Source organism: Streptomyces sp. M-16 (genome assembly GCF_052114405.1).
In the GTDB taxonomy this organism is placed as follows: Bacteria; Actinomycetota; Actinomycetes; order Streptomycetales; family Streptomycetaceae; genus Streptomyces.
The window spans coordinates 54,373-107,317 of sequence record NZ_JBFRER010000047.1 but is presented as its reverse complement, the minus strand read 5'-3'; the positions used below and the strand labels follow the sequence as shown (position 1 = coordinate 107,317).

Below are 52,945 nucleotides of genomic sequence, written 5' to 3'. Positions count from 1 at the left end.
CTGCGCGGCGCCGGCCTCCCGTTCCAGCGAGGCGGCGCGGGCGGCCGCGCGGGCGGCGCCGTCCACGGCGCCGGAGGCGTCCGTGATCCGCCCGAAGGCGATCATGAGCAGCATGAGGGCGATGATGGCCGGGGCGAGGATGACGGTCTCAACCGAGTAGCTGCCCCGGTCCTCGCGCCAGTTGATGCGCCGTGCCCGGTTCACTGTGCTGCCACCCAGCGCTCGACGGGAGCCTCGGCGCTCTGGACGACGTCCAGTTCGAGTCCGGGGACGAGGGTGGCGACGGTGCCGCGGACGGTGATGCGGATCTGCTCCGGACCGCTGCCGTCGGCGGAGACGCTCGCGCCGCGGACGGTGCCGTACTTGTCGAGGAGTTCCTGGGCCTGGGCAACGCCGTCGCCGGGGCCGGCGCCGAGCTGGCGTCCGGCCTCGACTCCCTGGGTGGCGGCGGAGCGGGCGACGGAGCGGGCGTGGAAATACATGCCGGTCTGGATCGCGGCGAAGACCAGGAACAGCACGACGACGGCGAGCACGGCCAGCTCCACGCTGCCCGAGCCTCGATCGTCGCCTTCGGCCCGCAGGCGGGCCCGTAGGCGCCGCCACCGGTTGCTGACCTGGTCTTTCACGCCGCTTCCTTTCCTCCTGGTGGTTGGTTCAGCTGCCGCTGATGAGCGGGATCTTGGCGTCGGTGAAGGTCTTGATCGCGGCGACGACCGCGATGGCGATGGCGATGACAACGCCGGCGATGACGGCGAGCTCGGCCGAAGTCTGCCCGGCGTCGCCCGCGTTCTTCAGGCGCTCCCAGCGGGCGGCGAGGACGGTGGTCAGGGCGCGGATGTGCATGGTGTTCTCCTCTGTGTTCTAGCCGTTGAACATGCTGACGACGGGCGGCAGCACGACGAAGACGAGCATGAGCAGCACGGCGAAGGTCACCGGCAGCACCATGGACGTCGAAGCCTCGTTGGCCTGGGCCTTGGCGTCGGAGAGGATCGCGACGCGCAGCTGGCGGGCTTGGGCCTGGAGGGTGGTGTAGACGGCGGCGCCGTCGCCCGCGAGGGCGAGGGTGTCGGCGGGCCGGGTCAGTTCGGGGATGTCGAGTTCTTCGCCGAGTTGCTTGAGGGCGTCCCAGACGGTGACGCCGGCGAGGTCTGCCTCGTAGAAGGCCTGTCGCATCCGCTCGAAGATCCATCCGTCGCCCACGTCGGCGGTGTCGGTCAGGGCCTGGGCGGCGCCGGAGTTGGCGATACGGGCCAAAGCGACGCGGTCGAGGTAGGAGGCGGCGGCGTGCCGTACGACGAGGCGGGCGGCCGCCGCCTCCTTCCTGACCTCTTGGCCGGGCCACAGCCAGAACAGAGCGCCGAGGCCGAGGCCGGCGGCGGCCGGCATCACGAACGGCAGGCTCACGCCCAGCATCGATAGGAGCGCGCTGGCCAGCTGCGGCAGTACCAGCCCGTACAACGCGAACAGGGCCCGCTTGCCGAGGTGCTCGGCGGGGCTGATCCGCAGGAGGTTGAGGTCACGGACGGGCAGGGTGATCCGCTCACCGAAGCCCGCCAGGAGGCGGGTGCCGACCTTCTCGGGCAGGGACCCGGTGCTGATGGCGGTGATCCTGGGCTGGCGGGCGATGTGGTCGGCGTCGAGCCGGTCCATGACGGAGACGACGTCGGGCCGGGCCGGCCACAGGGCGCGGATGGCGACCCCGGTGAGGGCGCCGGCGGCCGCCGCGGGCAGGACCGCTTCCATGGGGATCATCGGGCGGCTCCCATGGCGGCGGCCGGCTCAGCCGGGGTCAGCGGATTGAGGAGGCGGGGGTCCGGCTTCGTCACGGCGGCCCGGCGCAGCCAGGACAGCGTCCAGGCGAAGAGCCCGCCGAGGATCGCGAGGGCGAGCTGCCCGGCCGGGGACTGGTACCAGGCGGACCAGGCTTCGTTGAGCATGCAGCCAACGAAGACGATGCAGATGACGATCGAGACGATCCTGCTGGATTTGCGGATCTTGGCGCGGTCGGACTCGATGTCGCGGGCGTCGGCGGCCTGCTGGTGGATCGTCACCGCGAGCGCCTCCAGGGCGGTCGACAGGCCGGGGCCCATGTTCGCCGCGTGGGACTGGAAGAGCAGCGCAACGTGGTCCACGACGCCGTCGCTGAGTTCGTCGGCGAACAGGGCGAAGGCCTGCTTGGAGTCCATGCCGGAGCGCAGCCGCTCATCGAGCGCCCGCACGTTGGCGGCGATGGGTGCGGGGGCGTTGCGGGCGCTGGCGCGGATGGTCTGCACGAGGCTGATGCCCGCGGTGTGGATGCCCGCCAGGCCGTTGAGCCATTGCCCGATCGCTTCCAGGCGCTCGATGCGCTGCTCGGCGGCGGTTCCGGGGTTGAGGAGGAAGGGGAAGCCCAGGACCGCGGCACCGGCGAGAATGCCGTGGACGGGCCACCCGGTCCACGCCCACACCGCGAGGACGGTGATCCCGGCGGTGGTGACCACGGCGCGCCAGCGGCGCTGCCAGGCCTCGGGCAGGGTCGCCTTCGCCGCGCGGATCCGGCTGGCTCGGCGGGAGGCGGGCTTCGTCGGGTCCACCACGCGGCCGCGCCACTCGCGTACGGCGATCAGGCCCGCGAGGACCATGACGAGGGCGCACAGCGCGGCTACGAGAGCGAGCTGCGAGGAGTTCACCGCACCTCCCGGATCTCTGGTTCGGTCATCAGCTCAGCCAGCACACGAGCAGGCCTGTGAGGACCACGGCTGCTCCCGTGAGGGCGGCGATGTAGGCGATTTCGCGGGTCACAGGGCTTCCTGTTCTGCAGGTCGGTCATCGCTTCACCACCTTCATGGGCGGGCCCCAAGCGCCTTCGGGGTTCTGGGTCAGCCAGCGGCGGTCGAAGGTGCCGGTGCGCTCCAGGGCGTCTATGTACGACGGCATGTTGCGGTACACGGCGCGCGGTTCGTCGCCGTGGGGGGCGAAGAGTTCGCTGGTGGTGGGGCGTCCGCCCTCGCCGACGACGTCGTGGACCTCGTAGATGTGCGAGACGAAGCGGTGCTTGCGGCCGCCGATGGCGGTCTCGTCGAGGTAGGTGAGGTAGACGACCACGTCGATCGCGGAGGCGATCAGGTGGTTGGCGGCCTCCGTCTGCATGCCGGCCTCGGTGCACAGCTGTACGAGGCGGGAGATGATCGCGTGCGGGCGGCGGACGTGCAGGGTGCACATCGAGCCGGAGCCGCCCGCGGACATCGCCTGGAGCATGGGGAGGACCTCGGTGGAGCGGACCTCGCCGACGATCACCCGGTTGACGTTGTAGCGCAGAGCGGTGGGGAACATGTCGCCGATGGTGACCTCGCCTGACGCGTTGCCTCCGCGGACTTCGCCGTTGGACTGGCGGGCCTCGAAAGCGAACGTGAGGGGGCCCGGCTTGTCCGGCGGCCCGGGCTCGTCCAGGTAGAGCTCGCGGTCGGACTCCAGGGTCGCGATCCGCTCGCCGGGCGGGATCTCCCGGCCCAGGGCGCGCAGCAGCGAGGTCTTGCCGGCGCCCATGTCGCCGACGACCAGGATGTTGAGCTTCGCCTGGACGCAGGCCAGGAGGAAGGCCCGCAGCAGCGGGTTGATGGAGCCCCACTGGATGAGCTCGTCGATGCCGTGATTGCGGATGCGGTGCTTTCGGATGACCACCGACGGGCGGGTGGTGAGCAGGCTCGCGGTGACGCGGGACCCGTCGGGCATGCGGAAGCCGACGTTTGGGGTGGCCTGGGTCAGGGCGCGCTCTCCGTGGCCGGACAGGCCGGCCATGCGGTTGACCCAGGTGATCAGCTCGGCGTGTGAGTCGGCAACGCGGTCGATGCTGCGGCGGGGCCGGTCGTAGTACTCGATGTGCGCGCGGATCCCGTCGACCATGACGTCCTCGACGCCTTCCTCGTCGAGGAGGCCCTGGAGGCGGCCACCGCGGAACATCGCGTCGAACACCGCCGCTCCGATGGCGTGTTCCTCGGCCGTCGAGAGGGAGGAGTGGCCGTGGGAGTACTTCGTGGACCACTTGGCGACGGCCGTGGTCACCATGGACCGGGCCTGGGCCCTCCTGTCGTTCTCCTCCAGCAGGCGGCTGGGGTCGTGCGCGGACAACTCGGCGGACACCTCGGCCTGGAGGGCCTCGATCACCTCCCAGGCGACCGGCAGCTGGCCCGGCAGCCCGGCCAACTTCGGGACCGCGCCCGCACTGGCGGCCGCCGCCGGGCGGGCGGGAGCTGGCAGCGCGGGGGTCGGGACTGGTGCCGTCGTGGGCTGGGGAATGCGGGTCGTGCCGATACGGCCGGCGAGCAGGCCGGCGATGTCGGCGGGGCCGTGCGCGGTCGGGCCGTCAGGGCGCTGCTGGGTATCAGACACGGGGATCCACCCGTCCCTGACCCAGGCGCTGAAGAACCCCGGCAACCTGAGGAGTGGCCTGTGCCTGTGCCGGGAGGGCAGCCGGTGCCGGCTGGGCGGCCAGCGCTGGAGGGGTCGGCGCCGCAGGGGTCGGCGGGTACTGCTGGTGCAGGGCTCGCCGGGAGGCGGCCGCCTGGAGGTGGCCGAGGGCGGTGCGGGCGGCGCCCAGGAGCGCGGACTTGTTCAGCTTTCGCGGGGCGCTGCCGGTGCCGGCGAGGTAGGCGGCGGTGTCCGGCTCCCAGGGCAGCGCGGCCATCACCGGCAGACGCAGCGCCTCGGAGACCTCGTGGGCGCGGCGGGGTCCGTCCTCGATGAGGAGGACGCCCAGGGCGTCGGCGCCGGTGCCGCGGTCGGTGAGCTCGTTGCGCAGCGGTTCGGTCATGTGCCGGGCCAGAGCCAGGGACTGGTCGGTGGCGCGTACGACGAGCAGCACCAGGTCCGCACCGTGGAGGAGCGGTGCGGGGGTGAGGGTGGAGTGGAGACGGCCGGACTCCAGGGCCAGGCGGCCGGCGTCGATGACGACGTCGTAGCCGCCTTCGTCGGACAGCACCCGCATGACCTGGGCCAGGGCGGGCCAGCTCCGTTCGAGGGCGGGAGCCTGGGCGGGATCGGTCAGGCCAGGTAGGACCTGGCGGTTTCCGGAGGCGTCGAGGCGGACCAGGTGGTCGGCGAAGGCCCGAGCGAGGGCGTCCTCGCCAGCGCGCTCGGCGACGGCGAGGTGGTAGAGGCCGGTCCCGGCGGTGATCTGGGCCTGGAAGAACCCGGCGCGCAGGGTGCCGCCGGCCGGGTCGCACTCGGCCAGCAGCGAGGGGCGCGTGGAGGACAGGGTCATGGCGAGGGCGCTGGTGGTCACACCGGACGACTTCGCGCTCACCAGCGCGGTAACGGTCACGATCCGCTCCGCACGTCGCGGACCAACGCGATCCGGCCGGAGGATGCGCGGGTGGCCAGGAGGGGCCCGTCCGAGGACGCGACCGCGAGGTTGACGACGACGGCGCCGGACGCGTCGGGCCGACTGACCGAGACCACGACCGCCTTGACCGACGTGGGCGGGGCCTCGGCGCCGTCCTTACCTGTGGGCTGCTCGCCCTGACCCGGTACGGTGACCGCGAGGACCTTGTCGCCGGGCACAAGGGAACCGGCGGGGGCCTGGCCGCGCTTGACCTGCACGCCGACCTGCTGCTTGTCGTCACCGAGGCCGGTGCCGGGCTGGAGCTGGGCTGCGACGAGCAGGCTGCCCTTGCGCAGGTCGACGGCGGGGCGCTTGCCCACGACGCTCGCGCGGTCGGTGGCGGGCATCGGGGTCAGGGCCGCGTCCGCCGAGACCTCCGCCACGATGACATCCGCGTCCGTCAGCGGCTGCCCGGCCGGGACGTCATTCGCGATGGCCAGGACCTTCGTGCGGTCGCCCACGGCGGTCACGGCGGCGGCCGCGCCGAGGGCGGCCGCGACGGCCAGCACAGTGCTCAGGGCAGCCGCGGCGTACCGACGCTGTTTCTTCACAGGCGCCGCGGTGGTGATGGGGAGTTCAGTGCGGGGGCCGGCTGGACGCGGCACCGGCGGGGCGGCGGGGGATTCCATTCGGGTACTGCCTCTCGGGGAAGTGCAAGCAGTGCGTACTAGTTGAGGACCTGGACCTCGGCGACGTTGATGTCCACGGCGCTGGTGCGGATCTCGGTCAGCTGGCCGCCTTGGGCGCCGCCGGTGACCTGCCAGTCGATCGACCAGGTGGATGTCGCGGTGACGTGGTAGGTGCCGGAGCTGGTGGTGGAGGACGGCTTGTCGTAGCGGTGACCGCAGTCCGGGGACGGCTGCTTGCCGTACTCCGGCTTGTAGGGGGTGCCGGCACTCGTGCAGGTCACGGTGTGGCCGTCGCCCATGTTCCACACGATCTTCGACACCTTGGCGGTCGCCGTCACCGACACCGGACCGACCGACGCCGAAGCCACATTCGGGCCGTACGTCTCGGGGCCGGTCTCGGTCCACATGTAAACGGGCATGCCGACCACGCCCTTGCCGCCCGGCTTCGGCGTGATGCCGATCGCGGGCGCGCGCAGCCGCATCTTGGATACTGCCTGCCGCGCCACCACTGCGGGGTCGATCACCGGACCTCCGCCGCCGGGCGCCGCCGAGGTGAAAATATTCTTCACGTCATGCAGGCCTGTCTCGTTGTCGAGGCAGTCCTCGATATACATCGAAACACCAGGCTGATGACCGCCAGACCCCCACAGCGAGCTGTCGTCCGACGGCTGCGGGTCAGCCAGGGCGTAGGTACAGGTGTAGCGGCTGTTCCCTCCACCGATATCGCCGCCGGCTCCTCCTCCACCAGTTCCGCCGCCAGTGCCTGGGCGGGTGCCACCCGGGTCCTCAGGCAGCCCGACGCCGGTGCAGACGTACTCGTCCGGGCACGGCGGATCCCCCGGATTGGCCATGGCCATAGGGGTGGAGAGCAATGCAGACAGGGCGAGGACCGGGACCAAGCTTCTGCGCGCTAGCACGGCTGGTCCCCGTGAGGAGTGCTCTTGAGGACCTTCCAGCCGTCCTCCCAGCGCTCGACAAGAGCCACGACCACGTATTTGGTTGCCCTGGTTGAGGGCAGCGGTGCCGGCTTGCCGGTGTCCTTCTGGATGACCTTCCACGGCAAGACGTCGAGGCAGGCCGAGATGGTCACGTTGGGGGTCTTCTTGTCGAGCTCAGCGGCCGTGACCGTCGGATTCGTGAGCACAGGAGCTCCGGTCATGATCTGACCGAGCGTCTTGAGGTTGGCCACACCTGCTTGCGCCTTCGCCAGTGCCTCGGCCGCGGTGTACCGCTGCAGCTCGGTGCCCTCGATGGCGGGCACCGCGTAGGCCTTCGGAAGTTCTGTCCAGTACGACTGATACGTAGAAATCGCTTCGGCCTTCGCAGCCTCGGCAGGGTCCAGCGAAGCCGACTTACTTGCCGCAGCGGAGACCGAGGGGGCCGGGGACTGGCTCTTCTCATCACCGGTCCCCTTCGACGAGGTGCAGCCTGCGGTGAGGACCGCGCAGAGCGCTAGAAATGCAGGGATTGCCCGGCTGCTGTTCCGGCCAAGCTGATCGAGTCGTGCCATGGGTACCGCTGCCTCTCCGTAGAAAGCCATCGCGCCCGGTGCAGACCTTTGCGGACCTGTTTTCGCGCGGCTTGGACCACAACCGTCACAAGCGACCGGACTGTTCCCATACGTTACGCAGAGGCGGCCAACATCGAAAGCCGTTAGTGCAGTTCACGGCCACGCGGACGGTGCAAACCGGACGTTTCCACACTGTCGCGGGACCTTCTCGGAATTCAGTCCGACGGGCGAGACGTCAACAAGTGAAACCCTCAGACCTCACCCCTTGCCGGCAACTCAAAATGTCGACTCATCTGCACTTCAGATTTGGATAGCAGGATGGCTCAATATGTAATCGGAATGACTGGAAACAGCCGCAACCGTCTGGGTTGGAGCAGACCTACCACGACGACTCCGAGACATACGCCACCCGGACGCCGACCACCGCGACGCGCACGCGGGGCGGGCGTAGCACTCCGGCCGCCCCCGCTGCTCGCACTGTCGTTCTTCGTTCGGATTGACTCCTGCCGACCCAGGCCGACCACCTGACTCCATATACACCGATCAGCCCGGGTCCGACTGCTGCTTGAACGTTCACCTTGCCGACTACTTGAGCTCCCACCCGGTCCTCAGCCCATCACAGCAAGCAGTATGTCGCCGCACTCCTCGACGGCTGACCGTCACCAACTTCGCAACCCTGGACGACACCAGCCACTTCCCTCAGGGGCAACTGCCCAGTGGAGGGCCCCCTGGGGCCCGGAGCGGTGCGTGGGCGACCGTTAGGGAGCCCGCGCAGGGCAGGCGGCAGTGGCTGGTCCAGCGCAGCCGAAAGGCGCTGGCGGGGGGTCCGGGGGCGAGGAGCCCCCGGTGTGGGGTGCAGGGGCGTAGCCCTTGCCAGGGGGTCCGGGGGCTGGCCCCCGCGCTACGGCCGGTCCAGCGCGGCCTGGGCGCTGGCGGGGGGTCCGGGGGGCTGGTCCCCCGGTATCGGGCCGAAGGTCCGATACACCGGCGGGCTTAGGGGGACAGCTCCGCCTCGCTGTTGGTGCACGGCGGCCGTGACTGCGGGAAGGCTCCAGGAGGAGAGAGCGGGTCGACTCCGTAGTTGGCGTTCCTTCCCAATACGTATAGAGGGCGCAGCCCCCGCACCCCTCTGACCTGCGAAAACGCTCCTAGAAAGCGAACCCTGGGATGCCAATATCGGCATCCCAGGGTTCCATATCGGCATCTTAGGATGCCGATAGATGTCGCAGTGCATCATGTCGTAGCGCGACATCGAACGAACCCGAGGGTTCCTTCGGTTGTGTTAGGCGTCATGAGACTGCGCTTGATCCGACCTTCAGGGCGTCACGGGAACCATGAGGTTCTCTCCCTGACCCAGGACGACATGTCGCCAGTAGTCAGGGAACGAATCGCCGGGTTCGCTCAGTTACCGTTGCCGACATGTCGTCTGCCGTAAGATCGGCGCGTTCATACAGCACAGGTCAGGGGTCGGTAGTGCCAAGAGAAGTGCGCGGGGCCCGCGATGTGTTCAACCGGGCCACCGGGGAGGTGTATGAGTTGCTGGAGCCAGTGGACCCACCGCCGCCTCGTCGCATCTCGTACAACATGGGCGGCCGACATGGTCAGTTCTCCATCCCGCGGGTCATGGAGATGCTGAGCAAGGAGTCCGGCCTCACAGGCGATGCGATCAGGGTGTTTCTCTTCTGCGGTATCAAGGCCTTCGAGAAGGGTGGGGCCACGGCGAACGAAGCTGCGGATCACCTGGGTCTGACGCCCCAGGCCACTCGGCGGATCGCGAAGATGCTGGCAGAGCACAAGTGCCTGCTGGTGGCCGAGCGAGTCGGGCGGACCATCAAGTACCGCGCGAGCCCGCACATCATCTCCAGCCTTTCAGGGGAGGAACAGGCGCAGGAAGCTGCCGCCTACCACCTGCCGACCGTGCCGGGGCGACCCGCTACCAAGAAGGAGAAGACCAATGCCTCGCCATCTGTACCCGGAGCTCGAAGCGCTCGCGCAGCGCATAAGCGCACTGCCGCACCTGAAGCAGAACGTGCTGCTGAGGTACGCGATCCTGGGGGGCCTGGAGACTTCCGTCGAGAAGACTGCGGCTGAGCTGGCTGAGATGGCCGGCGTGCCCGCACCGCACTTCTCGAAGGCGCGCCGGGAGCTCGAAGCGGACGGTTGGCTGGAGTTCACCCACAAGGAGGGTCAGGTGAAGTTCTTCCGTCTCGGGGAGAGGGCAACCGGCCGAGAGGTCGTGGTTCCCCTCCATAGGATCACGGGTTAGGTCTGCAGGTCGTGCCGTTGAGGTACTCGGTACGGCGGTTCATCACACTGGGTCCGCAGGAAACGTTGAGCGGGGCGGGAGGCATAGGCCTCCCGCCCCGCTTGTGTGTTTCAAGCCGCTGCCGCGACCGGGCTGCGGATCCAGGCGTCCACCGGTTCGGCCGGGCCGAGGACCGGTGTGAAGACGGGCTCGAAGGGGCCGTGGGTGCGGAGCTGGTCGAGGGTGGTGACGCCGGCCCGCAGTGCGGTGGAGGCGAGCGCGGGGTCGCTGGCGGCGAGACTGCGCAGGTCGGCGATCCGTCGGGCGAGGCGGTCCTCGGAGGCTCCCGTCAGCACGAGCAGGAGCCGGGGGAAGACCGGGTACCGGTAACGCCAGGCCGGCATCGCGGCCTGGCGCCGGGGCCCGCGGGTTCCCTTGGCCGTCTGGGGCTGGGGCGCGTACTGGTGGTAGGCGGCGTACGCGTGCAGTTTCTGCGCGAGGCGGGCGATCGTCATCTGGGTGCGGTCGACCTCCACGAAGAACGTGAGCAGGGTGCGCTGCTTGCCCGCGCTGTGGACGTAGTTGAGGACGGCGTCCGGGACGAGGCACAGCTCCTCCCCGGGTCGGGCTTCGTCGCGGTAGTAGTGGGCGATCTCGGGCGACCAGTCCAGGGGACCGCACTCGTGGCCGAGGCGGCGCGCGTGCTCGACGAACGCCGCTCCGGTCTCGACGACCGCGAGGGTGTGCTCCTGGAGCGGGCCGAGCGCGGCCTCCTGGCTCATCCGGTACGCGCGCGGCTGGATCAGGCCCACGGCCTCGACGGACTGTGCCCCCTTCTCCGTCAGCCACCACAGCAGCTGGGTCTGGCCGGCGCTGCGCCGTCCTACGGCCTCGGCGAAGCCGGCCTGGCGCAGGGTATGAAGCTGGCGGCGCAGGAACTCGGAGCGGGTGTGGTGCGGGGTGACGAGCCGGTGAAGCTGCATCGTGGAGACGAGACGGTGCTGGTAGAGGACCTGGGCGGCCTGCTGGGCGACCTGGCCCAGCCCGGTGGGGGCGGAGTGCGGGTAGGGCATGGGGTGCTCGCCTTCTTCTAGTCGATGACGCTGGTGGGGTCGCCGGTGCTCGGGCCGCCGGGGCGCCGGCCGGTGTGGTGGGCGAGGACGACGGCGTCGAGCTCTTCCAGGTCGGCGAGGATGTCGCCGAGGGGGCGGCGGTTGAGGTTGCTGTCGATCGCCTGGTCGAGGGCGGGGACGCCGGACGGGTTGTCGTAGTGCGCGAAGATCTCGTCCACGGGCAGGCCGCGGACCCGGAAGGGCGTGGTCCGGGCGCCGTTGAGGTTCACGGACATCACGTAGTGGTACTTCGGGAGCTCGGTGATCGTCTCCGGACTGACGTGCCCGTTCCACCTCTTGGCGACGAAGGCGGCCTCGTCGTAGTCGGCGGCGCAGGTGCTGAGCCAGGACTGGTTTTGCAGGAGGGCCTGGCGGGTGATGGCGGAGAGCCGGAGCGCCATCTGGGTCATGCCGATGAAGCGGACCTCGTACTTGCGCAGCTGCTCGGCGATGGCGGCGAGGAACCCCTTGCTGGAGGAGTCGAGGGCGGTGAGCTCGTCACCCCATGCCCAGAACGTCTTCCGCTGCTCGCGCGGGGTGTCCTGCCGGGAGAGGCCGGCGCGGTGCAGGTCGTGAATGAGCAGGCAGCTGACCAGGGCGTCGCTCTCGCTGCCGGACGGGCAGACGAAGACGACCTTGCCGGTGTCCATGGCGTGCCGGACGTCGTACGCGGAGCGGGGGCTGCCGAAGAAGCCCTGGAGGCTCTGGCTGGTGTCGAGTCGGTCGATGGCGTAGGTGACGGTCGGCACCGCGTCCGGGCCCAGCTTGGGGAAGGTGGTCTCCCAGTACGCGCGGACGCGGTCCGGGAGTTTGCGCAGGAGCCCCTCGCGCCAGTCCTCGTCGGTGAGCCAGGTGCGCAGCTGGAAGAGGGTGCACTGCGCCTCGGGGTGCCCGGCCTGGACGGCCTGGAGGTTGAGCAGGGCCAAGGCCTGGGAGGCGCGGGCGAGGATGGTCCGGGCGCGGGGCGCGTTGTCGCCCCAGTCCTGCGCTGCGGCGATGCCTTCGGTGACGGAGCGGACGATGTCCTGGACGTCGGAGAGGGTGCGGCCCTCCATCGACAGGGGGTTCCAGGAGACGACGGGCTGGTCCGGACCGGCCTTGGCCAGGTTGATCTCCCAGAGCCGGTCGAGGATCTCCGGGTGCGCGAGGTAGGGCTTCGCGCGGGCCCAGCCCTCGCCGTGAGGGTCGAGGAACCAGCAGCCGTAGCCGGAGTGGGCCATCGCGATGCACTGCACGAGGGCTTCTTCGGTCTTGCCGTGGCCGGACTTGCCGAGCTGGAGGCCGAAGAGGAGGTCCTGCACCCGGGCGGCTGCGATCCGTTCGCGGCCGTCGGGGTAGACCACGGCGCCGAGCGGGATCAGGTCGTGCTGCCCGGTGTAGACGGGAAGGTCGGCTGGGGCGGGCGGGACCAGGCCGCCGGTGCGGACCACGCTGGAGGCTGTGCATTTCACCGTCGGTGGCTTGAGCCAGCCGGCCAGCTCGGGCACCGTCAGCCACTGCCGGCGATGGGGGGCGAACTCCCCGCTCGCGAACCGGCGCTCGAACTTGCCGATCGCCCATCGTCGGGGCCGGCGGGCCTTGAGGTAGTTCTCCCCCGAGGTCATCGACAGCGCGGCGATCAGCTGGTGCATCCGGGCCAGGGCCAGCTGCGGGTGGGCGGCCTCGGTACGTAGCAGGATCTGCACGGCGAACACCGCCCCGGCGGACGGTTCGAGCTTGCCGACGCCGTCGCGCAGGTCGGTCTGCCGCGGGATCCGCTCGGACCGGTTGGAAGCGCCGGCACCGCCGGACCAGGCGGAGGTCGCCGATCCCCAGAAGCCGCCTCCGCCGAGGCCGCCGGTGAGGCGCTCGCCGTACGCGGACGGGCCCCGGCGGGCGGCTCGGGCCATCAGGCGACGTCGGCGGCGGGCCAGGCGCTGTTCGGAGACGGGGACGAGGTCGAAGACCGCCTCGGCCTGCTCCCCGTCCTCGGTACGCACGGAGGCCATGGCCGCGGCCAGTTGCTGGAGCGGGTCGGGGCTCAGGCCGAGGGAGGCCAGGGCCTTGTAGTCGGGCAGGCCCAGGGTGAGTTCGGCGCGCTGCACGTACCGGCGCGCGCTCGCCGGCTCGGTGGTCACGTGCGCCGGCTTGGCGAGGGAGACGACGGCGGTCACGGCGTTCCTCCCCGGCCGTTGAAGCGGACGGGTCGGATGTCGGCCTGGCCGTGCTGGGTGCGGACCTCGACCTCGGCGAAGCCGGGCATGTTCAGGATCGCGGCCGCAGCGGCCGGGCCCTCGATGTAGCAGCGCATCTTTCCCTCCACGGCGGTGTACCGCAGGCGCACCGCCGATCCGCGGGCCGGGACACCGTCGGCGGCGTAGTGCACGCGCCCGAGCTGGCGGGCCCAGCGGCCGACTTCGCCCTCACCGGGGTCGAAGGTGCTGGTCGGGATCACCTCGACCTGGACCCGGTCGGCGAGCGCTTCCCGGACGAGCGCCGCGCGCCGGATCGTCCACCACACCCAGACCGCCGCCCCGAGAACGCCAGCGGCGACGAGGTAGGGCGCGGCCGCGCTCAGGACGGCCTGGAGCTGGGCGAGGAGCTCGTCAACCGGCAGGTCCGGGAGGCTCATGTCGGCCGGACCGAGGTCGGCCGGGACGGGGTGGAGTGGTGCACGGTGCCTCCAGGTCGGTGGGAAGAACTCCTTCACCTGGACCAAGTAAGAACTCGCGGCCGATCCAGACACCGCGCCTGAATGCTTTGCCATCCCTTGACGATTTAGGGGGCTGGCGGGTTCGGCCGGGACTGGCGAGTGCCCTTCACGGTGTCGGCGCCGTTGATCTCGTCATGAGGAAAGCGATCTACATGACTGCGGCCGCGCTGGTGCTGGTCGGGACGGCTCCGGCGTTCGCGAGCGGTGGGGCCGGCAAGGGCCCGGTGGGTGTCGGCGTGATCGGCGAAGGCCTGAAGGTGAAGGAAGTACGGGCCACCCTGGACGGCTGGTACCCGGGCGCCCGGGCCGAGACCTTCCTGCTTCGGGGCGGCAAGCGCATCCAGACCGTGGGGGCCTGGAAGGCCACCGAGTCGGTGGAGTACGGCGGGCACAAGTTCGAGGTCGTCGCCTGGAAGGTGAACACGTCCTACCGGCACGGAGACCGGATCTGTTCGCGGTTCGAGCACCGCAGCGAGCGGCCCTGCGTGACCATCCAGCGCTGACCCGCGCCGCCCGGTGCCCGCCCCGCGGATATCCGGGGCGGGCACCGCCGTTTCATCAGACGACGCGCACGACCAGCAGGATCGGGCCCAGGTGGGCCTGAGGGGCGACCTCCACCACGCGGCCCGGCTTGGGTGCGTGCACGACGTATCCGTAGCCGATCGCCATGGCGACGTGTTCGGGGCGGGAGGCGGAGCCGACGGCGAAGAGCAGGTCGCCCGGCTGGATGGCGCTGGCGGGGACCACGTGGCCGTCGTTGATCTGGGTGTAGGTGGTGCGGGTGATCTCCTTGCCGGCCACCCCGTACGCGCGCTGGGTCAGGGAGGAGCAGTCGCACCGCTCGGACGGGTTGGGGCCGTGGGCGTTGGTGCAGCTGCCGCCCCACTGGTACATGGTGCCGAGCTGGCCCAGCGCCCAGCGGATGGCGGTCTGCACCTGCGGCGGCGCGGTGGCCGGGATCTGGTAGCCCTCCGGCAGGGAGCCGGGCGGGATGTTCCCGAAGTCCACGTTGCCGCTGCCCTGGCCGGCGCACCGCCCCGGGCCGAAGCCGCCGCCGAGGCCGGGCTGTCCCGGCATCGGGCCGGCGGGAGCGGCGCCGAGGGTGGGGGCGATGGCCTGCTGGAGGGCGGTCGCGAGGGGCTCGTGCTTGGCGTACGCCTCGGGGAACCCGGACCGCTGGACCTTCTGCGCGGCCACGGTGACGGGCATCTGCTCCCAGTCCTTTATCTTCACCAACCCGTCGTAGAACTTGGTGGAGGAGTAGACGGGGTCCATGATCTCCTCGCGGGTGCCCCAGCCCTGGGAGGGCCGCTGCTGGAACAGGCCGAGCGAGTCGCGGTCGCCGTGGTAGAGGTTGATCAGGGTGGACTCCTGGAGAGCGGTGGCCAGGGCGACGACCTGGCCCCGGGCCGGCACCCGCTTCTGGATGCCGGTCGCGACGATCACCTTCGCGTTGGGGATCTGCTTCTTGGGCTCGTCGAGGCCGGGCACGTTCACGTCGCCGCTCCCGGCGAGCATCTCCTTGACCTTGCGGGCTATCTCGGCAGTGTCCGGGTCGAGGCCGGGCTGGCCGCCGGCCGGGCAGCTGGCTGCCGCCGCGGCGGCCTCGGCCTCGCTCTGGCCGAGGCCTGCCACGTGGGCTGCGACGGCGGCCAGCAAAACGAGCGCCAGGCCGAGCAGCCCGGCGACGCCGGCCAGCCACCCCTTGAACTTCTTCTTCATGAGCGGCGCTGCCGACGGCGGCGGATGTTCAACTCCCGCTCCTCGTTACGGGTAAGGGACGCGTCACTAGGCCGCCGCGGGGCCGCGGTCGGAACGCGGCGCGGGCCGGGCTGCCGTGGGGTGCCACGGTCCAGACGCTGCCGGAGCTGCTGCTGGCGCGGCGAGACCGCCGGCTGGGTCGGGACCTGGTGGCGGGGCTGGTGGCGCCTGGTGGCCTGCGTGGCCGGGGGGCTGGGCTGATTCGGCGTGGTGGTCGCCTGGCTGCCGCTGGTGCCGGCGCGCTGGTACATCGGACCGCCCGGCAGCTGGTTCGGAACGGTGACCGCCTGGCTGCTGCTGGTGGCGAGGTTGTGCGCCGGGCCGCCAGGGAGCTGGTTCGCCGGGGAGCCGGGCGGGTTGGGCGGCTGCGCGGGCGGGTTCTGCGGCGGGACGGGCGGTGTCTGCCCCGGGTTGCCAGGGTTGCCCGGCTGGGGCTGGGGCTGGGGCTGGGGCTGGCCTGCGGGCCGGGCCGGGCGGCGGCCGCCGTTGGCCCCGGACTGGATGCGGTTCATCAGGGCGACGGTGCTGACGCTGGAGCTCGTGGCGTAGCCGAGGGCGGCGATCGGATTGCCCGAGGCGAGGGAGACGCCGACCATCGCGGTGCGGACCGCGCCGCGGGTGACCTTGCGGGCGATCGACTGATTCTTCGCCACCGGGGTGGAGGACGGGGCCAGGGCGCTGCCGTTGGTCCCGCCGATCCGACCGGAGGACATCTTGTCGCGCCACTTGGCCGCAGCCTGCTTGGACTTGACCGTGAGCGCCTTGCGCTTCTTGATCGCGCCGATGCACACGATGTCCACGGCGAGGAAGCGCAGGGTGAGCTCATTGCCCCAGTCCTGCTGCACGGGGTCGAGGACCGCCTGGACGATCAGGATGAGGACGGCGAGACCGATGATGGATGCGAGGAGCTGCCCGAGGGAGTGCAGGACGGAGGCCGCCCAGTCCCACAGGTAGCCGCGGCCGGCGCCGGGCATCAGCCCGGCCACGAGAGCGGGTTCGGCCCGGATTGCGTCCCAGGCGATGCGGCACTGTGCGACAAGAAAGCTGCCCGCGAGACCGGCGATCAGGACGGTGACGATCAGCGCGGCGACGAGGAGAAAGATCGCGCCGCCGACCTTGTCCATCGAGGCCCGCTTCGCCGCCTGCACGTCGCCCTTGACGCAGTCCTTCTCGAACTGCTCCATCGGCGGGTTGCCGAAGTGGTCCAGGGCCCACTGCTTGGCCAGGGGCATGGTCCATTCGGTGATCTGCGCGCCGGTGGGGTCGATCCAGGCCCGGTAGCTGTTGAACTTCTTCAGACGCTCGTACTGCTGGTTCATGGCCCGCTCGTAGGCGAGCTGCGAGATCTTGGTGTCGCTGTACTTCTTCGCGCACTCGCCTTCGAAGACGCGGCCGTACTGGAGCAGCATGGCCGGCTTGACGATGAATGCGTCGGTCAGCGCGTTGGTCAGCGGGCGGGAGAGCGCCCGGCTGCTGGCCGAGTCCTCTTCGTCGGGGGCCTTCTCCTTTTGACCGGGGTTGGCGTCGAGGATGATGTCGGCGACTTCGAGGGCCAGGCCGCGGGCTGCGGCGATGGCGCCGTCCTGCTCGCCCAGCAGGACCTGCGGGGGCGAGGACAGCAGCGTGGCGGTGAGCCCGGCGATCAGGAGGGACAGGGCCGCGTCCCCCCACCCCTTGGCCCGGTCCCCGAAGAAGATGCGGACGACGGCGATCAGGGCGCACACCGACATGAACAGGGACGGCAGCCCCATCTGCAGGATGACCTGCGTGTGAAGCGAGTTGGCGACCGACAGCACCGGTGTCAGGAGCAGCTTGGCCAGGCCGAAGCCGAGGGCCCAGACCATGAGCCAGCAGCAGAACGCGATGACCCATTTGGTGATCATGAAGGGCAGCTCGGTGAGCAGGTTCTGGATCCCGAGGTCCCAGTCCATCAGCCCGCCGGTGTCGCTCTTGACGGTGTACGCCGAGATCGGCAGGTTCCGCTCGTCGGTGACGTTGAAGACGGCCAGGACGCCGCCCTCGTCCGGCAGCAACTTGCGCAGCCGCTCCTCCTCCGCCTTGAGGAAGGCTTCCTGCATGCCGTCGGTGAACCGCTTGTTGAGGTCGGCGAGGATCTTCTCGATCTCGGCGAGCTCCTCCGGGGTGGGCGTACGCGTACCGGCTGTGGGCGGTCCCAGCGGGTTCGTCGCCGGCGGGCTGGTGGGCGCCGGGGGTGCGGACGGGCTCGGCTCGGCGAGGGCTGGCAGCGAGGTGAGCATGGTGAAGGCGGTGGCGGCGAGCGCCGCCGCGAGCAGGGCGAGGCGCAGGCGGGCTGTTCCGAGCAGGCGCAGCCGCCCCCAGGGGGCGCGAAGGGTTCTCATGCTGCCGCCTGCTGGCTGGTCGGGGTGGTGTGGATGACGCGCTCGATCGCCCGGTCGCGGGGGATGAGGACGCGCATGAGGCCGATGCGGCTGGCCAGGTCGCGGTAGAGGCACTCGCCCGCGCGGGCCCGGCGCTGGTCCTCGGGCAGGCCGAGCGGGGAGAGGCCGCCGGTCACCAGGTCCAGGAGGTCGGTGTCGGTGGAGTCCACGCCGAGGAATTCGAGGCTGCGCGCGGCCAGGGGGCGGCTGGTCTGGCGGAAGACGAAGCGGTGCGGGATGAGGCCGCGGACGATCATTCCCTTCTCGCTGTCGGCAGGGCCGATGTCGTCGGCGTCGTGGCTGCCGACGTACGCGGCCGCGTTGCGCTTGCGGCCGTCGCGCAGCAGCTCCAGGAGCAGCTCCAGGCCCTCGTCGCTGGAGGTGAGCCACCAGCACTCGTCGAAGACGGTGACCGCGAACTCGTCCCGCGAGCGCATCGCGGTCTCGCGGGAGACGGCGGCGATCAGGTACATCAGCGCCCGGCCCAGGACCTTCTCGAACTCCAGGCGCTGGATCCGGTGCTCGGAGGCCAGCTCGGACTTCTTCGGCAGGGCGAGCGAGGACACCAGGAAGACGACGGAGTCCGCGCGGTGGGTGTCGACGACCGGCAGCGTCTCGTCGAAGACGACCCTCGCCAGGTCCTTGCGGGCGACCGAGGCGAGCTTGCGGGCCAGGCCGTGAGCGGCCGCGTCCCCGGCGCCGCGTGCGGTGAGCTCGTCCATCAGGGCGCGCATCGACGGCTCAGGCCGGGCCAGGACGGCCTGGACGGCCTCGGAAAGGGCGACGCCTTCGAGGTCCATCGGCCGCACCCCGAGCAGCAGGGTGAGGAAGGACTCGGTGAAGCGGGCCGCGACCTCGGGGCTGCTCTCCCTGTAGAGGCGCAGCGGGTCGAGGGAGACCTCGGCGGTGTGGTCGATGCGGATGAGCTGGGTGGTGCCGGGGCATGCCTTCGCGAAGCGGGCCCATTCCTGGTCGGTGGTGCGGTCGACGATGACGGCGCGGCCGCGGCTGCCGGGCCGGCCGAGCTGGTGGCCTCGGGCGAGGACGTTGTAGACGGCGCTCTTCATGCCCACCGACTTGCCGGCGCCGAGCTCGCCGAGCCAGGCCATTGAGGCGGAGGCGTTCTCGCGGGGGCCGCGGGCGGGGTCGATCAGTACGGGGCGGGCGCCGCCGGAGGCGACCTGGAGGCCGTAGAGGCCGCCGCGCTCGTCGCCGAGCTGGGAGCCGCACCAGGGCATGGCCATCGCGAAGTCGCGTGCGAGGAGGATCTGCGCGTAGCCGGCCATGACGCGGGGGGTGCGGCAGCCGGGCAGCATCGCCTGCCACAGGCTGGCCTGTTCGCCGGCGGGCCGGGAGAAGGTGTAGTCGGTGGACCCGAAGTCGGAAGCGAGAGCTGCGGCCCGGTCCATGGCGTCGTCGGGGCTGTTGCCCCAGACGGCGAGGGTGACCATGGCGCGGATCTCCACCTCGCGCCGGTTCGCGGTGAGCCTCTCGTGGTACTCCTCGTTGTCGGCCTGGTTGCGGGCGACGGCGGCCGGCGGGCCCGCCGGGTCGCCCTCGTACTCGGCGGCCTGGGCCTTGAGGTGACGGGCGCGCTTGCGGACCTTCGGCTCGGCCTTCGAGCCGGGGACGATGACCAGGCGGGCGGTCCAGTCGACGGGGTAGGCCAGGTCGTCGAGCTGCTGAAGGTAGGCCGCGCCTGGGAGGGCGAAGGCCTCGGGCATCTCGCTCAACGCCAGGAGTGCCTGGTAGGAGTCGCCCCACTCGCTGGAGACCTGGAGGAAGCGCCGTGTGAAGGGGTTGGCCGGCAGCGCGGCGCCGGTGTTGAAGTCGGCGCCGCCCTCGCCGACGAGGATCTCCCCCAGCGCCGCGACGTTCCGGCCCCGGCCGCGGACCGGGGTCTCGGTGCCGTCCGGGAGGAACGGTTCGGCGAGCCCGCGCCGCGCGGAGTGGCCGTAGATCCACAGGATCTCCGCCTCGGAGGCAGGGCGCATCGAGACGCCGGTCGGCCACTGGGCCTGGATCCGCTGGGCCTGCTCCAGGCGCCGCTGTACCTCCGCGTCGGTGACGAGGGCGGGCATCAGGCCGAGCTGAAGGGAGACTTCCGCCCGCGCCGCCCGGAACGCGGACATCACCGCGTCCTTCTGCGACAGCGGGGGCAGCGGGAGCGCGAGCCAGTCGGTGCGGCCCGTCAGCTCCATCGTCTCCAGCTGGTCCAGGACCGCGTGCCCCAGGCTCTCGTAACGGGGCGCGCGCTCCAGGTCGATGTCGTCGACCATGGCGCGCACCACGGCGGTCGGGTCGATCTGCGGGCACAGCGACATGAGCATCGGCTCGCCGGTCATCGCCTTGAACAGGCCCTCCAAGGCCTTGAGACGGCGGCGCTTCACGGCGGCGGGGGCGTGGGAGTAGTTGGTCGCGGCGACGCGCCAGACGGCCCAGACGGTGCCGTGAGTGGTGAAGATCAAGTTGCTCTGGACGTGCCGGATCGGCAGGCGCATCGTCAGTTCTCCAATCAGGTACGAGTGGTGGGGGCGCGGCGGGCGAGCAGGGCCTGCACCCCCGAGGCCACCGGCGCGGCATGCGCGGCGGGCGCGGAGGGCCCGGCGGGTGTCGGCGGCTGGGCGGCGGGTGCCGGAGGCTGGTGGCGGGCCGGCCTGGGGCGTGGCTCGGGTGCGGGGGCGGTATCGCTCGGCGGGGCGCCGGCGGACGGTTCGTCGGCGGGGAGGTGGATGCGGGTGTCGCCGCGGGTGGGGCGGGCCGGCCGGTAGGTGCGGCCGCGGAGCTGGCCGCGCCGGGGCGCGGCCAGCATCAGGGCGATGCTCAGCAGGGCGGCCGCGGGGTTGCGTCCGTCGATGTGGAGGTGGCGGAGCACGAACGCGACCACGGCGGGGAGGACCAGGAGGGCTGCGACGTCGAGCCAGCCGTTGCCGCCCCACACGGGGCGGGTCAGGATCAGGGCGGCGACGGTGGCGACGATCCCGCCCAGCTGGGTCAGGGTGTAGGGGCCGCCGGGCAGCCGGATCCCCCGGCCGCCGTTGACGTCCCGGATCACCCCGTGGACCAGCGGCGCGCGCCGGGCCTTGGTGTAGCAGCGGCCGATCAGCTCGAAGTCCACCTCGCCGCCATGGGCGGCGGCCTCGGTCACTGGTCACTCCGGGCGGCGTTGGGGCCGCCCTGGTACTGGACGATGTCCTCGGTGGTCTTGTTCTTGAGGGCGCCCATGTTGGCGGACAGGCCCCAGACGATCGCCGCGAAGATGACGGCCATGATCGTCGGGCCGGGTGCCTTGGTCTTCCAGCCCACGACCACGACGAAGATCCCGCACAGGGCCGGGATGGCCACATCGAAGATGAGGCCCTTGATGTCGGTGCCGAGGCCGGTGCCGGTCTGGATCCAGCCCGCGGCCAGCGTGACGGTGTCGTGCATGACGGTGCTCCTCTTATGCGGTGGGGGTGGGTGCCGGAACCGGGGCGCCGGAGGCGGCCGGGGCCGGAGTCGGTGAGGTCAGGGCGGGGGCGCCGTCGAGGCTGGCGATCTCCCAGCGGCCGGCGCGGGCCTTGAGGGTCAGGGCGTAGGTGAGCGGGAGCCGCACCCCGTCCTGGCCGGTCGCCCGGAGGGTGACGAGCAGGCGCAGCGAGGTGCCGTCGCCGGGGACCGAGACCACCGGCTCGCCACCGGTCTCGCCCTCGACGGCGAACTGGTCCACCGCGACACCCGAGTACGGGGCCGGGGACGGCGCGGCCAGGCGCGTGCCGGGGGCGAGGTAGCGGTCGAGCTCAGCGCCGGCCTTCGTGAGATAGGCGGACAGGAAGCTGGTGACCGCCTGGGTGCGCGGATCGGTCGGCAGCGCCGGGCGCATCGCGCCGTAGACCAGCTCCGGGGTCTTGGCCCGCTCGGGTGCGGCGACCTCGGCCGGCAGCGCGAGCGCGGTGTACGCGGTCGCTCCCCCGGCGCCGGGCGCGGTGGCCACGGGCACCTGGAAGTAGCGCACCGGGTCGGTCGCGGCCGACTGGCTCGGGGAGGCGCCCGGTTGCGTGGAGGGCGTGGCCGTGGGCTGTGCGCCGGTGACGCGGGCCGCGACCGTGACCGCCCAGACGGAGGTGTCTGTCTGGCGCAGCCGGACGACGGTCAGCTGCTCGCCCCGGTGCTGGCCGGAGACGCCGTCGAGCTGCATGCTGGCGGCCGGCGGGTAGTAGGCGGCGAGCTTGGGCTCGTCGCCGCGCCCGGCAGACAGGTAGGCGGCGACGAAGAGGCTGGCGAAGCCGGCCGCGCCCTGGCCGCCGCTCGCGGACGGGGCGGACGGGGCTGTCTTCGGCGCCGGAGCCGCGGACGTGGCGGGCACCGAGAGGTAGGCGAGCGCGCCCAGCAGGGGGCCGAGCGCGATCAGGCCCCAGACGGTCCAGCGGATCAGCGCGGCCGAGTTGGCCTGGGCGCCGGTCGACCAGCCGCCGACCCATCCGGCCTCATGGACGGCCTCGGTCTCCTGGACAGCCGGCGGTGTCTGCGGGTCGGCCGGTGCGGCCGGCCTACGGCGGCCGGTGAGGACGGGGCTCATGCCGCTCCTCCGGCCGAGCGCAGGGTGTGGCCGGCCAGCTCCGCGATCCGGCTGCGGAGTTCCGCTTCCGGTCGCCGGCTGAGTGCGGCCAGCGAGGCGAGGACCGGTTCGGCGTCCTCGTCGAGGAAGGCGCGGAGCTTCTCGTGGGTGCCGGTGTCGAAGGGGCGGGCGACGAGGGCGGCGCCGAGGTGGACGAGCAGACGCTGGGCGCGGGTGACGCGCTCCTCGTCCGCGTCCAGCGACGTCGCGGCGGCGGGTGTGGTCAAGACGCATCTCCAAAGGGGGGTGCGGACGGTGGCCGGGGCGGTGGTCCGGTTCATGCCGCGGCCTCGGGCTGGAGGGATGCTGTGAGGCGGGCCAGGGCCCGCGAGCGACGGCGCTGCCAGGCGCCGGCAGTGGTGCCGGCGCGGGCGGCGGCCTCGGCGTCCGGGATGCCGCCGCTGATGTGGTGCCAGGCCAGCGCCTGGGCGTCCGTGGTCGACAGAGCGCCGTCGCGCACCGCGTCGAGGAGGAGCTCCAGGAGCTCCAGCCGGGCCGGGGCACTCGCGGCGTCGCCGGCCGGACCGGCGTGCAGGCCGGCTTCCGCGGCGGCCGCGCGCACCGTACGGGCGCGGGCGATCTCGTACGGGCCCGGCGCCCGGTCGGCGAGGTGCTCCGCGGCCGCGAGGTCCTCCCCCGCCGGGCGCTGCTCGGCAGCGAGCTCGGCCAGGACCCGGCGCAGGGTGTCGAGCGTCAGGTTGGCGGCGGGCCGGCCGGGGCGGAGGTGGATGCGGCCGGCGCGGGCCACTTCGTAGAGGGCGGCCACGGTCACGTGACCGACCGCGTCGCGAGTGCGGCCGCCGGTCGCGCGGACCTGGCCGCGGGTGATGCGGAGGACAGCGGGGAGCATCGCCTGGACGATGACGCGGCCGGCGAGGACGGCCGATCGGTCACGGCCGGCGGCGCGCTGGAGGAGTGCCCGCAGGACGGCGTCGGTCAGCTCATCGGTCACGCCGTCGGCCGTCGGGCGGAGCGCGGCCAGGAGCTGCTCGGGCGTCAGGGAGCCGGACCAGGAATCGGTCACGGCGGCGATGTCGTCGGTCAGGCGGCCATCGGTCACCCAGTCGGTCACCGCCTGGCGCACCGCGGGGTCCGCGCACAGCGCGGCCCAGTCGGCGTCCAGCCGGTCGAAGTACCCGCCGCCGGCGGCGGGGTGCGAAGCGTCGTGCACGGCACGTCTCCTTTCGGATCTCGTGCCGTGAACTCTCCTCAGACCGGCTTGCCCGAAGGCTTGCCCGCAGCCCTAAAAGCGCAGATGGGAGGCTTGCCCTCTGGCTGGGCAAGCCTCCCGTGACCGATTGGGCAAGCCTGGTGGGGGGTTGGGCAAGCCTCCTCGTGACCGGTCCATGCAACTCTGGGCAAGCCTGGTGGGGGGTTGGGCAAGCCTCGGATACGGGCACGCAGGCTTGCCCAGGAGGTAGCCGCGACGGGCGCGGCAGACGGGTGACCGGTCACTGCGGATCGGTCATGACCGGTGACCGATGGGGCCCGGATCGGTCATCGGTCAGCGGGCCCGGCATCGGTCACGGGCGGTCCGGCCATCGGTCACCGGATCGGTCACGGCATCGGTCACGCGCCGATCGGTCAGCGTACGAGTGCTGCCGGCAGCGGTCGGCGGCGGTGACCGATGACCGGTCACCGCGGCCCCAGGGAGGGTCGGTCAGCTGCTGCCGACGGAGCGAAGGTGCGCGCGGCCCTGCTGCCGGCGCTGCTCGTCCAGGTGCTTCTGCGCGTCGAGCACGCGGCGCTGACCGGTCTTGGGCGAGACCCCCAGGCGTCGGCCGACCTCGGCCCCCGAGAGCCGCGTGTTGGTGGTTTCGGCTTCGATGAGCCACGCGACGACTTGCTTGATTTCGCTCGGAAGCGAATCGTCGTCGGTCGCCGCGTCGTCGGTCTGCTGCCTCGGAACCCGGGCGGTCGCCTCACCGGACGCGGTCACCTCGGCCATCCAGTCCTGTCCGTTCGCGCCCGCTGGCGCCGCGAGGACGGGCTGCTCGAAGGAACGGCCCGCAGGAACGGCCGGGCTGGAATCGGTCACCGAGGCCGTCGGCGCGGGGACCGCTCCGGCGGGCAGTCGCGCTGACTCGACCGGCAGTTCCGACAGGCTGCGGAGGCCGCCCTGTTCCCCGAAGAAGGGGTGCGGCTCCCCTGCGGGCAACTGCTCCTCATGGACCGACGCCGGGGCAGCGGGCGCGTCGGTCACCGGCTCCTCGACCCCCGCTACGGAGGCTGCCTGCGCGGCCGCTTCGAGCTCCGCGGCCCGGAGCTCGGCGAGCACCGGCTCCAGCAGGACATCGGGAAGAAGGCCGCCGGTGTCCTGGTCGGTCAGGCCGTAATCCCGCGCGAGGTACGCCGCGAACTGCTCCGCGGACGGGACCGAGCCGTACTGCGCCACGAAGGCCTGCGCGGCCTGGGCCAGGTCGACGAGGGCGGGCTCGGGTACTTCCTCCCAGGTGTCGGGAGTCGCGGCTGCGGGCTCGACCGCCGATTCCGCTTCCGGCACCGGAGCCAGGGCGGGGGTCTCCGCGAGGATGGGCTGGGCGGCCGGCGGCAGTTCGGAAACCTGGGCCGCGGCCACAAGCTCCGGCTCCGGCTCGGGTACGGGTACGGGTGCAGGCTCGGGCTCGGGGCGAGAGAGCAGGACCGGACTCAGGCCGGCTGCGGTCAGTCCCGCGGAAGCGGTCTGTGCGAGCGGTACGCCGATACGGGCCAGCCGCAGCGGCATCAACGCCTCCACCGGCGCCTTGCGGCGCCACGCACGCCCGTACCGGGCCTGGAGCCGGGCCTGGTAGATCAGACGGTCCTGCTCCATGCCGACCGCCTGCTCGTACGACCTCAGCTCCCACAACTTCATCCGGCGCCACAGCTTGAACGTGGGCACCGGGGACAAGAGCCAGCGGGTGATGCGAACGCCCTCCATGTGCCGGTCGGCCGTGATGTCCGCGATTCGGCCTACGGCGTGCCGTGCCGCCTCGACGGTGACGACGAAGAGAACCGGGATGACGGCGTGCATGCCGACGCCGAGCGGGTCGGGCCAGGCGGCGGCACCGTTGAAAGCGATCGTCGCGGCGGTGAGCAGCCATGCAGTCTGACGCAGGAGGGGGAACGGGATGCGGATCCAGGTCAGCAGGAGGTCGAGCGCCAGGAGGACGCAAATGCCTGCGTCGATGCCGATGGGGAACACCAGGGAGAAGTCGCCGAAGCCCTTTTTGACGGCGAGCGCGCGCACCGCGGCGTAGGAGCCGGCGAAGCCGATTCCCGCGATGATCACGGCGCCGACGACCACGACCGAGATCAGGATGCGGTGCGTCCTAGTCAGTTCCATCGGCTTCGCCGTCTTCCCCGCGGTCACTGGTGCCGCCCCTCCTCCATCAGAACTTCATCCCCTGAGCAGGCTTCACACTCTCATGGGCCACCGACCGTTAGGCCGATTCGGAGGCGGCGAAGGCCCGATCGTCAACGAAAAGTGATCAGTGCCCTGGCATGCCGATAGGGCGGACCCTCTTTGAGATCCGCCCCATCGGTTGCGGCCACCCAAATTTGGGTGACTCCGGGACCTGGTGGGCTGGTGCCCCACCGCCCCCGCAGGGGTATGGTGCGCTGCCCCTGGCCGCAGGTGACCGGTCACCCAAATTTGGGTGACTCTGGTACGCCGGTCAGAGCTTCCTGGGCTGCTGTACTGATCGCGTTGGCTGAGGCAGCGATGGCTTTGAGCGTCTCCGGCGGAGCACCGATCAGGGTGTTGTCGATGTCTTGCCGCAAGCGGTCAAGTGCTGCGGAGAGCTCTCGCGCCGGCCCATCGTCCACGAGTTCAGCGTCCACGAGTTCATCGGCGCTGGCGTCCGAAGGCGCGGGGTCCGAGGCAGCCGGGTCACCCAAATTTGGGTGGGCCGCAGAGCCAGAGGCAACCGTCGGGTCACCCAAATTTGGGCGACCTTCGGGGGCGGGGGTGGGAGCGGGGCCGACGGCATCGCCGGGGGGCGGGCCAGGCTGGGGTGGAACGGGGGCAGCGATCGCTCTCCGTTGGGCCTGGAACTCGGCCACCGGCAGGGGCGTCTCGTACGCAGGCGCCGCGAGCGCGGACTGCTTGGTCATCGCAGCGAGGTCTGCAGCGGTGACCCGGTGGCCGTTCTCCTGCGCCCAGACCCGCAATCTCACGTAGCCCTGCGCGGTGGGTTCCAGGTCGAAGGTCGGCACCAGCTCAAGCAGGGCTCGAACGTGAGACGCCGGCACCATCTTCGGGCTCACCCAAATTTGGGCGATCGCCCGGGCCAGCGGGTACTCCTGGATCATGCGGTTGGCGTCGGACTCGCTCAGGCCGATCTCTTCGCAGTACTGCGGCCAAGTGCGACCCCCATGGCGATAAAGCCTGCGGTCTCGCACCGCGTGCAGCGCCACTCCCCGCATCCACTGGGCCTGGTCCGCATTGGCGAACGCCCGCTCGCAACGGTCCAGCTCGTCCAATTCGTCCGCAGAGAGCTCCCCTGACGCTTCGACTGCCTCGGTCGACGGCAGGAGGTCAGGCGTGAACGGCTGCGGACGCTGTGCAACAGGTGGCGCCGGCGTATCGGACGGGGCGGCCAGCGCGACCGTGGCACCGTCCCCGGTCTCGGGCTTGCCCGCCGTCTCGGCTGCCGCGTCGCGTGCCTCGCGTGCCTTTCGGCGACGTTCTTGCTCTTCCCGGAGCCGCTGCGTGTGCGACTTGCTCACTTCAGGAGACCCCTGTCCTCAAGTTCCGTGACCAACGATCCGAACGGTCCCTTGCTGGCCCCGCTGATGGGGTAGCTGACCGACTGCGCGAGCGCCTCGGAGCGGGGAATGACCGTCGTGAGGACGTTCCACCCCTCGTCCTCCATCATGTCGCGGTAGAGGCCGGTGGAGCTGGCGCCGGATACCGTGCGGTTGAGCAGGACCCAGGTGGGCGGGGGAGTGCGGTCGGAGCGCAGGGCAGCGCTCATCGCGATGATGTCGCCGATCTTGGTCTTGTCCGGGGGATCGATGATCCGATCGAAGTCCGCCTTAGTCGGAGCCATGTGGAGAATCACGAGATCGGCCACTCGGAGAACGCTGTTGGTGATGTCCGGGTGGTTCTCGGTGTGGCCGCAGTCGACGATGCCGATCATCTCGGCCGGGACGACGTGCTCGGTGTGGAACTTCGCTGAAGCGGCAGGCTTCACCTCGAAGGGGAAGTCGCCAGTCTCACTCCATGCGTGGAACTGCTGGGAGTGGTCGGCGTCGAACCCGACCGGCTTGTAGTCGCGCTGCGCCTCCACGAGGGCGTGCGCGAACCAGCCTGAATTCGTCGTCTTGCCGCCCGTACGGGGGGACACGTTCGCGATGAGCATGTCCCGACGATATCGGGCACAGCGAGATCACTACATCAGCCTGCGGCTGTGGGACAGGATTCCGTGTTGCTGCACGGGGTGCGTCTGCCCTGCGGGCCGTCTTGTGAGGAGTTGTCAGAACACCTACCAGCCAACCCAGATCGGGGCCAGGGTCCCACCGTTGACCTGGCCCCGCTCTTCGGGGTCGCGGCTGCTCGGAGCAGCCGAAATCGGCTGCTCGGAGCAGCCGTTCCGGCGTGGCCTTTGCCCGAAATTCGGCAATCTGCGAAGTCTCGCCTGACCTACAAGACGGGCCGACTTCACAGGCTGAGCGGTCAGGAGCGGGCTCGGTTACCCTGCGGCGGGCGATTGCGCCGTGGCGCCGGCAGATGAGGGAGGAGCTCCCACAGGGGAGCCGAGCCACTTGCCCAGTCGCTCAGGAGGCCCCGGTCTACCAGGTGCAACCGCTGGCTCCGGGCGAACGCCTCCGCCGGAGCGCTGAACCGGCCGTTGGTGACGAGCACGACGACGTCACCACCGTGGACGGGTCGGCCGGTCCCGTTGAGCACGTGAAGGTCCGGTGTGCCGACGGCGGCCCCAGCTGCTCCGTCGCGGCGGTGCTTGCATTGGATGACCCAGCGTCGGCCCGCGGGATCGGTCCCCTTGACGTCGGCGCCGTTGTCGCCGGCGCCACCCACCCGTACGGAATCGTGGGCGCCGTCGCGGCGCATCAGGTCCCGTACGGCTTCCTCGAACTCGGTGTGGTGCAGGGCGTCCAGGAAGCGGATGTCCCAGTTCTCCGGCCGGCGGCGCCGCGCAGCCCAGGCAGAGGCCCCGCGTCGTCCGGCCTTCATGAGGAGCAGGATCAGCGCTCCAGCGGTCAGGGCAGCGAGGGCGACAGCGGCGATGCGGGAGCCGTGGAGTGCGAGCCACTGCCTGGCCTGCGGAACGAGGACGGACGCGAGCGCGGCCGCCCCCAGGAGGCCGGCGGTGTCCAGGCCCTGCCCTCTCTTCCGGCGGTGGACAGGGCGACGTGCCCGTCCTGGTCGTCGTGGAGCGGAGCGGGTCGGATACCGACGGCGGGTCATGGCCGGCCTTCCTGGAGCAGGTACTGGCGCCCCACCCGCATCCGAACTGCTGGCGGCGGCTGCCTCCCACCGGTTGGTGAGGTCTCCGCCCACACTGCTCAGCCGGGCTTGCCCAAAGGCTTGCCCAGCACTCGAAGGGGCGAGCCCGGAGGCTTGCCCAGTGCGCAATCCGTAGTGCAGTCGGGCGGCGCGGAGCCTCTGCCCGTCCGGATCCTCCTCGGCGGCGGTGCTCGTCGCCGAGGGGACTCAGCCTCTACTTGGTGAGGGGCGAGGCGCCGACCACGGAGCCGGTGGCGCGCAGGTGCTCGATCACGGCCTGCGCTGTCACATGGCCGCGTTCTTCGAGATCCCCGTTCGAGGCGTTCTGGTCGTACAGCCAGGGGTTGAACCGGTCCCCGCTCAGTACCACTTGGAGGTGCCGGCCGTGGAGCGTGCTGATGCGCCCGGCGCGCTCGGCAAGCACGCTTGAGGCCTCGTCGATGGCCAGGGGCTCATCCCGGCCCCGGTAGCTCGGCCGGAGGTGGTTCCACAGCGCGGCGAGCACTGCGGCCCGGTCGAGGTCGCTGATGTCGACGCCGCCTCCGCCTCCCTCGACGATCTCGGTGACCAGGTCGCGGTCGTCAGCGAGCTCCTTCTGGACGCGCACGTACCGCAGGAGGCTGGACGGGAGGAGTTCGTAATCCTCGGCCAGGGAGTCCCAGGAGGTTCCACTGGCGCGGGCCAGGATCAGCCGATCCCTCAGGCACAGGCCGCCCAGCGCGCGGAGGTGCTGCCGGTCGGCCTCGGTGGTGGGATCCACGCGCAGGTGGATGGTCGGCTCGGCATAGTCCCCGGCCTTGTGCATGACTCCTACCACCTCGAAGCGGTGGGAGTCCTGCCAGAACAGCTGCTCGCCTTCGCGGGGGACGTGGCGGAAAGTCCAGGGGATGTCGTTGTTCTCGTTCCAATCGACGTCGGAGTGGTCCTTCCAGCGCGGGGGGAACCACAAGGTGACGCGAAGCAGCCCGCCATCCGTGCCGGCGTTCTCGATCTGGGTCTGGTCCATGCTCACTCCTGTCCCGTCGCGATGGTCGCGGCGGCCGTCTGGTCGCTTACCTTCTTGATCGCCGTGAAGAAGACGCCCACCAGGTCGTCGGGCATCCGGTAGCCGTCGACCTTGCCGAAGCCCTTGCCCTGCGGCTGGATGGGGGCCGGCATCTCGGGCGGCCACCATCCCTTGCGCTCTCCTCGTTCGAGGACTTGCTTGAGCGCAGCGCTGTGTCCTCGGAGGCTGCTGTCCTCGGTGTCGCGCAGGTCGTCGGCGGATACGTAGCCGTCTCGGACGGCCGCCTCCCGGACGATCTTCCTCGCGCGGTCGGGGAGCTGCCGGTAGTACCGCTCCGCCCGCTCCGGGGTCCACATGGTGTCGAGGGTGACGCGCTCGGCGTGCTTCGCGAGGAACTCCTTCAGGTCGCCGTACGCCTCGGGCGTCACATTCTTGATCGTGAGCTGGATGTCCATAGGCCTTCCCTTACAACAGACGTGGATAGACGTCGTGCTGACGAGGAATCACGCTACCGGCCCGTCGACTCGTTAGCCCGGCGTTTACTCGCATTCACCTAAACGAGCCGGGGTGCTGACGCCGAGGGCAAGAGTGTGTCTGCTGCCCGGGGATCATGTGGGCGTTGCTGGGGGAGCTCCCCAATTGGGGAGCTCCCCCAGCAACGAGCAGCACGGGGGTATGCCCGTCCGTCGGACTCGCGGGCGCTCTTCTACGACCAGCGCATGCCCAGGGCCGACAACTCCTCGACGCGCTGGACGGACAGCTGCCCGGCTTTGACCCGCTGCTGGCTGATCCACGCCCCGAGCCGCACGGCCTCGCCGTCGACTTCCTCGCTGTGGCCGCGCGGTACCTCAAGGTCGCCGACGCGAGCGCGGTACTGGGCTGCTGCCCTCAGGTTGTGCGCCCACATCTCCTCACGGGTCCGCTTGGCGGGCACGGGGGCCGGCGTGACGCCGAGCGCGGCGAGGATCGCCTGCTGCTCCCCCGTCAGCTTCCCGAACCCCTGGCGCTGCGCGGCGGCCCAGCGGCCGAGGTCCTCACCGTCCTCGACGAGGAGTCCGGGACCGTCGGGGAGCGTGCCCCCGGCGCCCACATGGCGCTGGGCGAGGCGGAAGGCCCGCTGCCAGTCGATGGTCCACTCGGGGCACCAGCCCGGGTCGATCTCCGCGAGGGCTGTGCGGCGCTCGGGGGCGAGCGGGGCCTTCGCCCGGCGGGCCGCTGCGCGCTGGTTCTTCAGCCAGCGGCCCACCGCGTACCCGTCGAATTCCGCGTCCACGGGGGCGGCGAGGCCGACGCCGGAGGCGGCAGCCCAGGCGGCGGCCGCGGCAAGGCCTTCGTCGAAGCGGGCGTCGAAGGCGTTCCAGAGCATGCCGAGTTTCTCCAGCTGCACGATCCGGTCGGCGTCGAGGGAGCCGGCCTTGTGGTGGCGGCGGCAGTCGGCGATCCAGACGCCGAGCGGGAAGCCGGCGGGGGACCAGTGGTCGGGGGTGTGAAAGGAGTACGCGACGCGGAGGTTGTCGTGCTCGGCGAGGTACCGCTGGGCGGCCTGGATACCCCGGCGCCACTGGACCCGCTCAGGGTTGAGGACCCGCAGCTGCACGAAGCTGGCCAGCTGGTTCGCGTCGCGCGGCTGTGAGAACCGCAGGAGCTCGCGGGCCGGCGCGCTCACCGTGGCCTGTTCGTCGTCCCGGGTAGGGTCCTGGCCGGCGGGTACGGGGCCGGGGTTGCCGGTGCGTGCGGGGGTCGATGCGCCCGGGTCGGTCAGCTGCTCGATGCGGGTGTCGTGGGCGCGCAGCGCGGCGAGGAGCTTGGCCAGGCCCGCGTACGCGGGGGAGGTGAGCATGGTCTCGGAGCTCTCGCCGGTGGCGAGGAAAGCCGGAACGACGAGGGTGGCGATCTTTCCTTCGCCGGGGTGCATGCGCAGCGCGCGGCCGACCGCCTGGACCAGGTCCGGCATTGAGCCGCGGACGTCGCAGAAGACGACACCGTCGCATTCCTGGGTGTCGACGCCTTCGCCGAGGACCTTCACGCTGGCGATGAGCGAGAGCCGCGAGTCCTGCCCGCTGTTTGTCAGGCCGGCCGCGAACTGGGTCAGGACACGGCGCCGGTGGGCCGGCTTGTGCTCGCCGTGCAGCCACTGCGCCCACACGGCAGCGTCCTCGGAGAAGGCCGTTCCGCCGCCCTGGCGGTGGAGTTCGCGGGCCTTGTCGGGCAGGCCGGCGGCGAAGGCCTCCGCCTCGGAGACCCGCTGGTGGAAGGAGAGCACGCGGCGCAGGCCCTCTTCCTCGGCGGCCTTAAGGGTGGCCGCCTGGAGCGCGCCGAGCCGCAGGCCGCGCACCGCGTCGGAGCCTTCATCGGCGGCCAGCATCGCGGCGTTGAGCTGGTGGTCCTGCACGTCCACGACCACGACCTGGTACGGCGCGACGATGCCCCGCTCGATCGCGGTCTCCAGCGGCAGGTGATAGGCGACGCGGCCGAAGAGCCCGTCGGGGTCGTCGGTCATGGACGCGACGAGCTCGCCGTCCTCCTCGTCACCGTCGCCGGCGGCCCAGATGCGGGGGGTGGCAGTCATGTAGAGGCGCGCGGCGGCCGGGATCCGGGCGTTGTCGTGGACCACTGCCCAGGGCTTGCCCGCCCGGCCGCTGGTGCGGTGCGCCTCGTCCACCACGATCAATCCCCAGGCGGGAAGGCCCGATTCGTGCGCAGCCTCCAGGATTCCGTTGCCGAGGGAGGCGTACGTAGCGAAGACGGTGACACGGCGGTCGTGGGCGGTGAGCTGGACCAGGGCGTGCGGGTCGGTGGTGTGCGGGAAGCCGGTTTCGTGGTCGTCGAGGGAGGAGACGCCGACGAAGGCGCCGGTGCGGCCGCCGCCCCGCCAGGCGCGGGCCGTCTGGTCGAGGAGGTCCAGGGAGGGGACCAGGACCAGGACGCGGTCCCCGCCGACCTGTTCGGCGGCGCGTACGGCGACGAGCGTCTTGCCGCTGCCCGTGGCCATGATGACCTGGGTGCGCAGGCCGGTGACCGGGGGCCCGGCGGGGGAGAGGGGGGTGAGTTCCTCGACCGCGCGGGCCAGGGCCTCGCTCTGGTGGGGCCGCAGCGGCGGGGGAGCGGTGGGGGTGTCGGTCATGGGCTCGCCTTGCTCTCGGGTTCCGGGCCCTGGGGCCGGGAGGCGGTCGGGATGGAGGAGCGGTGGGCGTGGTCGGGGCAGAGGTCGCGGCCGTCGCGCAGCCTGCGCCATCCGCGTGCCCACAGCCAGGCGCGGAGGGCCCGGTGGTGGGGCATCGGGACCGGAGTGAACCATTCGCGGTCGCACTCGGCGTCTCCGTCGCCGGCCCCGGTCTCGCCGGTGTAGTCGCACCTGATGGTCGGGATGTTTCCTGCGGTCACGGCCGCAGGTTCCCGGTGGCCCAGATCGCGTACTCCTGGCGGACGTAGCCGCGAGGATCGGCCGCCCAGGCGGGGTCGTCGGTAGCGAGGGGGCCGGCCGTCGTGCCGTTCGCGGTGTCGAAGGCGATGAGTTTGTCGACGCTCCTCTGGAGTGCGGTCTGCACCTTGCCGTCGGCGGGGTCGGCGCTCGGGGTCTGCCGGTCGGTGAGGGCCGCGTGGCGCAGCAGCCAGTCCCTGTCGCTGATCCGGCCCGCGCGTCGCAGGCGGATGAGCTCCTCGGTCTCCTCCTGGACGTGGGGGGCGTTGTTGTAGGCGGTGTCGAAGGGAGGCGGGAGGTCGGTCATCGGCTGCTCCGTTTCGGCAGGGCTCGCGGGGGAGTTTGCGGTTCAGTCTGGGAGTCCGTCGGTCATGCCGGTCTCTGTGGTCTGTGCGGTGCGAGTGCACCGCCACCACGAGTATGCATCTTGAGTGAATGCATTTCAAGAGAATGCATACTTGTGGGTGGATGGCCCCGGGCAACGGCCCCCTGGCCGCCACACCTCCACACCTGGCTAGAGGGTGTCCACCTGCGCAGGACCCTGCTGCAGCTCCACCACGCTGCCGACGCGCAGGCCCCAGGCGGCCATGGCGCCGGCCTCGGCCTCCAGGACGTGGCGGGAGCGGAACCGCGGGAGGCCCAGGCGGTTGGGAGGCATGGTGGTCATCGCGATGACGCGGTGACGCCGGTCCAGGAAGGCGACGTCGATGGCAAACCGCATGCGGAAGGTGTGCACGCTGCCGGCCGGAGTAAGCAGCAGGGCCCCCGCGATCCCGTCCCGCCCGAGCAGCCCCCGCGTCCGGGCCCGGTAGGAGGCGGCCACTTCCAGCTCCACCTCCACCGGGCCGCTCCGCAACTGCCCGCTCCCGTCCCGCCACTTCACCATGCGGCCACCCTAGCTAGGGCTTCCAGGCGCGGATCTCCAGACCGACAATCGGCGTACCGGGATCGATCCGGTCGTTGTCGACGAGCCACTTCTGCACGGCAGCCGCGACGTCCCCGCCGGCCGCGTCGACCAAGGCCTTGAACTCGGCGCCGTCGAACCCCTCCTCGCCCGAGCCCGGCCCGCCGCGGTTGTCCGCGTAGGCCCGCTCCTCGGTCCCATCACGGCGCTGGACGACGTTGCGCCGGACACCGGGGGAGTCGGCCCGGCGGCCGGCGTCGTGCTTGAAGGAGCCCTTGCGGGCCCGGACGGTGAAGGCGATCTTCCCGCCGTTGGCGGCCGCGTCGTCGACCACAGGCCTCAGCCGACCGGCACCGGAGGCGATGTGCTGCTTTCCGGCCTTGGCCAGGGACGAGGACCAGGCCCTGACCGGCTTCCCGTCGGCGCCGATGACCGGCTTGCCCTTGGCGTCCTTGACCGTCCGCTCCGCCCGCACCCGCGTCTTCCCGCGCACACGGGCCTTGTAGCCCTCGCGGTTCAGCCGCGGCTGAACATGTCCAGCGGCCAGGGCCTTCAGGCTCGCGAGGTCCCGTGGGCCGCCGGCTTGCACCTCCTGGACCACGGCCCGCAGCGCCTCCACCATCGACGCGCCCTTGTTCTTCGTGAAGAACTGCGAGACCAGGCTGGGGTTGCGGCCGAGGATCTCACCGACCTGCTTCCGACTGAACCCGGCCCGCGCCAGCTCGTCGGTAAGCCGGGCGGCTTCGTTGCGCTGCGCGCCCCGGCCGCCCGCCGGCTTCCTCCTGCGCGGTGTCACGCTGCCGCCTCCTCGTCCTCGTCTTCACACTCGTGGTCGGCGTACACCGGGCTGTCGTCCTCGAACTGGTCGTCGCCCTCGTCACCGCAGCCGTGGCACCGCCACTCCGCGCTCCACACCACCGCTCCCTCCCGGCCGCAGTCGTGCCCGGAGTCGACGGTCGCCTCGTCCTCCCACATAGCCTCTCCCGAGGCACCACAGGCCGGGTGCTCCCACTGCCCGCCCCAGGCCACGTCGGCGCTGCTCACATGCCCTCCGATTCGTAGGCCTGACGGCCCAGCCCTTGCAGGGTGTAGAACTCCTCGTCGGTGCGCGGCGTGGTCTGCTCCCAGGGCATGCGGCCCTTGAGCAGGTAGTCGCCCGGCTCACCGCCGTACGGCCAATCCGCCGCAGCCGAGGCCGAGGTGTAGATGGCGTCGGTCCGGAACGCCAGGATGCTCCCGGCCGGGAGGTGCAGCGCACCGGCCTTCAACGGCTTCCCGGTCGCGGGGTCCTTCGAGCTGGTGCTCACCGACAGCAGCGCGGCCCGGGCCGCCGACCACACCCCGGCCGCCCACTCCGGGTGGGCGTACTGGTCCCGCGCGAACCCCTGGTTGCGCTCCCAGGTGACGTGGGTGTCCGTGATGCCGGTCAGCCGCGCACCGTCCGGCAGGTCGGGTACCGCGCCGCCGGCGCCCAGCTCCAGGGAGCCGGTCGTGATCCGGGGGCGCTGCGCGAACGTGCCGATGCCGTACAGCAGGATGCTGCGCACCGCGCGGGAGGCCAGATGGCATGCCTGCTTCTGCTGCTCGTCGCCGTGCAGTTCGGCGGTGGCACGCAGGGACTGCCAGGCCTCGCGCAGCTTGGTGCTCCAGCTCTTGAGCGGGTCACCGGACTCCCACAGCAGGCCATCGAGGATCTCGATCCGCCACGGTGCGATCGGGTTACGCAGTGCGAGGTTGACCTCGGCGCCACCCGCCCAGGTGACGAAGGTGTGGCCGCCCTCGTACGGGTAGTGCCAGGACCGCTCCCCGGGCGCCGGTGCCGGGAGCAGCCCGACGTGGCTCCAGCCTTTCGGGATCGTCACCCGCACCTGCCAGTGCGACGGCGCGAACATCGCGTTGTTCTGCTCCTTCTCGGTCATGGCGGCGAAGGCCGAGGCGGTGATCCGCCGCGGGATGCCGACACCGGACGCCCAGGTGTGCTTGGCGTACGCGAAAGTCCTGTCAACCTCGTACCAGCCGGGCACCCGCTCCGGCACGCGCGGCGGCGTGATCAGCTCGGTCCGGCCCTGACCGGCGGTGGCGTGGAGCAGCCCGCGGATCTCCTGCGACATGACGGGGAAGCCGTCTGCCCACCGTGCGCCGGCCTTGGTCGGAATGGTGCGCGACCACAGGTCCCGGCCGGTCTGCGACGGCGAGCCCATGAGGACCACGTCCTCGAAGAGCGGCCGCAGCGCCTTCCACAACTCGACGAAAGCCGCGCGCACCGTTGCCGGGTCAGCGCCCTCGGGGTCGAACCACTCGCCGACCGAGCGGATTTCGGTGTGCTGGTCGCCGCGCTGCCAGCGTCCGACCGGGTTGCGGGGGTGGACCAGGTGCCCGGCCTGGCGGTCCTTGCCCCGGGAGGACTCCACCGTCCAGCCCTCCGGGAGCGGACCGTTCAACCAGGCGGCGACGGCGTCCTTCAGGAACTCGTGCCGCTCGCTGCCCCGGTGCCACGGGTCGCCCGCGGTGACGTAGATCCGCTCGACGGTGGCCGGGGCCTCCGCATACACGGCGGTGAGGATCTCCGCCACCGAGGCCTGGCCGAGGTCGAGGCGGACCGTGCCGCCCTGCCACACCAGGACGCCGGTCGCAGCGTCGAGGAAGGCCATCGCGCGTGCGGCCTGCTTGAAGTTCGGCCGCTTCGACGCGAGACCGGGCTCGGCGCGGAACCAGCTGTCTCCGTCGCCGCCCTCGGGAATCGAGGGCAGGACGCGCTCGGCCTCTCCCGACCCGGTGGCAGCGGGGGCCGGTGCGGCTACGGCCTGGTCGGATCCGGCGGGTTCCTCCCGGCCGGTGTCGGTGTCGGTGGACGCGGCGTCGAGGCGGGCGACAGCACCGGCCGGCTCGGCGGGCCGCGGTTCATCCTCCGACGGCGGCGCGACCATTTCCTTGATCGGCTCAGCGGGCGCCTGAGGGGCCAGCTGATCAACGGTGACGGATTCGGTCGCGGGCGGCCCCGCGGGCGCCTCAGAGGCGCTCTGAGGGGCCAGGGAGGGCACTAGGGCCACGATGTCGATCACGGAAAGGCCGGCGGCCGTTGCGATCCGGTCCGACGTGGCCTTCGCGTACTCGCCGAGCTGCCGGATCTTCTCGGCGCGGCTGTCGTGCAGCTTGCCGATCTTGGCCTGGAGCTGCGTCAGCTCGCGTTCCAGGGGCTTGAGTTCGTCGCGTACGGCCCGCAGCTCGGCGAGGCCGGTGGAGAATTCCTTGCTGTTCATGTGGTGGTCCCCCTCAGGTGCTGGCCATGTCGACGAAGCGCGAGTAGTGGCCCTGGAACGCGGTCGTGATCGTGGCTGTCGGGCCGTTGCGGTGCTTGGCGACGATGAGGTCGGCTTCGCCGGCGCGCGGCGATTCCTTCTCGTAGGCGTCCTCGCGGTGCAGGAGGATCACCATGTCCGCGTCCTGCTCGATCGCGCCGGACTCGCGCAGGTCGGAGACAACCGGCTTCTTGTCCGTCCGGTGCTCGGATCCGCGGTTGAGCTGGGACAGGGCCACCACCGGGATCTGCAGCTCCTTGGCGAGCATCTTCAGAGCCCTGGAGATGTCGGAGACCTCCTGCTGTCGGCTCTCCGGACGACGCCCGGCGCCGGACTGCATCAGCTGCAGGTAGTCGATGACCATGAGCTTGAGCCCTTGGCGCTCTCGGAGCTTTCGGGCCTTGGCCGTGATGGTGACCAGGTTCAAGTTGGCCGAGTCGTCGATCCACAGCGGGGCGTCCATCAGCTCCGTCGTGACCCGGTCGACCTTGGCTCGGAGCTCGTCCGGCAGGATCGCGTGATTGATGTGGTGCAGCGGAACCCTGGCCTGTGCCGAGATCACCCGCCGGGTGATCTCGCGCCGACCCATTTCCAGGGAGAAGAACACGGAAGGCTGCCGGTCCCTCAGGGAACAGGCCCGCACGAAGTCCTGGGCGAGGGTCGACTTGCCCATCGCCGGGCGGCCGGCAACGACGATCAGCTGCCCGGGCTGAAGACCGTCGGTCAGTGAGTCGAGGTCGGTGAAGCCCGTGCTGATCCCGCTGAGCTTGCCGCTGCTGGCCGCCCGTGCCTCGTAGTCGTCGTGGAAGTCCTCCAGCGCTGGCCCGAGCAGGCTCAGGCCGTCGTCCTCATCCTCGTCGACTGCCGAGAGCAGGGCCCGCTGCTGCGCGGCGATCAGCTCGCTGGCCGTGCCTTCGCCGCGAAGAGCGGTGTTCAGGGTGGTGCGGGTGGCGATGATGACCTGCCGTACCGACCACGTCTCGCGGACGATCTCCGCGTAGAACCTGACGGAGCCGACTCCGAACATGAAGCCGGTCAAGGTGAACAGGTAGGCGCTGCCGCCGACCCGGGCGCTCTCGCCTCGCTGCGTGAGCAGGGCGGAGAGCGTGATGGGGTCGGCGGCCTCGCCGCGCAGGTACATCCCGACCGTGGCCTCGAAGATCGTGGCGTGGGCTGGCTTGTAGAAGTGCTCCGGCTTTAGGACTTCGACGGCCTCGGCAATGGCTTCCCTGGACATCAGCATCGCGCCGAGGACCGCCATCTCGGCGTCGAGGTCGTGCGGCGGGGCGGCACCATCGAGGCCGCCCCGCTGCTCGGGGAGTTCGAGTTCCTTCACTGGGCCACTCCGGCAAGGGCGATCGGGCTGCATGTCCAGCAGTCCACGTATTCGTACTGGTCGTTGAAGCGCTTACGGTCATGCTGGCCGCAGTCGCCGCACCACTCGACAGAGGCACTTCGCTCCGTCGGCGCGGTGGAGCGATCCGCGTGCTTGTGCAGATCGGTCCACCCACGCGGGGCCATCTCCTGCACCCGGTCACACAGCCACCAGGCGGGGAAGCCGTCGGCCAGCAGGTCGATGGCAGCGGAGCGGATCGTACCGAGGGCTTTGCTGGTGATGGGCCTGCGGAGCGCCTCCCGGTAGGCGGCGACGACCTGATCCGCTTCCTGGTCTGCCGTCCGCTGGGCGGGAACCACCCCGTGGTTTTCCGGCGCAGCCGAGGTCTCTCTCTCCGTCACGACAGCACCACCCTCACCGGGTGCCGCATCAAGCGCACCCCCCTCTTGAGAGAGAGATTCTTTAAGAGAAGAAGGAACCGCCGCACTGGTGCGGCCACCCTGGCCGCGTCCATGCGGCCCCCCTGGCCGCACCAGTGCGGCCACCCCCTCATCAGGGGTAGCCGCATCCATGCGGCCACCCCTCTTGGGGCTGCTGGCCTGCTGCTTCGTCTTTCGGGCAGCCCTCGCGTCCCGCTCGGCCTGCCGCTTCTCGGCTCGGGCGGCGGCGCGCTCGTCCCACCGCTCGTGGTCGAGCAGCCGGTACAGGCTGGGGATGTTCACGCGAGGGTTGTTGGGGTCCGGGCGACGCTCGACCTCCAGCAGCCCCTTGTCCTCCAGCCGCTTCGTGGACCGGTCCACGGTGTCGACCGACCTCCCGATGCAGCGGGCGAGCACCTTGCGGGTGGGGATGTCGTCGGCGTCCGGGGCATCGTCGGTTTCCCGGGTGCCCTGGTCGGCGAAGGAGGCGATGGCCGCGTAGAGCGCCTTGTCGACAGGTTCGACACTGCCATCGCGGGCGAGCAGGGCGTCGAACTTGATCCAGTCGATGGCGGCCGCGCTGACGACCCGAGGGATCAGATCGTGGCGCATACCGCTCCTCCCGGGACGAGGGCGGTGGGACGGATCGCTGCGGACCCAATGGGCACAGGTACGTGCACGGCACACCTCCTAGTGGATGTTGTGCCGTGAACTCTCCACATGCGGGCTTGCCCGAAGGCTTGCCCGCTGCTCGGAAGGCCCAGGTGACGGGCTTGCCCATTTCTGCGTGGCGTGGGCAGGCCGGCACTGGGCAAGCCCGTTTGGGCCGCAGAGGGCGCGGGCGGGCCGGGCGGTCGGTGGGATGGACGAGGTACAGCCGCCGATGCGGCCTTGTTCAGGTGTGACACATACGGTCCCTTGTTCAGGGAGCCGTGGATCAGCTGATCAACTGTGTGACTCAGGCCACTGGGCAAGCCTGTCTGGGCTTGCCCGGGAGTCGTTGTCTATGCTGTTGGGTAGGTGACCGACGGGCCTGATGGTCCAGGCACCCAGCGCGGTCACCGCGCTGAACCACGACTCCGATGCTTGCCGGCGGGGAGTCGCTTTCGACGGCCGTCCTGTGCAACCAGGGCGGCCGTCATCTTTTTCTACGGTGAACGGCTCATGTTGAGTTCTCCTTAGGCTCTAGGCCGGGGCGGATTCCGCGCCGAGCTGGGCACTGCTATCGCGCTCGATGTCGTAGCCGATCTCGAAGAGCTCGGCCGACATCCGGGTGTCGTTGACCTCTACCACCTGGCCCGTCGACGACCTGGTGACGCGGACGATCCGCAGCAGCGGGACACCGACGTCGGCCGGGAGGCCCAGCGCCTCCGCCTCCTCTGGGGACGGCATCCGCGCGGACACCGCTTCCTTCCATGCGAGCGGGGCGTGCCCCATCTCTTCGAGCTCTTCGAGCCGGTCGTAGATGCCGCCCGGTCCGGTGTCGCTCTCGGCGAGCTGTGTGCCGCGGGCAAGGTCGGCCGGCAGGTAGCTGGTCGCCAGCTGCATCGCGGCCCGGGTGTCCGGGTCGCCCATGATCCGATCCCTGATGAGGACCTCCGAGCCGACGCTGAGTCCCATGGTGGCCGCAAGGTCCACAGGGACCACGCCCCACCTCACGGTGGGCGTTTCGAGCGCCACCCAGGACTGGGCGGCGGGATCGAAGTAGTACCCCTTCTCGTCCCGGTAGACCTGCCGAGACCTCGTGATTCGTCGCTTCTCCGGACGCTCACGCACGATCGTCCCTCTCCGCCGGACAGCGACGACCAGGCCTTCCTGCTCCAGCAGCTGGATGGCGCTGCGGACGGTCTGATAGCCAGCCCCGTACTGCTCCTGAAGCTCGGTCAGCATGGGCAGCTTGTCTCCCGGCTGATACCGCCCATCGGAGATCTGCTGCCGGAGCGCAGCAGCGATCTCGCGGTACGAAACGGGCATTCAGGCCGCCTTTCTAAGCATCCAACGCCATCACTATATAGCTATCTCTAATGGCGCGTCAGTCTTGACGCGCGGCATGTCGGGGTGGTCTCATCGTTACCGATAGCTCTAACCGGGAGTACCGGAAGGGCTACCCATGGTTTGGCTACCCGTGCGTTCAACGACGGCACCGCCATGCCAAAAACGGCCCTCCGGGTGGTCTTGGCAGAGACCCGGAGAGCCGCGCACAGGCCGTCCACGTCTGAGGAGAACGACCCGTGAACACCATCTTCGCAGCCAGTAGCCGCACGACCCACCCGCAGGGTCTGGAACAGGTCGAGATCCTGTACCAGCTGCAGCTGCTGACCGGCGTACCGGCGGTCGACTGGCTGGCCCCGCTGAACGAGTCGGCCGAACAGCAGGCGAAGCGCCTGGAGTTCCAGGCCGACGTGATCCTCCGCATCGCCGAGCGCGCCCCGAAGGCCGCCGCCCGCGTCGCCGAGCTGCTCCGCCGGCTGGCCGGCGAGCCCGCGGCGCAACAGACCGACCGCGTCTTCGGCCCGGTCCCCGCGGACTCCCGCCCGGACCGCCCCGCCTCCATCCCCTTCCCGGTCACCGTCGCGCTCGTGGCCTCCGTCCGCAAGGGCAAGTCGGTGCCGGCGCTCGTCTTCACCGCGCGGGAGGTGCAGGTCGCATGAGCACCAGCACCCCGCGCAGCCTGCCCCTGAAGGTCCAGGCCCTAGTGACGACGTGGTCCATCACCGCCTTCATCCTCTTCGGCGCCGGCTGGCTCCTGGGCCTGGAGGCGACCTGGTGGCAGCGCGTACTGCTCGCGCTCCCGGTCGCCGGCCTCGCCTACCTCGACAGCCGCGGCCACACGCCCATCGTCGAGATCCGCGCCCGCCTGACCCGGCTCCTCGCCGAACTCGGCGCGATCCAGCTCCCCCTGGCCGTGGCCGGCGGCGCCTGGCTCCTCGGCCTCACCCCCGGCGTCGCCGAACGCATCGGCGTCTGCCTGGTCATCGCCCTCGTGACGGCCCTGTACCGCTACGCCCCGCACGCGGCCACCCCGACAGGAGGTACCCCGTGAGCCTCACCGACTTCCGTACCGCCCGCCGCGAGGACAACGCCGCCGAGGCCGAGCAGAACCGCCTGGCCGAAGAACTGCGTGCCCGTCTCGACCGCGAGGAGCGGCAGCAGGTCTTCGACCAGGAGCAGGCGCGCGCCGCCGCCGAGCAGGAGGCCAAGGACCGCGAGGCCGAGCGCGTCCGCAAGGCCAAGGAGGCCGAGGCCGCCGCCAGGCTCGCGAAGGAGAAGGCCGACCAGGCCGCGAAGGCAGCGGCCGACAAGGAGAAGCGGCGGGAGAAGGCCCGGCGCCGCAAGGAGGCCCGCGAGCGTTTTGCTGCCCGGCTCAACGCCGCCCCGGCGTGGCTGGCCGAACACCTCGACCTGGCCGCCGCCCTGGCGGTCATGGCGTGCAGCATCGTTCCGGCTCTCATCTCCCAGGCCGCCTCGCTGACCGGCACGGGCATCCTCACCGAGATGGGCTGGGTGGGCTATCTCCTGGTCACCCTGCTCCCGGTGATGCTGGAGTGCTCCGCGTGGGCCGCCACGGCCGGCGAGGCCAAGGCCATGCAGCAGGGCCGCTCGCCGTGGCCGTACCGGATCGCGATCTACACCTTCGCGGGCCTGGCGGCCTGGATCAACTGGCTGCACGGCCAGCAGGTCGGCGGCGACAAGTACGGGACCATCCTGGGCGCCGTCCTGGCCGCGTCCTCGATCATCCCGATCGCCGTCTGGCAGCTGGTCCAGCTCGGCCGGCACCAGGAAGCCCGGGCGCGGCTGAAGGCCGAGCGAGCCCGGCGCAAGGCTGTGAAGGCCACCCGCAAGCAGCGCGAGGATCTGCTGCCGAAGGTGTGGGCGACGGCGAAGACGCTGCGTGCGATCGCCGGGCACGAACTCCTCTCCGAGGACGAGGCCTGGCACGCCGCGTACGGCGTGCACGAAGGCACCGGCGTGGACCTGCCCGAGGAGCTGCTGCGGCACCTGTCGGCAGAGATGCTCGGCCTGCGGGTCGACGCGGAAGGCCGTCTGGCGGAGGTCCTGGAGGAGCTCGCGGACGCGCGCCGCATGCGTCTCACCGCTTCCGCGAAGGTGTCCGCAGTGGCAGCCGAGAACGTCTCCGATGAGTCCGTGAAGCCGGTCACGGAAGAGCCTGCAACCCTCCCCACGCGGGTCTTCGCCGGAACCCGTGACGGACTCGTGGAGGGCCCGGCGAACGCTTTCCGGTGGAATGGATCTTTGCAGGTCAACCCGTCCGTCCCCCCGTCCGTGCGTACACCCGCGAAGACGCCCGCGCGGAAGCGTGAAGCTGCGGCCGAGGGCTCGAAGCGGTCTTCCGTGACGGCTCCGGTGCGGAGGCTCTCGCGGGGCGCCCGGCGGGCTGCCGCGGAAACCGCGAAGAACTACGACGCGACCGAGAATGCCGCGATCGAGGAGTGGATCCGCAGCGAGATCCGCGACGGCCGGATCCCCACCGCCAAGGGGGTCACCGCGGAAACGAAGCTGCGCCGCGCGGAAGTCCACGGCGACAAGCCCATCGAGCCGAGCAAGTCCTGGGTCTACGACCGCCTCGCCAAGGCCAAGGCGGCCCGCAGCAACCCGGCCGGCCCCGGGAGCCGATGATGCCGCGCACCAGCCCCCGCTACGACGACCCGAACGGCGAGGAGTTCGGTATACCGACCTGGCCCTGGAAGCTCGGCCCCGACCCCGAGGTCATGGCCACCTACCGACAGCTGCGGGCCCGCGGGCTGCGCCCGGGCGGCCAGCCCGTGGCCGGCCAGCTCGGGTGGACCCGCCAGGGCAACCCGATGTTCGCCGCCCTCTACCTGGTCGAGCTGGCCAAGCCGAAGCGGCCGATGACGGAGGCGCGATGGGCCGCGATCCGCAAGGCGGTGGCGGCCCGCAGGGTCTGCCCCGAGTGCAACACCGAGAGGGACTACGAGATCCCCAAGCGCTACGGGGTCTGCAACACCTGCCCCGGCGGCGCGAACGCCGCCTGACCCGAACACCTTCCCCCAGAGCGCAGGGCGGGGACCGCCGGTCTCAACCGACCAAAGCGATGCCCGGCTTCCCCGCCCCGCGCTCACCCCCGACAGGAGGCGTGAACAGCATGACCGAGATCGACACCAACCCGAAAGTCGACGACCCCGAGCTGTGGGCCAAGGTCGGCCGGGCCATGGACCGCAAGGCGCTCTGGGAGGCCGCCGAGCTGGTCGTCGAAACGCAGTTCGGCTCCCGGTCCATGCTCCAGCGCAAGCTGCGCATCGGCTGGGAGCTGACGGGCCGGATGATGGACGCGCTGGAGGCCCTCGGCGTCGTCGGCCCCGAGCAGGGGTCCCAGGCACGCGACGTGAAGATCAAGCTCGTCGAGGACCTGGAGCCCGTCTTCGAGACCCTCTACGGCGACGGCGGCACCGCCTTCACGGCGCTGCTGCACACGGACCGCGAGGCGCCGCCCGCCATTCCGGCCCAGCCGACGGACCTCCCGGACGACGAAGAAAACGACGAGGACGTGGACGACGAGCCGGCGCCGGAGCACAGCCGGCCGGTGGAGGGCACCGTCTACACCCCCGAGGAGTGGAAGCTGCGCGAGGACCCGGAGGGCGACCGCCCCTGGATCAACCCGCAGCTGCGCACCAAGGACGGCCGCAAGGCCCGCTACGTCTACCTGCGCCGGCAGGCCCGCCGCCGGGTGCGGAAGGCCGCCGCCCGCCAGCTCACCACCCACGGGATCGTGCCCCGGGCCCTGCGCGGAGAGCGGCGGATGCGCTCGTGGGTCATCGGCATGGAGGGCTACAAGGCAGCGGCCGACGAGCGCCTGGCGCTCGCCGCCGTCGAGACGGCCAAGCGCAGCGCCCGCCGCGCGCAGCTCGCGCTCCTGAAGCGCGAACAGAAGCAGGCTCAGGCGGCCAAGCTCCAGCTGGAGGCCGGCAAGCAGCTGGCCGTTGCGCAGAGCGCCCGCAAGAGCGCGAAGCGGGCCGTCGCGTTCCGCGCCGGGGTCACCTACGGTCCGGTGGTCCTGGCCGACGCGGCCGCCTACGGTTTCGCCGATGTCTGGGGCTTCCTCGGCGCCCTGGTGCTCAACCTCGCGGGTATCTCTCTGCTGGGCCGCGACGTCGAGGTGAGCGAGGAGGAGCTGGAGCGCCTGGAGCGGATCGAGGCCGGAGCCCCGCAGCAGGTCAGCGTGGGCATGACGCCGAGGATGTTCGAGCAGATGATGCGCCAGGCCCTCACCGAGGACCTCAAGCTGACCCTCTCGGCGCTGCGGGTCGACCCCCACGCGTGGGGGTTCGAGATCCACGTCTGGCTGGAGCGGATGACCCCGGAGAAGATCTCCAACGGGCTGGACACGCTGGAGGCCTGCCTTCCCGGCGTCCGCACCGGCAGCGTGCTGATGCAGCAGTCCGCGGAGTCCCGGAACTACTGCGTGATTCGTGTACCGGGCCCCAACCCGTGGCAGGCCGTTCCCGAACTGCCCGTCCGGGAACCGAAGTCCCTTTCCACCACCGACCTCCACAAGGCGCAGATCGGCGGCGACATGGCGGGGCGGCCGCTGGCCCTGCCGATGTGCCGGACGAACGTCAACGTCGTCGGCAAGAGCCGGTCGGGGAAGTCCACGATCCTGCGGGCCATCCTGGACGTGCTGACCGCGACCGAGGACCAGATCATCATCGGCATCGACCTGGGCAGCGCCGGCAGTGGCTTCGGTGGACTCCGGCACGCCATGCACGTGGTGGCCACCACCCCGGCGGAAGCCAGGGACGCGCTCCAGTGGGCGCTGGACATCGGCAAGGGCCGCCCCGCCCTCTTCGACCGCCTCGGCATGGGTGAGAACTGGGTCACCTCGCGCAAGCGGCCCGGCATCAAGGTCATCGTGGACGAGTTCCCCGCGCTGGTCCGCGAGAGCCGCAAGGGCTACTACGACGAGGACCTCAAGCGGCAGGTCTCCTGGGACCTCGACGGCATGCTCGCCGAGATGTCGATCACCTGCGCCAAGAGCGACGACACCATGGTTATCGCCGGTCAGGGCGTCACCAAGGAGAAGATCAAGGACAACACCTGGGTCGTGGAACTGCCCGTCCAGGTGCTGGCCGCCTGCGACAAGGACGACGTCATCCAGGTCCTCGGCGACGGCATGCTCGCCCAGGGGTGGCGCGCCGACCGGCTGGTGCCCGCGATGGGCGCCCAGCTCAACGACGCCTCCGTGGTCTACGTGATGGCCGGCAGCGCCTACTGCGAGCCCATCCCGTACCGCGGCTGCTACGCCGACCCCGACGAGCTGCTGCGCCGCGGCCGGGCCCGGGCCCAGGCCGGGCTGGTCGACATCGACCCCGAGTCCGCGAAGCTGAGCCGCATCTCGCTGCGGAGCCTGATGGAGAGGAGCGCCCGGAACTACGCCGCCGGGGACCAGGAGCAGGGCGCGGTCCCGCAGCTGATCACCTCGATCCGCGAGGTCTTCCGTGCGGCCGGGAACCCGAGCGGCCTCCAGCTGGAGGAGATCGCGGCCGGCCTCGCCCAGGACGACGCCGACCGCTGGGACCTGGAGGCGTTCGACGGGGGGGACACCGCGGACCAGGAGGCCGCCCGCGCCGTCGCGCTGAAGGCGGCGATCAAGGCGGTGCTTGCCCCCGGCGGCAAGTCCTGGACGACCGACAGCTACCGGCGCCCGGGCGAGAAGAGCACGGTCAAGGGCTACTGCCTGCGCCACCTCAAGAAGATCACCGGCGAGGACGCAGGCGCCTCCTGACCGCAGGAACACCCCAGGAACACGCAGGTCAGAGCGCCGGAACAGACCGAGAACAGGGACGGAACACCGCACAGGACCGGTGGCGGTGTTCCCCTCCCGGCACCTGTTCCCGCGGCGTTCCGGCCCCCTGACCTGCACGTTCCTCCTCGTTCCCGACTGTTCCTCGCCCGAAAGATCCCTAGGAGTCCGTAATGATCGACCCGCTCCGCACCCACGATCCGGACGCCGGCTACTACCGCATCACCGCCGAGCGCCCCTTCAACTACCTCCAGCGCGACCCCGACCACACCATCCGGGTCGTCTGGCAGGCCCTGCCCGTCACCTGCCCGATGTGCGGCGCCGACACCGGGCTGACCCTCGTTCTGGAGCGCGCCGCGCAGCCCGTGGTCGAGGTCCTCTGCCCGGCCCGGCACGAGTGGGCCGAGTACCTCATCGACCCCGGCCACTTCACCGCCTGGGCCGACATGCGCTGGACCACCCCGAACTGGGACATGTTCTGGATCCTGGAGGCCGGGTTCGGAGAGGAGCCGCTCCCGCCCGTCGACCTGGCCGAGGAGGTCCCCAAGGCCGCGCGGATCGTCACCAAGGTCCTCGTCCGGGAGGCGAAGAAGCGCGTCCGCCGCCAAGTCCGCCGCCGCGTCCGCAAGGTGAAGAAGAAGGCCCTCAACGTCGCCTACTCCCCGGTCGCGGCCATCATCCGCACCGCCTGGGCCATACAGGCCGGCATCCCGCAGGAGTCGCCCGACCCGGCGAAGAAGACGGGCAAGCAGACCCCGGGGCCGAAGATCCCCTCCGTCGCCAAGTACCGCGCCGCGTACGGCATGCCCGCCCCCGTCAAGGGGCCGGCGTGCCTGGTCTGTGAGGACCAGGGCCGGATCGTCGCGCCGGGCGTGAACATTCCCTGTACCGAGTGCGAGGGCCCGGCCGCGGCAGCCCTGGCCGCCGCCGAGCGCAAGGCGGCCCGGGCCCGCGCCGGCGGCGGTCGCACCCCCACGGGCTCGAAGGCCCGGCCCCGCCGCGAGGAGGCGGCCGCCGGCACCGGAGCGCCCGCGGCGGGCGACCCGCGCCCCACCGGTGCGACCACCGCCGACGCCTAGGCAGAAGAACCACAAATCCCTGAATGCATTCACTTGAAATGCATTCGCTCAAGATGCATACTTGAGTCATCGCAAGTCCCCCGGGACAGCGAGTCCCATCACCGCACCTCTCCGAACAGGGAGTTCGCCTTGACCACCTCTCAGACTTTCACCGCCACCGCTGTCGGCCCCCTGTGGACCGACGTCATCAGCCACCTGGGCACGGTCAACGTCACCATCGACCCGACGCTGACGAACGCGGTCGTCACGGTGAGCACGGGTGACGACGAGGGCCCGCTGGCCGACGCGGTGCGCGGCGCCACGATGCACGAGAGCACCCACCAGGCCCTGAACTGCCTGACCATCCGCGTCCCCAAGGTCAAGGGCAACACGATGACGATGGGCAGCTCCACCTTCAACTTCAGCGGCAACAGCATGGTCGTCGGGCAGAACTTCGGCGTCATCAGCGGCTCGGTCACCGGCATGCACGTCAGCGGCAACGACATCAGCATCGGCGGCCGCAAGATCGTCTCCGGCGGCCGCGTCGTCGCCCCGGAGGGCACCGTCGTCTCCGGCGCCAACGCCTCCACCATCACCGTCGACGTGACGCTGCCCAGCGAGATGTCCTCTGTCCGGCTGGAGACCACCAGCGCCGACCTCACCGTCGACGGCGACCTCCAGGTCCTGGACGTCCACTCGCTCTCCGGCGACGTCGAAGCCCGGGGCGTGCACACCCTGCGGTTCAATACCACCAGCGGAGACGTCGAGGTGGACCGCATCGACGCCCGCCTCGACGTCAACACCATCTCCGGCGACATCGAGATCGGTGCGTACAACGGCTCGGAGTTCCGCTTCAACACCATCTCCGGCGACGCCCACGTCACCGCGACCCCCGCCGCCACCGGCTCGATCGACGCGAACACCGTCTCCGGCGACATCACCACGCGCGGCACCAGCCACCTGCGCGAGCGCGTCCGCACCGTCTCCGGCAAGGTCCGCAGCCGGTGACTTCGCCCCGGGGCGGCCGCCTCCTGGCTACCAACCTTCACCGGCCGCCCCGGGCCTCCCAGCCCGCTCCACGAGGAGCGGGGGGCAGACACATCGTCCCTCACCCTCCATCCCGGGCGGCCGCCAGGTCGCCAACTCAGCCGGCCGCCCAGGGATCTCCCAACCGCCCAGCACCGCCAGCCCGAAGGAGCCCGTCATGACCCACGTCCTGGTCCACCCCGTCGAAACCGCCCGCCCGAAGTCCCTGGAGAACCGCCCGATCCGGGCCGCGCGAGCCCGGCGCGCCGCCGTCAAGGCCCTGTCCGCCGTCATCCGCTACGACGGCATCGTCATGGTGGCGGGCACCTTCACCCTCGGATTCGACGCCATCGTCCACAACGACGGCCCGCTCGCGAACCTGAGTGCCCCGGGCGCCGTCCTCGCCGCGCTCGCCCTCATCGGCGCCCTCTACGTCATCGACACCGCCGCCAACGAGCTCATCGACGGGATCAACCCGGACCGCTGGGACGGCGACAGCACCTACGCCCTGGCTGAGGAGATCGGCCAGATCCGCGGCGACATCGACTCCGGCGCCGACCCGGAGGAGATCGAGCACAGCCTGCGCACCAGCGGACTGCTGGAGACCACCGGCGACCTCACGAGCAGGCTCGCCGTGGCCTTCGCCGAGCAGGGGGAGGAGGACCGGGCCCAGCGCCTGTACGCGTCCGCCCTCCACCTGCGCAAGGCCGACAAGGTGCTCGGACACGGTCAGGCCGGTGACGAGCCGGCCGACGACGCCCGCGAGGATCTGCAGTAGAGGCGCCCCGGGGACGGCGGCCAGGTCGCCAAACTCAGCCCGCCGTCCCCGGGTCTCCCAACCCGCTCCAACCGGAGCAGGAGGGCCGGACCCATCGTCCCTCACCACCGCGAGGAGCCCAAATGACCCCCCGCCCCGACACCGACCCCAGCACCGCAGAAGACATCAAGGCCGCCGTCCAGATCGCCCAGACAGCACGCGACAACGCCGTACTCGCCGCCGAGAAGGAGTTCTGGCAGCGAATGGGCGAGCTCAGCAAGAGCTACCACGGCGCCCAGCAGGACGTGGCTGACGCCATGGGCCGCAAGCGCGACTACGTCTACAAGAACGTCCGGAAGTACACCGGCTGATCCACAGCCTCCGGGGCCGGCCGCCAGGTCGCCAACCACTCAGCCGGCCGCCCCCGGAACTCCCGATCCACCACCGGCAGCACGCAGGAAGGCTTCGCCATGCCCGCATCCGCAGCACCCGCCGCCTTCGGCACCCAGGCTCCCGACGCGAGCACGCGCCTCCTGGCCGACGAGGTCGAAGCCTGGCTCAAGAAGATCACCCCGGCCCCCGCGCCCACCCCGGCTCCCGAACAGCCCGCGGCCGGATTCGACATCCCCGCCCTGGTGGCCGCCGGCCTCGCCGAGGTCGAGCGCAGCGAACGGGCCACCGCCGCCGCCCAGGCCGCCGCCCGCCCCTCCCTGCTCGACCGCATCACCCGCCGCCACCAGCGCCCGGCCACCCGGGCCAGCCTCCACATCCGCCGCGCCGCCGCCGCGCTGGCCACCGGCGGATGGTGCCGCGGGGAACTCCGCGACGCCACCGGCCGGCACTGCATCCTCGGCGCCCTCATGGCCGCCCCGGCCGACGCCGACACCGCCAGCCGCTCCCACATCTACATCCGCTCCGCGATGGCCGAACCGGCCGCGTACGCCCAGCCGACGCCGGCCTACCGCGCCCGGATGGAGGCGCAGTGGCGCCGGGAGGGCCGCGACCCGCAGGCCCTGAGCCGCCAGTTCGACATCGCCGTGCACAACAACGTCGCCGTCCCGACCGTCGGCGCCGTCCTCGACCTCCTGCAGCGGGCCGCCGACCTCGCCGAGCGCGCCGGGGACTGACGGCGGGTGGGGCAACCCACTAGACGCAGTGATGAGTGATAGGTATAGTTTTCTTGTCGGGTTCGGAGGTCGTTCTCCCGCCCGGCCCCCGAACTCACCCCCGGAAGGGACCGTCATGCTGCGCATCTCCACCCAGCGCTTCCTCTTCGGAGGCGGCCGCCTCAGCAGGTACGCCAAGACCATCGCCCCCGACGCCGAGAAGCTCGTCCGCGACAAGTTCGGCTCCCTGCCGACCGTCCACCTGGTCCTCAACGGCGACACCAGCCAGATGGACCACCTGGTGAACACCGCAGAGGCCCAGCTCCTGACCGGCATCAACCCCTCGCAGGTCAACGCCGTCAGCCGCTCCGACCGCCACTCCCGCCGGGCCTACGGCCAGACCTCCATCGACCGCGGCGGAGTGCTGATCGTCCTCCAGATCTGCAACATGCGCCACGAGCGCGACGTCGCCGAGACCCTCGTGCACGAGCTCGTCCATGCCCACCAGCTCGGTGACCGCTCCGCCCGCGAGCTCCACCTCAAGTACCTCAAGCACGTCTGGGGCCGGCAGCCCATGAAGCCCAACACCCTCACCGCCTACGAGCTGCTGATCGAGCAGCGCGAGGTCGAGGCCTACGACGCCGAGGCCTTGGCCGCCCAGCTCTGAACCCGACAGGAGGACCGCCATGAAGATCCGACTTCCCTGGCCGAGCCGCGCGGACCGCCGCCTCTGGCGCGCCGCGACCACCTTCTCCGACCTCGCCGAGCTGACCGCCCGCTGGCTCGAAGGCGACATCCGCTCCTGCGCCGGGAACGTGCCGAACTACGGGCCCGACGACGAGACCCTGCCCCTCATCGGCTGCCTGGCCGCCGCGAACCGGGCCGGATTCCTCACCGACGACTCCCAGCCCGGCTACGACGCCGCCGACTACGCCGGCAACCTGTGGGAGCAGCGCGCCGCCGTCACCGGATTCGTCGCCGACCCCGAGATCCTCACCCGCCTCGTCGACTTCGCCGAGCAGGCCGGCCTCGACCTGCTCGTCCGGTTCCAGGGCGACGAGTTCCACCCCGGCATGGTTGTCTCCCGCGTCAACGGCCTGGACTACACCCGGTACGGCCGAACCCTCACCATCCCCGAGCTCCGGCACTCCTGGCACAGCGGCCTCGTGGGCGACACCGCCTTCGACACCCTGGCCCGCGCCGCCCAGCTCACCATCGCCGACACCGCCTTCGAGACCAGCGACTGCCCGGCCCCACCTCCCGAGGGCCGGGCACCGCCGAGGACCGGAACAGCCGGCCCGCCACGAGACGGAGAACTGATGACCTCCACCACCGTCCCGAACCCCGACCCCACCACCGTGATCGCCGACATCCGGCGCCGCGCCGCCGCCGGCACCCTGCCGCTCACCGTCCAGATCCTCCAGCTGCTCGGCGCCTCCATGGAGACCGAGGCCCGCCTGGCGGCCGCCGAGGCCACCTTCCCCGGAATCACCCACCTCACCGACGAGAAGCCGGCCGCGCTCGCCGTGTTCCGTGCCGAACGCCGCAACATTCCGTACGGCACCTTCACTACCCGGGAGGCCGCCCGGACCTTTGCCGAAGCCCGGCTGGTGAGGCGGCGCACCCTTCCTGCTGGCGTCACCACAGGCTGGGTGCCGGACAGCGGAGACGAGGACGCCTGCGAGGACCTCGTGATGTTCGGCCCCGGCCCGGACGACGAGGGCACGACCAGCATCCGCATCACCGTGCTGCCCGTCCGCGTCGACTTCGACCCGGACGACGAGGGATGACGATGCCCCAGTTCATGTGGGAGGTCGACGTCCCGATAGAGCACGCCGGTACCGGTGAGCGTGGAGTACACGTCTTCACCGGCCTCGCCGAAGACGGCGAAGACGCCCGCAAGGCCGCACAGCGGGCCTGGGAAACGGCCCTGCTCTACACCATGGCCGGCCGGGACGTCCCCGCGGTCTCCAACCGCACCGACTGGTCCGCCCGCGGACTGCGGGCCGGATGGAGCCTGCGCTGGGAGCAGGCCACGGACCAGTACATCCCCCGCTAGCTACGCCCCGGGACGGCCG

52 protein-coding genes are annotated in these 52,945 nt (G+C 71.1%); 15 read left to right on the top strand and 37 right to left on the bottom strand.

The features are described from left to right. The 10 genes from AB4039_RS22075 to AB4039_RS22030 all read right to left on the bottom strand — a co-directional run. A partial coding sequence (locus AB4039_RS22075) for a TadE/TadG family type IV pilus assembly protein (RefSeq protein WP_442271613.1) occupies positions 1 to 204 on the bottom strand: 204 nt, incomplete at its 3' end. Continuing rightward, positions 201 to 626: a TadE/TadG family type IV pilus assembly protein gene (locus AB4039_RS22070; RefSeq protein ID WP_442271612.1), complete on the bottom strand. Its 426-nt coding sequence runs from the start codon at positions 624 to 626 to the stop codon at positions 201 to 203. The genes AB4039_RS22075 and AB4039_RS22070, both read right to left, overlap by 4 nt. Positions 627 to 654: 28 nt before the next feature. Next, positions 655 to 843 (bottom strand): hypothetical protein, encoded by a 189-nt coding sequence (locus AB4039_RS22065; protein WP_214936755.1) that lies wholly within the window; start codon positions 841 to 843, stop codon positions 655 to 657. Between the two features lie 18 nt (positions 844 to 861). Then, a complete protein-coding gene (locus AB4039_RS22060; protein WP_442271611.1) occupies positions 862 to 1,752 on the bottom strand; it encodes a type II secretion system F family protein in 891 nt (296 codons plus the stop codon). After that, positions 1,749 to 2,669 carry a type II secretion system F family protein gene (locus tag AB4039_RS22055; protein WP_442271610.1) on the bottom strand — a complete coding sequence of 307 codons (921 nt, stop codon included), beginning with the start codon at positions 2,667 to 2,669 and terminating at the stop codon, positions 1,749 to 1,751. Before AB4039_RS22055 ends, AB4039_RS22060 begins: the two co-directional genes overlap by 4 nt. Before the next feature lie 136 nt (positions 2,670 to 2,805). Next, the gene (locus AB4039_RS22050; RefSeq protein WP_442271609.1) at positions 2,806 to 4,368 is read right to left on the bottom strand and encodes a CpaF family protein; all 1,563 of its coding nucleotides are present in this window, start codon (positions 4,366 to 4,368) and stop codon (positions 2,806 to 2,808) included. Further along, positions 4,361 to 5,299 carry a hypothetical protein gene (locus tag AB4039_RS22045; RefSeq protein ID WP_442271608.1) on the bottom strand — a complete coding sequence of 313 codons (939 nt, stop codon included), beginning with the start codon at positions 5,297 to 5,299 and terminating at the stop codon, positions 4,361 to 4,363. Before AB4039_RS22045 ends, AB4039_RS22050 begins: the two co-directional genes overlap by 8 nt. After that, a complete protein-coding gene (locus AB4039_RS22040; RefSeq protein WP_442271607.1) occupies positions 5,296 to 5,910 on the bottom strand; it encodes an SAF domain-containing protein in 615 nt (204 codons plus the stop codon). Before AB4039_RS22040 ends, AB4039_RS22045 begins: the two co-directional genes overlap by 4 nt. 116 nt (positions 5,911 to 6,026) lie before the next feature. Further along, positions 6,027 to 6,602 (bottom strand): ATP/GTP-binding protein, encoded by a 576-nt coding sequence (locus AB4039_RS22035; RefSeq protein WP_442271606.1) that lies wholly within the window; start codon positions 6,600 to 6,602, stop codon positions 6,027 to 6,029. Positions 6,603 to 6,898: 296 nt separating this feature from the next. Beyond that, positions 6,899 to 7,498, bottom strand: a complete 600-nt coding sequence (locus tag AB4039_RS22030) for a hypothetical protein (RefSeq protein ID WP_442271605.1) — start codon at positions 7,496 to 7,498, stop codon at positions 6,899 to 6,901. A gap of 1,623 nt (positions 7,499 to 9,121) precedes the next feature. Between AB4039_RS22030 and AB4039_RS22025 the strand changes: the two genes are divergently transcribed. Next, positions 9,122 to 9,589 carry a hypothetical protein gene (locus tag AB4039_RS22025; RefSeq protein WP_442271604.1) on the top strand — a complete coding sequence of 156 codons (468 nt, stop codon included), beginning with the start codon at positions 9,122 to 9,124 and terminating at the stop codon, positions 9,587 to 9,589. A gap of 285 nt (positions 9,590 to 9,874) precedes the next feature. On the opposite strand, the gene AB4039_RS22020 is transcribed toward AB4039_RS22025, so the two are convergent. Genes AB4039_RS22020 through AB4039_RS22010 form a run of 3 tightly spaced genes read right to left on the bottom strand, consistent with a single transcriptional unit; the run spans position 9,875 to position 13,466 of the window. Next, positions 9,875 to 10,816, bottom strand: coding sequence for a replication-relaxation family protein (locus AB4039_RS22020; RefSeq protein WP_442271603.1), 942 nt, complete (start codon positions 10,814 to 10,816; stop codon positions 9,875 to 9,877). Positions 10,817 to 10,833: 17 nt separating this feature from the next. Next, positions 10,834 to 13,008, bottom strand: coding sequence for an ATP/GTP-binding protein (locus tag AB4039_RS22015; RefSeq protein ID WP_442271602.1), 2,175 nt, complete (start codon positions 13,006 to 13,008; stop codon positions 10,834 to 10,836). Further along, complete coding sequence (locus AB4039_RS22010) at positions 13,005 to 13,466, bottom strand: hypothetical protein (RefSeq protein ID WP_442271601.1); 462 nt, start codon at positions 13,464 to 13,466, stop codon at positions 13,005 to 13,007. The genes AB4039_RS22015 and AB4039_RS22010 overlap by 4 nt, the downstream gene beginning before the upstream one ends. 215 nt (positions 13,467 to 13,681) lie before the next feature. Here AB4039_RS22010 and AB4039_RS22005 point away from each other — a divergent pair, with 215 nt between their 5' ends. Continuing rightward, positions 13,682 to 14,050 (top strand): hypothetical protein, encoded by a 369-nt coding sequence (locus AB4039_RS22005; RefSeq protein WP_442271600.1) that lies wholly within the window; start codon positions 13,682 to 13,684, stop codon positions 14,048 to 14,050. Positions 14,051 to 14,105: 55 nt separating this feature from the next. On the opposite strand, the gene AB4039_RS22000 is transcribed toward AB4039_RS22005, so the two are convergent. From AB4039_RS22000 to AB4039_RS21885, 24 genes are all read right to left on the bottom strand, one after another. Continuing rightward, a complete protein-coding gene (locus AB4039_RS22000; RefSeq protein WP_442271599.1) occupies positions 14,106 to 15,269 on the bottom strand; it encodes a C40 family peptidase in 1,164 nt (387 codons plus the stop codon). After that, positions 15,266 to 17,668 (bottom strand): hypothetical protein, encoded by a 2,403-nt coding sequence (locus tag AB4039_RS21995; protein ID WP_442271598.1) that lies wholly within the window; start codon positions 17,666 to 17,668, stop codon positions 15,266 to 15,268. Before AB4039_RS21995 ends, AB4039_RS22000 begins: the two co-directional genes overlap by 4 nt. Beyond that, positions 17,665 to 20,208 (bottom strand): ATP-binding protein, encoded by a 2,544-nt coding sequence (locus tag AB4039_RS21990; protein ID WP_442271597.1) that lies wholly within the window; start codon positions 20,206 to 20,208, stop codon positions 17,665 to 17,667. The genes AB4039_RS21995 and AB4039_RS21990 overlap by 4 nt, the downstream gene beginning before the upstream one ends. Positions 20,209 to 20,222: 14 nt before the next feature. After that, positions 20,223 to 20,855 carry a hypothetical protein gene (locus AB4039_RS21985; RefSeq protein ID WP_442271596.1) on the bottom strand — a complete coding sequence of 211 codons (633 nt, stop codon included), beginning with the start codon at positions 20,853 to 20,855 and terminating at the stop codon, positions 20,223 to 20,225. After that, positions 20,852 to 21,136: a hypothetical protein gene (locus tag AB4039_RS21980; protein ID WP_360710829.1), complete on the bottom strand. Its 285-nt coding sequence runs from the start codon at positions 21,134 to 21,136 to the stop codon at positions 20,852 to 20,854. The genes AB4039_RS21985 and AB4039_RS21980 overlap by 4 nt, the downstream gene beginning before the upstream one ends. Before the next feature lie 13 nt (positions 21,137 to 21,149). Next, positions 21,150 to 22,265 (bottom strand): conjugal transfer protein, encoded by a 1,116-nt coding sequence (locus AB4039_RS21975; protein WP_442271595.1) that lies wholly within the window; start codon positions 22,263 to 22,265, stop codon positions 21,150 to 21,152. Continuing rightward, positions 22,262 to 22,531, bottom strand: coding sequence for a hypothetical protein (locus AB4039_RS21970; protein ID WP_442271594.1), 270 nt, complete (start codon positions 22,529 to 22,531; stop codon positions 22,262 to 22,264). Before AB4039_RS21970 ends, AB4039_RS21975 begins: the two co-directional genes overlap by 4 nt. A 50-nt stretch (positions 22,532 to 22,581) precedes the next feature. After that, positions 22,582 to 23,475 (bottom strand): hypothetical protein, encoded by an 894-nt coding sequence (locus AB4039_RS21965; RefSeq protein WP_442271593.1) that lies wholly within the window; start codon positions 23,473 to 23,475, stop codon positions 22,582 to 22,584. 489 nt (positions 23,476 to 23,964) lie between these two features. Beyond that, complete coding sequence (locus tag AB4039_RS21960; protein ID WP_442271615.1) at positions 23,965 to 25,629, bottom strand: DUF2637 domain-containing protein; 1,665 nt, start codon at positions 25,627 to 25,629, stop codon at positions 23,965 to 23,967. Between the two features lie 299 nt (positions 25,630 to 25,928). Next, positions 25,929 to 27,014, bottom strand: a complete 1,086-nt coding sequence (locus AB4039_RS21955) for a hypothetical protein (RefSeq protein ID WP_442271592.1) — start codon at positions 27,012 to 27,014, stop codon at positions 25,929 to 25,931. Further along, positions 27,011 to 27,649, bottom strand: coding sequence for a ParA family protein (locus AB4039_RS21950; protein ID WP_442271591.1), 639 nt, complete (start codon positions 27,647 to 27,649; stop codon positions 27,011 to 27,013). Before AB4039_RS21950 ends, AB4039_RS21955 begins: the two co-directional genes overlap by 4 nt. A 314-nt stretch (positions 27,650 to 27,963) precedes the next feature. Beyond that, a complete protein-coding gene (locus AB4039_RS21945; RefSeq protein WP_442271590.1) occupies positions 27,964 to 28,716 on the bottom strand; it encodes a restriction endonuclease in 753 nt (250 codons plus the stop codon). Positions 28,717 to 28,969: 253 nt separating this feature from the next. Continuing rightward, entirely contained in the window at positions 28,970 to 29,761 is a 792-nt protein-coding gene (locus AB4039_RS21940; protein WP_442271589.1) for a hypothetical protein, read from the bottom strand. 2 nt (positions 29,762 to 29,763) lie between these two features. Then, positions 29,764 to 30,216, bottom strand: a complete 453-nt coding sequence (locus AB4039_RS21935; protein ID WP_442271588.1) for a hypothetical protein — start codon at positions 30,214 to 30,216, stop codon at positions 29,764 to 29,766. Positions 30,217 to 30,467: 251 nt separating this feature from the next. Continuing rightward, positions 30,468 to 32,885 (bottom strand): Helicase associated domain protein, encoded by a 2,418-nt coding sequence (locus tag AB4039_RS21930; RefSeq protein ID WP_442271587.1) that lies wholly within the window; start codon positions 32,883 to 32,885, stop codon positions 30,468 to 30,470. Further along, complete coding sequence (locus tag AB4039_RS21925) at positions 32,882 to 33,145, bottom strand: hypothetical protein (RefSeq protein WP_442271586.1); 264 nt, start codon at positions 33,143 to 33,145, stop codon at positions 32,882 to 32,884. The genes AB4039_RS21930 and AB4039_RS21925 overlap by 4 nt, the downstream gene beginning before the upstream one ends. Next, entirely contained in the window at positions 33,142 to 33,489 is a 348-nt protein-coding gene (locus AB4039_RS21920) for a hypothetical protein (protein ID WP_442271585.1), read from the bottom strand. The genes AB4039_RS21925 and AB4039_RS21920 overlap by 4 nt, the downstream gene beginning before the upstream one ends. A gap of 207 nt (positions 33,490 to 33,696) precedes the next feature. Then, complete coding sequence (locus AB4039_RS21915; RefSeq protein WP_442271584.1) at positions 33,697 to 34,068, bottom strand: DUF192 domain-containing protein; 372 nt, start codon at positions 34,066 to 34,068, stop codon at positions 33,697 to 33,699. Positions 34,069 to 34,081: 13 nt separating this feature from the next. Further along, positions 34,082 to 34,882 carry a hypothetical protein gene (locus AB4039_RS21910; RefSeq protein WP_442271583.1) on the bottom strand — a complete coding sequence of 267 codons (801 nt, stop codon included), beginning with the start codon at positions 34,880 to 34,882 and terminating at the stop codon, positions 34,082 to 34,084. Continuing rightward, positions 34,879 to 35,130 carry a hypothetical protein gene (locus tag AB4039_RS21905; RefSeq protein ID WP_442271582.1) on the bottom strand — a complete coding sequence of 84 codons (252 nt, stop codon included), beginning with the start codon at positions 35,128 to 35,130 and terminating at the stop codon, positions 34,879 to 34,881. Before AB4039_RS21905 ends, AB4039_RS21910 begins: the two co-directional genes overlap by 4 nt. Beyond that, positions 35,127 to 37,346: a Mucin-19 gene (locus AB4039_RS21900; RefSeq protein ID WP_442271581.1), complete on the bottom strand. Its 2,220-nt coding sequence runs from the start codon at positions 37,344 to 37,346 to the stop codon at positions 35,127 to 35,129. Before AB4039_RS21900 ends, AB4039_RS21905 begins: the two co-directional genes overlap by 4 nt. A 13-nt stretch (positions 37,347 to 37,359) precedes the next feature. After that, positions 37,360 to 38,721: a replicative DNA helicase gene (gene dnaB / locus AB4039_RS21895; RefSeq protein WP_442271580.1), complete on the bottom strand. Its 1,362-nt coding sequence runs from the start codon at positions 38,719 to 38,721 to the stop codon at positions 37,360 to 37,362. Next, a complete protein-coding gene (locus tag AB4039_RS21890; RefSeq protein WP_442271579.1) occupies positions 38,718 to 39,752 on the bottom strand; it encodes a hypothetical protein in 1,035 nt (344 codons plus the stop codon). The genes dnaB and AB4039_RS21890 overlap by 4 nt, the downstream gene beginning before the upstream one ends. A gap of 573 nt (positions 39,753 to 40,325) precedes the next feature. Further along, positions 40,326 to 41,114, bottom strand: coding sequence for a GntR family transcriptional regulator (locus AB4039_RS21885; RefSeq protein ID WP_442271578.1), 789 nt, complete (start codon positions 41,112 to 41,114; stop codon positions 40,326 to 40,328). 257 nt (positions 41,115 to 41,371) lie between these two features. Between AB4039_RS21885 and AB4039_RS21880 the strand changes: the two genes are divergently transcribed. From AB4039_RS21880 to AB4039_RS21820, 13 genes are all read left to right on the top strand, one after another. After that, complete coding sequence (locus AB4039_RS21880; protein ID WP_442271577.1) at positions 41,372 to 41,791, top strand: hypothetical protein; 420 nt, start codon at positions 41,372 to 41,374, stop codon at positions 41,789 to 41,791. Beyond that, positions 41,788 to 42,183, top strand: coding sequence for a hypothetical protein (locus tag AB4039_RS21875; protein ID WP_442271576.1), 396 nt, complete (start codon positions 41,788 to 41,790; stop codon positions 42,181 to 42,183). The genes AB4039_RS21880 and AB4039_RS21875 overlap by 4 nt, the downstream gene beginning before the upstream one ends. Continuing rightward, positions 42,180 to 43,778, top strand: coding sequence for a hypothetical protein (locus tag AB4039_RS21870; RefSeq protein WP_442271575.1), 1,599 nt, complete (start codon positions 42,180 to 42,182; stop codon positions 43,776 to 43,778). Before AB4039_RS21875 ends, AB4039_RS21870 begins: the two co-directional genes overlap by 4 nt. Further along, complete coding sequence (locus AB4039_RS21865) at positions 43,778 to 44,155, top strand: RRQRL motif-containing zinc-binding protein (RefSeq protein ID WP_442271574.1); 378 nt, start codon at positions 43,778 to 43,780, stop codon at positions 44,153 to 44,155. The genes AB4039_RS21870 and AB4039_RS21865 overlap by 1 nt, the downstream gene beginning before the upstream one ends. Positions 44,156 to 44,265: 110 nt before the next feature. Continuing rightward, complete coding sequence (locus tag AB4039_RS21860; protein WP_442271573.1) at positions 44,266 to 46,902, top strand: DNA translocase FtsK; 2,637 nt, start codon at positions 44,266 to 44,268, stop codon at positions 46,900 to 46,902. Positions 46,903 to 47,093: 191 nt separating this feature from the next. After that, positions 47,094 to 47,999, top strand: coding sequence for a hypothetical protein (locus tag AB4039_RS21855; RefSeq protein ID WP_442271572.1), 906 nt, complete (start codon positions 47,094 to 47,096; stop codon positions 47,997 to 47,999). 129 nt (positions 48,000 to 48,128) lie between these two features. Continuing rightward, on the top strand, positions 48,129 to 48,986 hold the full coding sequence (locus tag AB4039_RS21850) for a DUF4097 family beta strand repeat-containing protein (protein WP_442271571.1): 858 nt from the start codon (positions 48,129 to 48,131) through the stop codon (positions 48,984 to 48,986). 196 nt (positions 48,987 to 49,182) lie between these two features. Next, complete coding sequence (locus tag AB4039_RS21845; RefSeq protein WP_442271570.1) at positions 49,183 to 49,782, top strand: hypothetical protein; 600 nt, start codon at positions 49,183 to 49,185, stop codon at positions 49,780 to 49,782. 122 nt (positions 49,783 to 49,904) lie between these two features. Then, complete coding sequence (locus AB4039_RS21840) at positions 49,905 to 50,132, top strand: hypothetical protein (protein WP_442271569.1); 228 nt, start codon at positions 49,905 to 49,907, stop codon at positions 50,130 to 50,132. Between the two features lie 99 nt (positions 50,133 to 50,231). After that, positions 50,232 to 50,888, top strand: coding sequence for a DUF6197 family protein (locus tag AB4039_RS21835; protein ID WP_442271568.1), 657 nt, complete (start codon positions 50,232 to 50,234; stop codon positions 50,886 to 50,888). A 115-nt stretch (positions 50,889 to 51,003) separates the two neighbouring features. Next, on the top strand, positions 51,004 to 51,534 hold the full coding sequence (locus tag AB4039_RS21830; RefSeq protein ID WP_442271567.1) for a hypothetical protein: 531 nt from the start codon (positions 51,004 to 51,006) through the stop codon (positions 51,532 to 51,534). 19 nt (positions 51,535 to 51,553) lie between these two features. Continuing rightward, positions 51,554 to 52,657: a DUF6919 domain-containing protein gene (locus AB4039_RS21825; RefSeq protein WP_442271566.1), complete on the top strand. Its 1,104-nt coding sequence runs from the start codon at positions 51,554 to 51,556 to the stop codon at positions 52,655 to 52,657. Then, positions 52,654 to 52,926 carry a hypothetical protein gene (locus tag AB4039_RS21820; protein ID WP_442271618.1) on the top strand — a complete coding sequence of 91 codons (273 nt, stop codon included), beginning with the start codon at positions 52,654 to 52,656 and terminating at the stop codon, positions 52,924 to 52,926. Before AB4039_RS21825 ends, AB4039_RS21820 begins: the two co-directional genes overlap by 4 nt. Positions 52,927 to 52,945 lie beyond the last annotated feature (19 nt).

Bases quoted from the DNA above. Each gene is read 5' to 3' on its own strand.
- AB4039_RS21900 (WP_442271581.1), bottom strand. From the start codon at position 37,346: ATGAACAGCAAGGAATTCTCCACCGGCCTCGCCGAGCTGCGGGCCGTA.
- AB4039_RS22025 (WP_442271604.1), top strand. From the start codon at position 9,122: ATGGAGATGCTGAGCAAGGAGTCCGGCCTCACAGGCGATGCGATCAGG.
- AB4039_RS21825 (WP_442271566.1), top strand. From the start codon at position 51,554: ATGAAGATCCGACTTCCCTGGCCGAGCCGCGCGGACCGCCGCCTCTGG.
- AB4039_RS21975 (WP_442271595.1), bottom strand. From the start codon at position 22,265: ATGAGCCCCGTCCTCACCGGCCGCCGTAGGCCGGCCGCACCGGCCGAC.
- AB4039_RS22005 (WP_442271600.1), top strand. From the start codon at position 13,682: ATGAGGAAAGCGATCTACATGACTGCGGCCGCGCTGGTGCTGGTCGGG.
- AB4039_RS21995 (WP_442271598.1), bottom strand. From the start codon at position 17,668: ATGAGAACCCTTCGCGCCCCCTGGGGGCGGCTGCGCCTGCTCGGAACA.
- AB4039_RS21830 (WP_442271567.1), top strand. From the start codon at position 51,004: ATGCTGCGCATCTCCACCCAGCGCTTCCTCTTCGGAGGCGGCCGCCTC.
- AB4039_RS22020 (WP_442271603.1), bottom strand. From the start codon at position 10,816: ATGCCCTACCCGCACTCCGCCCCCACCGGGCTGGGCCAGGTCGCCCAG.
- AB4039_RS22030 (WP_442271605.1), bottom strand. From the start codon at position 7,498: ATGGCACGACTCGATCAGCTTGGCCGGAACAGCAGCCGGGCAATCCCT.
- AB4039_RS21980 (WP_360710829.1), bottom strand. From the start codon at position 21,136: ATGCACGACACCGTCACGCTGGCCGCGGGCTGGATCCAGACCGGCACC.
- AB4039_RS21890 (WP_442271579.1), bottom strand. From the start codon at position 39,752: ATGCGCCACGATCTGATCCCTCGGGTCGTCAGCGCGGCCGCCATCGAC.
- AB4039_RS21915 (WP_442271584.1), bottom strand. From the start codon at position 34,068: ATGGTGAAGTGGCGGGACGGGAGCGGGCAGTTGCGGAGCGGCCCGGTG.
- AB4039_RS21855 (WP_442271572.1), top strand. From the start codon at position 47,094: ATGATCGACCCGCTCCGCACCCACGATCCGGACGCCGGCTACTACCGC.
- AB4039_RS21865 (WP_442271574.1), top strand. From the start codon at position 43,778: ATGCCGCGCACCAGCCCCCGCTACGACGACCCGAACGGCGAGGAGTTC.
- AB4039_RS22065 (WP_214936755.1), bottom strand. From the start codon at position 843: ATGCACATCCGCGCCCTGACCACCGTCCTCGCCGCCCGCTGGGAGCGC.
- AB4039_RS21930 (WP_442271587.1), bottom strand. From the start codon at position 32,885: ATGACCGACACCCCCACCGCTCCCCCGCCGCTGCGGCCCCACCAGAGC.
- AB4039_RS21935 (WP_442271588.1), bottom strand. From the start codon at position 30,216: ATGGACATCCAGCTCACGATCAAGAATGTGACGCCCGAGGCGTACGGC.
- AB4039_RS21920 (WP_442271585.1), bottom strand. From the start codon at position 33,489: ATGACCGACCTCCCGCCTCCCTTCGACACCGCCTACAACAACGCCCCC.
- AB4039_RS21835 (WP_442271568.1), top strand. From the start codon at position 50,232: ATGCCCGCATCCGCAGCACCCGCCGCCTTCGGCACCCAGGCTCCCGAC.
- AB4039_RS21960 (WP_442271615.1), bottom strand. From the start codon at position 25,629: ATGGAACTGACTAGGACGCACCGCATCCTGATCTCGGTCGTGGTCGTC.
- AB4039_RS21990 (WP_442271597.1), bottom strand. From the start codon at position 20,208: ATGCGCCTGCCGATCCGGCACGTCCAGAGCAACTTGATCTTCACCACT.
- AB4039_RS21885 (WP_442271578.1), bottom strand. From the start codon at position 41,114: ATGCCCGTTTCGTACCGCGAGATCGCTGCTGCGCTCCGGCAGCAGATC.
- AB4039_RS21940 (WP_442271589.1), bottom strand. From the start codon at position 29,761: ATGGACCAGACCCAGATCGAGAACGCCGGCACGGATGGCGGGCTGCTT.
- AB4039_RS22035 (WP_442271606.1), bottom strand. From the start codon at position 6,602: ATGTATATCGAGGACTGCCTCGACAACGAGACAGGCCTGCATGACGTG.
- AB4039_RS21860 (WP_442271573.1), top strand. From the start codon at position 44,266: ATGACCGAGATCGACACCAACCCGAAAGTCGACGACCCCGAGCTGTGG.
- AB4039_RS21875 (WP_442271576.1), top strand. From the start codon at position 41,788: ATGAGCACCAGCACCCCGCGCAGCCTGCCCCTGAAGGTCCAGGCCCTA.
- AB4039_RS22060 (WP_442271611.1), bottom strand. From the start codon at position 1,752: ATGATCCCCATGGAAGCGGTCCTGCCCGCGGCGGCCGCCGGCGCCCTC.
- AB4039_RS21840 (WP_442271569.1), top strand. From the start codon at position 49,905: ATGACCCCCCGCCCCGACACCGACCCCAGCACCGCAGAAGACATCAAG.
- AB4039_RS21950 (WP_442271591.1), bottom strand. From the start codon at position 27,649: ATGCTCATCGCGAACGTGTCCCCCCGTACGGGCGGCAAGACGACGAAT.
- AB4039_RS21820 (WP_442271618.1), top strand. From the start codon at position 52,654: ATGACGATGCCCCAGTTCATGTGGGAGGTCGACGTCCCGATAGAGCAC.
- AB4039_RS22010 (WP_442271601.1), bottom strand. From the start codon at position 13,466: ATGAGCCTCCCGGACCTGCCGGTTGACGAGCTCCTCGCCCAGCTCCAG.
- AB4039_RS22000 (WP_442271599.1), bottom strand. From the start codon at position 15,269: ATGAAGAAGAAGTTCAAGGGGTGGCTGGCCGGCGTCGCCGGGCTGCTC.
- AB4039_RS21845 (WP_442271570.1), top strand. From the start codon at position 49,183: ATGACCCACGTCCTGGTCCACCCCGTCGAAACCGCCCGCCCGAAGTCC.
- AB4039_RS21945 (WP_442271590.1), bottom strand. From the start codon at position 28,716: ATGACCCGCCGTCGGTATCCGACCCGCTCCGCTCCACGACGACCAGGA.